Origin of the sequence: Candidatus Poriferisodalis sp. (assembly GCF_965203655.1) — a bacterium.
In the GTDB taxonomy this organism is placed as follows: domain Bacteria; phylum Actinomycetota; class Acidimicrobiia; order Acidimicrobiales; family Poriferisodalaceae; genus Poriferisodalis.
This window is the reverse complement of record NZ_CBDBDD010000008.1, coordinates 344,274-401,555: the sequence shown is the minus strand read 5'-3', so window position 1 is coordinate 401,555 and position 57,282 is coordinate 344,274. Positions and strand designations below refer to the sequence as shown.

Below are 57,282 nucleotides of genomic sequence, written 5' to 3'. Positions count from 1 at the left end.
CGTTGCCCAGCAGCTCGCTCTCGTCGCTGTGCAGCGCCCCGTCGAGCACGGCCGCGTTGTACCCGGTGATGTCGCGAAAACCCGCCTCCGACAGCACGTCGTAGCGGCGCTCCATCTCCTTCACGGCCCACGCCAGGGCGTTTGCCGCCTTGCGCGGCTCGGTCACCACCGCCGTCAGCAGGTGCGGCAGGCCGTCGTACTGCCCGAGCTCCACCCGTTTGGGGTCGACGAGGATCATCCGCACCTCATCGGGTGTGGATCGCATGAGCAGTGACGCGATGATCGAGTTGATGCACGACGACTTGCCCGAGCCGGTCGCGCCGGCAATGAGCACGTGGGGCATCGTGGCCAGATTGAGCATGACCTCACGACCCGAGATGTCCTTGCCCATCGCCACTTCGAGCGGGTGCACGGCTTCGGTCGCGGCCTTGGCGGACAGGATGTCGCCGAGCGCGACCAGGTGACGGTCGGAGTTGGGAACCTCGATGCCGATCGCTGACCGGCCGGGGATGGGCGCGAGGATCCGGACATCGGCGGCGGCCATGGCGTAAGCGATGTCCTTGTGGAGGGCTGTGACGCGCGACACCTTCACGCCCGGGCCCAGCTTCAGCTCGTAGCGCGTGACCGTCGGGCCAGGCTCCCAGCCGGTGACCTGAGTTTCCACGCCGTGACTGGCCAGTGCCGCCACCAGTGCCGCAGCGCCCGCCGACAGCTGGGCCCGGTCGAACTGCTGGGTGCCGCTGCGCTTCAGCATCGACTTCTTCGGCAGCTTCCAGCGCGGACGCTGGCTGCTCCCTCCCGTGCCCTTGCTGGCCGCGACAGCCGCCGGCACAGGTGTCGGGACGGCTTGGTCGGAGGGAGGCTCGACGAACTGCGGGGGCGATGGCTCGAAGACAGCCTCGTCGGATGCTGCCTCGCTGGCATCCGAGGTGCCCAGGTCCAGACCCGGAGTCTGGCCAGCCGGCTCAGTCTCTAGGTCGTACTGCTCTTCCCCGAAGGACGGGGGCTCGGGATCTTCGCCGACGCGCTGCAGGCTTCGGGCACCCTTCGACAGCGAGCCGCTCAGCTTCTGACCGAGCGCGGACAGACCGGTCCATATCCATCGCAACACCTGGCCGAGGCCGATGTTGGCGACGATCATGACCGCGAACAGCATCACCAGCAGCAGCAGCACCCATGTCGCGGGATCGTCGATCAGGCGTCGCAGGGGCTCGGCAACGACGGCGCCCAGCACTCCCCCGCTGCCTCGCAGGTCCTCCAGCGATCCGAAGCCGTCGGCGGATCCGGACAGGTGTGCGGCCGCAGCGAATGCAACCGTGAGCATGCTCAGTCCGAAGGCGGCTCGGCCGCTCCGCTCCGAAGCGGTCATGCGGGCGAGCGCGACGCCGATCCAGACCAGCAGGATCGGCACGACGTACCGGAACACGCCCAGCAGAATTGCGAGCGCGCTCTCCAAAACTCGGCCCACGACGCCCGCTCGGTCGCCCAGCAGCCCCAACGCGCAGATCACAGCGAGAGCGAACAGCGACAGCGCCACGATCTCGCGGGATCGGCCGCTCAGGGCATTGCGAACGACCCGCGAGAACCCGCTGCGGCCTTCGTGTGCAGACGACGATTTGGACGCGTCCTTTGAGCCATTGGCCCCGGCGGTGCCGCGCGCACTCACCTCAGCGAGAGTACCGAGGCGGGGCTGGACCATTGGAGACCCCGCCGACTATGCGTCGTCTGTTCCTGCCTCGAACGAACGCTGCTCTGCGGCCGCATTCCGGCGCTGGTTGCGGACGGTTTGCACCGCAACCAGCACAAACATCGCCACGGTGAACGGGATCGAGTAGCGATTGATGAACCTGATCACCGCTCCGAGGGGGCCAGCGAACAGATCGGCAACCCACCACACCAGCGCTAGGCGGGTGAAGGTGCCGGCGAGGTTCACCACCACGAACAGCGGCTGGCGCATGCGCGCAATCCCCGAGAGCAAGCACATCGGGTAGCCGGGAATGGCGAACAGCAGCAGCCAGCCGGCGCGCGGGAACCAGCGTTCCAGCCAGTCCATGGTGCGGATGACGCGGCTGCGGGGTCCCATCTCCGCTGCCAGGTAGGCCTTGGCATTGGGTCCGTAGTCGTAGCCGAGCCGGTACAGGAACGGGTCGGTGATGAACAGGCGGGTCAGCCCGATGGCCATGAATGCCCACAGCGGGGCCTGATGGGCCACGCCGAGCAAGATGGGGTCGGTGGCGTTCAGCGACAGCAACAGCAGCGGCGCCCGCGCAATGAGCGCCGCGAAGAAGATCTGGCCCGCATAGGCCGCCAAGGCGAAGCCCACCGGCACCGCAGCCAGCAGCTGCATCCGCCGTCGGTCTGCATCGGTGATCACCGGGCCAGCCGATGCTCCGTCGGCAGCGGCGCTTCCATCCGCCGTTGATTCGTCCCCGCCGTCGTCAGCCACCGCGGCCGAGGCTACGCACCGGCACACCCCTGGCGCCGGTGTTCAAATGCACCGGCACACGCTTTCGAGGCGGCGGCCCATGCCCTCTAGCCTGCGGCGTCATGGAATCGACGATGATGGACGTGCCGCTCACCTTGGACCCGCTGTTCGAACGCGCCGAGACGCTGTTCGCGGACAAGGAGCTGGTGACTGCCACCGCAACCGGCATCGAGCGCACGAACTACGGGCGCTGGGCTGAGCGGACTCGGCTGCTCGGCGGTGCACTCGACGATCTCGGCGTCTCCGCGGATGGCCGCGTAGCCACGTTCGCCTGGAACACCGACCGTCATCTCGAGCTGTACTTCGCTGCGCCCTGCTCGGGCCGGGTGCTGCACACGCTCAATATCCGGCTGTTCGCCGAGCAGGTCACCTACATCGCGAATCACGCAGAGGACGAGGTGATCTTCGCCGACCGTTCGCTGCTGCCCCTGCTGTGGCCGCTGGTGGACGAGATGGCCACGGTCCGCCACGTCGTCGTGATGGACGACTCGGGCAGCAGCACCGGACCCGAGATTCCCGACGATCCGCGCATCGTCGACTACGAAGAGCTGCTGGCGGCCGCGTCGCCGGCGGGGTTCCGCGTCGCCGACGAACGCCAAGCGGCTTCCATGTGCTACACGAGCGGCACTACCGGCGAGCCCAAGGGCGTGGTGTACAGCCACCGCTCCACCTACCTCCACACCCTCGCGGCGATGCTCGTCGACTCGGCCGGAGTGTGCGAGAGCGATGTGGTCATGCCGGTGGTGCCGATGTTCCACGCCAACAGCTGGGGGCTGAGCCATGCGGCGGTGGCCGCCGGGGCCAAGCTCGTCAATCCCGGCCCGAACTTGGCGCCCAAGCCGCTGGCGGAACTGATCGAGACCGAGCGGGTCACGCTCGCTGCGGGGGTTCCCACGATCTGGATGGGCGTGCTGGGCGAGCTCGAAGGGCGCGACGTGTCCAGCCTGCGAGCCATCCCCTGCGGCGGCTCGGCGGTGCCCAAGGCGCTGTCTGAGGGATACCGGGAGGCGGTGGGGCTGCCGATCCTGCAGGCGTGGGGCATGACCGAGACCAGCCCGCTGTGCTCGATCGCGCATATCCGCTCCGGACAGCAGGGCCTCGACGACGATGCCAAGGCCGACCTGCGCACCACCGTGGGCACGATCCTGCCGACCGTGGAGTTCCGCATCTGCGAGCCCGACACCACCAATGAGCTGCCCCGCGACGGCGAGTCGTCCGGCGAGCTGCACGTCCGCGGCCCGTATGTGACCGGCTCGTACTACAACCGGCCCGACGCCGCAGACTCATTCACCGAGGACGGCTGGCTTCGCACTGGCGACGTGGCCACCTGCGACCCAAACGGCTACATCCGCCTCGTGGACCGCACCAAGGATCTCATCAAGTCCGGCGGCGAGTGGATCAGCTCGGCCGAGGTGGAGAACGAGATCATGAGCCACCCCAAGGTGGCAGAGGCCGCGGTGGTCGCCGTTGCCTCGGACCGCTGGATGGAGCGGCCCATGGCCTGCGTGGTGCCGGTCGAGGGCGAAACGATCACCCACGACGAACTCATCGAGTACCTGACGCCGCGGATGGCGAAGTGGTGGCTGCCGAGCGCGACCCAGATCATCGACGAGGTCCCGAAGACCTCGACCGGCAAGTTCTCCAAGAAGACGCTGCGGGATCGCTTCGCCGATCTCGTGGTGGAGTGAGCCGGGCATGAGCACTCCGCACCGCTCCGAGTCTGATGCGAGCGGTCCACACCGCTCCGAGTCTGATGCGAGCGGTCCACACCGCTCCGAGTCTGATGCGAGCGGTCCACACCGCTCCGAGTCTGATGCGAGCGGTCCACACCGCTCCGAACCGCGCCTGCTCGTTTGGCTGGCCCTGCGCTTGAAGGGTCTGGGCGAGATCGATGACGTCGCTGCGATCCACGGGCTCGAGCCCGACGACACCGAGTGGCTGCTGGCGGAGCTGGACGCTGCCGGGCACTGCATGTTCCGCGAGGTCGGCGGGGTGCCGAAGTTCATCCTCACCCCAACCGGCCGCGACGACGGCGAGACCGCGCTGGCCGCTGAGCTGGATGGGGCCGGTGCCCGCGACGCCGTCACGACGGCCTACCGGGAATTCCTGGCGCTGAACCCCAAGATGCTGCAGCTGTGCACCGACTGGCAGGTGCTTCCTGAAGATCATCCCGCAGCGGCAGATGCCGGTCCGGGAGACGGCGGGCGGTTGAATGACCACGGCGACCCGCAGTACGACGCGGCCATCATCAGCCGGCTGGGGGATCTGCACGGCGAGCTCGGCGGGGTGCTCGACCAACTCTGCAGCGCGATGGCCCGTTACGACAACTACGCGCCCAGATTCGCCGAGGCGCTCAGCCGGCTGCAGGCCGGCGAATTGGACTATCTCACCAAGCCGATGATCCCCAGCTATCACACGGTGTGGTTCGAGCTGCACGAGGACCTGCTGGCCACGCTCGGCATCAACCGGGCCGACGAAGGCAGCGTCTGAGGCGGTTACGGCGTCCGCACGCAGGAAAATCAAGACCAGCGTGGTCAGGGCACGGCAGTAGTCTCGACAGCATGAGCGCGCGATTCGGACGAGTGGTTCCGGCGATGATCACGCCCTTCGCGGCAGATGGATCGCTGGACGTGGATGCTGGGGTGACGCTGGCCCGCTGGCTCGTAGGCGAGGGCGCCGAGGGTCTCGTGATCACCGGCACGACCGGTGAGGCTCCCACCATCACCGATGAGGAAGATTGGGAACTCTGGCGCGCGGTGGCGGAGGCCGTCACGGTGCCGGTCGTGGCCGGCACCACCACCAACGACACGGCTCATTCGGTGAGCCAGACCCGCAAGGCTGCAGAGCTGGGCGTTGACGGCATCCTGGCTGTGACGCCGTACTACAACCGGCCCTCGCAGGCTGGCATCGCAGCGCACTTCGCCGCCGTGGCCGAGTGCACCGACCTGCCGATCGTCATGTACGACATCCCAGTGCGCACGGGGCGCAAGATCAACACGCCCACGCTGCTGGAGCTGGCGCAGATCCCGAACATCGTGGCGGTGAAAGACGCCGCCGGGAACCCCGGCGAGACGGCGAAGGTCATCGCCGAAGCCCCGGAAGGCTTTGAGGTGTACAGCGGCGACGACACATTCACGCTGCCGCTGCTGGCCGTCGGCGCGGTGGGCGTGATCAGCGTGGCGGCGCACTGGAGCATTCCCGAGCACGTCGCCATGTTCGACGCCTGGGATGCAGGCGACGCCACCAAGGCCCGCGAGATCAACGCCGCCCTGCTCGAGAGCTACGACTTCGAGACCGGCGACGAGGCACCCAACCCTGTGCCCACCAAAGCCATGCTGCGCACGCTGGGACTGCCAGTCGGCGAGCCCCGCCTGCCCATGGGTCCGACACCCGACGGTTTGGAAGACCGCGCCCGAGAGGTCTACGCCCGGCTGAAGCAGACTTGAGCGCGCCCGGGTCCGCTACGGACAGCGGCAGAGGCAGCAGTCGGTCGCGCAGGCGGCGCAACAGCCGCAGCAAGCAGCACAGCGGCTCGTCGCCGGTCACCGTCACCTTCCTGGGTGGGCTGGGCGACGTCGGGCGCAACTGCACCGTGGTCGAGCAGAGCGGCAAGCTGCTCGTCATCGATTTCGGGGTGATGTTTCCTGACCCGGCGGTCATGCCCGGCGTGCAGCATGTGCTGCCCGATATGGGCTGGCTCAACTCGCGTGCGGGCGACATCGTCGGATTGGTGGTCACGCACGGCCACGAGGACCACCTCGGCGGCGTGCCGCACTTCCTGCGCAACATTGAGGTTCCTCTGTACGGGTCGGCCCTGTCTATGGCACTCGCCGAGCACAAGGTGACCGAGGCACGCTTGGCAGACCGCACGTCATTCCATGTCATCGGCGACGGCGAGCGCCGCAAGATCGGTCCGTTCGATGTCGAAGCACTGCCGATCACCCACTCGGTGCCCCAGAGCCTGTGCATCGTGCTGCACACGCCGGTCGGCGCACTGGTGCACACGGGCGACTTCAAGATCGACCCCTCTCCGGTGGATGGTCGGCTGACCGACCTCGAGCGCCTGCGGGGGCTGGGCGACGAGGGCATCGCCCTGCTGATGGCCGATTCCACCAACGCCGACCGGCCGGGCCGCAGCGCGTCGGAGACCGAGATCGGCGCAACGCTGCGGCGGCTGTTCAGCGAGCGCCCGGACCGGCGACTGATCGTGAGCTGCTTCGCCAGCCATCTGCACCGGGTCCAGCAGATCTGCGACGCCGCCATATCCGAAGGTCGCGTGGTGGTCCCGGTAGGTCGTTCGATGGTGAACAACGTCCGCATCGCACGCCAGCTCGGCGTGCTCGATGTTCCAGACCGTGCGCTGTTCGGTGTCGAGCAGCTCGACCGCTTCAATCCCGACGAAGTCTGCATCGTCTGCACGGGCAGCCAGGGCGAGCCCGGCGCGGCACTGTCGCAGATCGCCGGCGGAGCGCATTCCGACGTGACGACCGGTGCCGACGACACGGTGATCCTGTCGAGCCACCCGATCCCGGGCAACGAGCGAGCCGTGTTCCGCATGGTGTCGCGACTGGCCCGCCAGGGTGCCGAGGTGATCCACGACGGGCACGAGTTGGTGCACACGTCCGGGCACGCCCAGCGCGACGAGCTACGCGAGCTGCATCAGGCATGCCGCCCGCGCTGGTTCGTGCCGATCGAGGGCGAGTTCCACATGCTGGCCCGCCATGCCGGACTTGCCCGTGAGGTGGGGATGAAGGCCAAGCGGGTGCTGACGCTGACCGACGGCGCCCAGATCACGCTCAAGGGCAACGAGCTCCAAGTCCGCGCCGGCGTTCCGGCGCCCTACCACTACGTGGACGGGACGCTCGACGATCCCGACACCGAAGTCATCGACGAGCGCTTGGCCCTCACGGCGGGATTCGTACACGTAACCGTCGTGCTCGACCGCAAGGGCCGTCTGGCGGCGACACCCGACATCGCCTCACGAGGCTGGCTCGACGTGACCAAGCACGCCGAGGTGGTCGAAGCCCTCGCCACCGACATCGCCCAGGCCGTCGAACAGGCCGTCAAGGGATCACGGCCCAGCCCCGATCCAGACGAGATAGAGCGTGTGGTGCGCCGCGCCACCGGTCGCTTCGTCGGCAACCGCACCCGTCGCCGCCCCGCTATCTCCGCCACCGTGATCCCCCTCACCTGATCGCAGTCGAGCAGTACCTCAGGTGCGCCTAGCCGGGGTCACACGACATTGATGGGGTGGGGCACTGGTTGGTTGAAGAGGTAGCCCTTGAGGTTGTAGGGGACCAGGCCGGGCTGGGTGTTGCCGGCGGTATCGGTGGCCCGAGTCATCACGGTGTGGCGGCCGCTGAACGCTTCCCAGGTGAACTCGAATCGGGCCCAGCCGAGGCGCGCCTGGGGGCCGACGAGCTGCGCTTCCTGCCACGAATTGCCCGAATCGTCGCTCCATTCGACCGCGGCGATCCTGCCTGCCGGGGAATGGGCGTAGCCGCCGATGCGGTGCTCGCCGGCATCGAGCTCGGCCGGCCATGGCAGCGCGAGGGCGCTCTTGATGGTCTGGGTGGTCGCCACTTTTCCTTCGGCTTGCCCTTCGGGCGGGTACGCATCGCCAATCAATACATACGACGTGGTGTTGTTGCGCGCCCACTGCTGATTTGTCGATACCACGATGCGGCTGAGCCACTTGATGCTCGTGCTGCCCACCCATCCCGGGACGATTGCCCGGAGCGGGTAGCCGTGGTCTCGCGGCAGCGTGGCGCCATTCATGCCGTGCACCAGCAGCGTGTCGGGGTCCATTGCCTTTTTGATGGGGATCACGCGGCGGAAGCCCGCCTCGGGCGAGTCGACATCCATACCGATCAGCATCACGCTGACGGCGTCGTCGCTGATGCCCGCCGCGCCCAGCACGTCTGCGAGCGGTGCCCCGGTCCAGGTGGCGTTGCCGACAGCTCCGGTGCCCCATTGCGTGCCCTCGGCTGCTTGGCCATTGACCACGTCGAACATGGCCCGGTGATTGCCGGCGCATTCGAGGTACGCCTCCAGTGTGCGGCTTTCCATGGCGAGCACGTCTTCATAAGACAGCTCAAGCTCGGAGGGCACGGCGTCGCCGGTGATGCTCAGCGACCAGCCATCGACGCCGACATCGAGGCTGACCGAGTTGTTCCGCACGAAGAAGAACCGCTCCGGCGTGATCGGCCCGTCCATGTTCTCGAGACGGGATTCGAGGCCTGCGGTGCCGCGCACGATGAACGGCGCCGGATCCTTGAACCATGGCGCCGTCCCGACGGCCGGGGCCGTCGACGCCAGCGTCTCAGCCGGAACCCGTGTGCCCGTGCATGCGGCCAGCACTGCCGATGCCCCGCCGGCCGACAGCAGCCAGAGGAACCGGCGGCGGCTCATCCCCCGCTCGTGGGCGAACTCCCAGAGCGGTCGAGGTTGCGCGGCCCCGGTCACCATTGGCCCCGCACGAACTAGAGCTGCAGGTACGTATCGAGGCCGACCGTGACGCCCGGGTAGTCACCGATGGATTTGCAGGCGAGCAGCACGCCCGGCATGAACGACACCCGATCCAGGCTGTCGTGGCGGATGGTGAGCGTCTCGCCGGCCGTGCCCAGCAGTACCTGCTGGTGCGCCACCAGCCCCCGCAGCCGGACGGAGTGAACGGGAATGCCGCCGGGGCCCTTGCCGCCGCGGGCGCCCGGCACCACCTCGTCACGGGTGGGGTCCGGCCCCCAGTCATCGGAGGCCTCTGCCATGGCACGCACAGTCTGCATGGCGGTGCCAGAGGGTGCATCCACCTTGTTGTCGTGATGCAGCTCGATGACCTCGGCCGTCGGGAAGAACGGAGCGGCGAGCTCGGCAAAGCGCATCATGAGCACCGCACCGATGGCGAAGTTCGGGGCGATGAGGCAATTGCTGGCGGTGAATGCGGCCCGGCACCGCTCATAGTCGTCGGGATCGAGGCCGCTGGTGCCGACAACGGCGTGCACACCGTTCTCCGCGCACCATGCCAAGTTCTCGCGGGCCGCAGCGGCAACGGTGAAGTCGACAGCCACGTCGACGCCCGCCGGGTCGATGTCGGCGACCGACGCCACGATGTCGATGCTGCCGGTGACGTCGCGCTGGCCCGGCGCACCTGGGTCCACACCGGCTGCAAGTTCCAGATCGGCATCGGCGGCCACGGCCTCGCACACCGTGGCGCCCATCCGTCCACCCGCGCCGAACACCAGCACTTTCACGATGGTCACGCTAGTGGCGGGTCAGAACGCCTCGTTGTGTGGCGGACGGCCGCACGACCTATCCGGCGAGCGGAACCCGCTCAACGGCGGCCGCGGCGGCGGCCTGATCCCCGTCCGGACTGCTCGAGCTCAGGACCGAGGTCGCCGTAGACGTCCTTGGCGATCTGCTCGAAGTGCTCGCCGAACGAGACGTCCTCACGGGCAGTGCCGCTCGGTGCCGATGCGGCGCCGGCGTCGTCATCGCCGTCGGCGGCGGCAGCGGGTGCGTCTGCACCATCGCCTGCCGGCACTGCGGCGGCCACCGGCGTGCGGGACCGGCGTGTGCCGTTGCCGCTGCCGCCCCTGTCGCGGTCGCGGCCGCGTTCACGCCGCGGCGGCGCGCCGTCGTCCGCCCCGTCGGCGTCGCCCTCCGAGCCGCCGACCTGCGTCGGATCGGCCGGCGAGAGGCTGATCTTGCCGTTGGGGTCAATCTCCTCGACGATCACGCTGACCACATCGCCGAGCTCGAGCACTTCTTCGACCGAGTTCAGCCGCCGACGGCCACCCAGCTTGGAGATGTGCAGCAAGCCGTCGGTACCGGGCAGCACGTTCACGAAGGCGCCGAACTTGGTGATGTTGACCACGCGGCCCTCGTAGGTGGCACCCACGTCGGGCGTCGGCGGGTTGACGATCAGCCGGATCTGCCGCTCGGCCTCTTCAACGACCTCACGGTCGGTAGCGCCGATGCTGACCGTGCCCACGGTGCCATCGTCGTCCACGTTGATGTCGGCGCCGGTCTCCTCCTGGATGGAGTTGATGACCTTGCCCCGCGGTCCGATGACCTCGGCGATCTTGTCGATCGGGATCTCGAAGCTGGTGATCTTCGGCGCGGTCTCGCCCACGTCGGGCCTCGGCTCGGCAATCGCAGCCCGCATGACGTCGAGGATCTGCAGGCGAGCCTGCCGGGCTTGCTGCAGCGCTTGGGCAAGCACCTCGGCGGGAATGCCGTCGATCTTGGTGTCGAGCTGGAGTGCCGTGATGGCGTCTTCGGTGCCGGCGACCTTGAAGTCCATGTCGCCGAAGGCGTCTTCGGCACCCAGGATGTCGGTGAGCGTCACGTACTTGCCGTCGGCATACACCAGGCCCATCGCCACGCCGGCGACGTGGTCCACGATCGGCACGCCGGCATCCATCAGCGACAGCGATGATGCGCACACGGAACCCATGGAGGTGGATCCGTTGGACGTGAGCACGTCAGACACCAGCCGGATCGCGTACGGGAAATCTTCCTTGGACGGGATGACCGGGAAGATCGCTCGCTCGGCGAGTGCGCCGTGGCCGATCTCGCGCCGCTTGGGGCCCCGCATGAAGCCGGCCTCGCCGGTGGAGAACGGCGGGAAGTTGTAGTGATGCATGAACCGGCGCCGGTCCTGAGGATTCAGGGTGTCGACGATCTGCTCCATCCGCGACATCGCCAAGGTGGTGACGTTCAGCACCTGGGTCTCGCCGCGCTGGAACAGGCCCGATCCGTGAGCGGTGCGGCCGAGGTAACCAGCAACTGACGAGAGCGGCCGGACCTCATCTGTAGCGCGTCCATCAATACGGAAGCCGTCGGCAACGATGCGCTCCCGCACGATCTCCTTCGACAGCGACCTGACGGCTTCACGGATCTGATCCTTGGCACCGTCGAGGTCGGCGAACTCTGCTGCGACTTCGTCGATTACGGCGCTGCTGGTCTCAGACTGGGCGGCCTCGCGCTCGGCCTTGTCGGCGATGGCCATCACCTCACGCATGCGATCGCTCGCAACCTCGCGCACGCGATCGAGCACCTCGTCGGAGTAGTCCTTGCTGGACGTGTACTCCATCACCGAGATCGGCCCGGATTGCTCCTCGACCAGCCGGCGCAGCGACTTCTGCATCTCGATGATGTCGTCGATCCATTGCTTGGAGGCTTCGAGACCGCTCGCAAGCACGTCCTCGGTGACCTTCGGCGCGCCCTCGGCGTAGTACTCAAACGCCTTCTCGGTGCCACCGGCCTCCACCATCATCACGGCGATGTCGCCGCTGTCGAGCTGGCGACCGGCCACCACCATCTCGAACGTGGCGGCCTCGGACTCTTCGTGGGTGGCGAAGGGGATCCACTCGCCGTCGGTGGAGTAGGCGATCCGCACGCCAGCGATCGGGCAGTCGAACGGGATGCCGCTCAGCCACAGGGCGGCCGACGCCCCGTTCAGCGCCACCAAGTCGTACGGGTTGACGTGGTCGGCGCCGAGGATCGTGCCCACGATGTGGGTGTCGTGGCGGTAGTCGCCCGGGAAGTTCGGCCGCAGCGGCCGGTCGATCAGCCGGCACGTGAGGATCGCGTCGTCGGACGCACGCCCCTCTCGCCGGAAGAATGAGCCGGGAATCCGGCCCACTGCGTACATGCGCTCCTCGATGTCGACGGTGAGCGGGAAGAACGATGCGCCGTCGCGTGGGCGGTTCGACGCGGTTGCGGTGACGAGCACTTGTGTGTCGCCGATGCGGGACGTGACCGCCCCGTTTGCGAGCCCGGCAAGCACGCCGGTCTCGAAGGTGATGGTCTTGTCGGTGCCCGCGATGGGACCGGTGACCGAAATGGCTTCAGCCATGTCTGCTCCTGTTGTGGGGTGGGGATCGGTGGTCAGCGCCGGAGGCCGAGCTTTGCGATCAAAGCCCGGTACCGCTCGACGTCGTTGGCGTTCAGGTAGTCGAGCAACCTGCGCCGACGTCCGACGAGCTTCAACAGCCCTCGGCGGCTGTGGTGATCCTTGTGGTGGGTCTGGAGGTGTTCGGTGAGGTGCTCGATGCGTGCGCTCAACTGCGCCACCTGCACCTCTGGCGATCCGGTATCGGCCGGGTGATGACGGTGTCCGTCGATCAGCGTGGCCGCTGGACTCGATCTCTTGGCACTCATGCCTTTGCTGTATTCCCTCTGTGTTGCCGTCGCAGAGCCGATGGGAGGCCTGCTGCGACGAACCGGCCGGACAACCCAGCCGTGATCTTCTGTCTCTTGTCAGCCGTGCAGGCTACCAGCGAGTCAGGTGTGCAGGCACTTCGCGGCGTCTTCGATGTCGCGGCGAAGCTGGGCTTTCAGCTCGTCGATGCCGTCGAATCGCCGCTCGGGCCGCAGCCTGCGCACAAAGCGGAGCCTGGCCGTCTCGTCGTAGAGATCGCCTCGAAACCCGATCAGGTGCGCCTCGATCAGCGAGCGCTCGGCGAAGTCGTAGAAGGTGGGGCGACGGCCGATGTTGACCGCCGCGGGATACTGCGCGCCGTCGGGGCGTGCGTACCAGGCCGCGTAGACCCCGTCGGCGGGGATCTGCAGGTCTGGCGTGGTGGGCAGGTTGGCTGTCGGCACACCGATTTGTCGACCGCGCCGGTCGCCGACTGTCACGGTGCCGCGCACCTCGAAAGGACGCCCCAGCAGCCGGTGCGCCCGCTCCACGTCACCCGCCGCGAGCGCTTCGCGAATCGACGTCGATGAAATGACATCGCCGTCGCCGGTCATCTGCTTCACGAGCGGCAGACCGACCACCTCGTAGCCGTAGCTGGCGCCCACTTGACGCAGCGTCTCGATGTTGCCGCGCCGTCCCTTGCCGAAGTGGAAGTCGGCGCCGACCACCACAGCCCGGGCAGACAGGCAGTTGACCAAGATCACGTGCGCGAACTCCTCAGCGGGCACGGCAGCTTGGGCTTCGTCGAAGGTGACGACCAGCGTGTAGTCCACGCCGGTCTCGGCGAGCAGCTCGAGTTTGTGGTCGAGATCGCACAGCAGCTTGGGCGCCGATTCGGGTCGGACCACCGTGGCCGGGTGCCGATCGAAGGTCACGACCGCAGTCGAGCAACCTCGCTCTGCAGCCAGTCGGTGCATCTCGGAGATCACCGTGCGGTGCCCCCGGTGGACGCCGTCGTACTCGCCGACGGTCACCACGCTGCCGTGGTCGAGCACCGGACACCAGTCCAGATCGCGGATGACCTCCATGAGCCCAACGCTACTGTCGCCGGACCGGCCTGACGTAGCCGACGGGAGTCCGACAGGCCGGCTCAGAACGCCAGCACCGTGGCGCGCAGCCGGTCGCCGACTCGCTCGTGCACCCCGACGAGCGCTGCGTCAGGATCGACGAGCGCCCACGGCCCCACACCGTCGTAGCGATCAGCCTCGAGGTGCGCTCCGCTGCGGGCCCGAGCCGCTTCATCGGAGCTCAGGCGAATCTGGCCGAGATCCCGTACGAGTTCTGCGGGCTCGCGCAGCGCGGCGTCGGTAACCGGTGCCGCCTCGGACTCGGTGAAGGCACCGCTGCGCGTCCGCCGCAACGATCGCACATGCGCGCCCCCGCCGAGTGCGGCGCCCAAGTCGGCACCGAGTGACCTCACATAGGTGCCTGCAGCACACTCGACATGAGCCCGGTAGACCAGCGGATCGTCGGTGGGGCGGGCGTCGAAGCGGTAGACCTTGACCTCACGCGGCTTGCGTGCCGCGGTCTGGCCGGCGCGGGCGATCTCGTGCAGCCGGCGCCCGCCGACACGCACGGCGGACACCATCGGTGGCAGCTGCGAGATCGTGCCGACGAAGGCCGCCGCCGCGCTGGCGACCCCGGCGGGGTCGAGGCGCATGTCATGGGTCGCAACGGTCTCGCCGGCCGCATCCAGCGTGCTGGTGGTGACGCCGAAGACGATGTCGCACTCGTAGGTCTTGCGGCCCGCGGTGGCGAAGCGCAGCAAGCGGGTGGCGTTTCCGATGCCGATCACGAGCACGCCGGTGGCCGAGGGATCGAGCGTGCCGGCGTGCCCGATGCGGCGCTCGCCGAAGCGGCGGCGGGCCATGGCGACCACGTCGTGGGACGTAGGTCCCGCCGGTTTGTCGACGATGAGCGCGCCATGGACGGTCGGGGGACGGCGTCGCGCCATCAGCGCTCGTCGGGCTCGTCGGGCTCGTCCCGCTCGGCGGCGATGCCTGCCAGCAGGTCGTCGATGCGTTCGGCCTCGACCGCCGAGTAGTCGCGCCGAAAACGCAGCGTCGGCGTCCGCCGCAAGCTCGTTCGGGCGCCCAGGGCGCGCTGCAGGCGGTGGTGGTGCTCGTCGAATGCCGCCGCTGCCGCATCGTCGTCATCGGGGTCGCGCACGTCGTAGTGGACGACGGCCAAAGTCAGCTCACGGTCCACATCCACGCCGGTGATGACGACGCCCTCGAACGCTTCGTCGAGCCGTTCCATCTCCGACGCCACGACGCTGCGCACCAGCGTCCCGACGCGATCAGTGCGCTCGTACCGGTGTGCAGTCGGCATCGAGCGCCTCCGGCTGCGGGGGCGACGAGCCATGTCTCTCAGGCGACGCGGGCGATCTCGCGCTCGGTGTAGGTCTCGATCACATCGCCCTCTTTGAGGTCGGAGAAATCGCTCAAACCGATACCGCACTCCATGCCCGCGCTCACTTCAGCGACATCGTCCTGGAAGTGACGCAGCGAGGAGATCGAGCCCTTCCAGATGATCGTGCCGTCTCGCAAGAATCGGACTTTGGCACCGCTGCGCACGTTGCCGTGCTCGACCACGCAGCCGGCCACCGGACCCACACCGGAGATGCGGAAGACCTGGCGCACCTGCGCTTCGCCCACTACGACCTCCTCGAATTCGGGCTCGAGCAAGCCGACCATGGCGTTCTGCACGTCGGAGATGAGGTCGTAGATGATCTCGTAGAGGCGGACCTCGACGTTCTCAGCCTCGGCGGCCTGACGCGCATTGCGATCGGGTCGCACGTTGAAACCGATAATCGTGGCCTCCGACGCCGCCGCGAGCTGCACGTCGTTCTCATTGATCCCGCCGACGCCGCGGCTGACGAAGGTGAGCTTGACGTCGTCGCGTTCGAGTTTGCGCAGGCTGTCGGTCACTGCTTCGAGCGACCCGTGGACATCGGCCTTCAGCACGAGGTTGAGCGTGGCTGTCTCGCCAGCCTGCACCTGCTTAAAGATGTCCTCCAGCTTCGCCCCGCCGCCGCTGCCGCCCGCAGTACCGGCCAGGCTGGCCTGGCGCTGCCAATGCTCGCGGGTCTCGGCCACTTTGCCGGCGGTCTTCTCGTCTGGCGCCACCACGAACAGATCGCCGGCGCGGGCCACCTCTCCCAGACCGAGCACCTGCACCGGCGCGGACGGGCCCGCCTCGGTGAGCGGATTGCCCCGATCGTCGGTCATTGCGCGCACCCGGCCCCACGCTGCGCCCGCGACCATCGGCTCGCCGACAGCCAGCGTGCCTCGCTGCACCACCACCGTGGCAACAGGCCCGCGGCCACGATCGAGATGCGCTTCGAGAACGATGCCCACAGCGCGGCCGGTCGGATCCGCAGTGAGCTCCTCGAGTTCCGCGACCAGCAGTATCTGGTCGAGCAGTTCGTCGATCCCGTCACCGGTCATAGCCGACATGGGAACGGTGATCACCTCGCCGCCGTAGGTCTCGGGGACCAAGCCCCGTTCGGCCAGCTGGGCGCGGACGCGTTCAGGATCGGCGCCGGGGCGGTCCATCTTGTTGATCGCAACGATGATCGGCACATCAGCCGCCCGCGCATGATCGATGGCCTCCACCGTCTGCGGCATGACTCCGTCATCGGCCGCAACCACCAGCACCACCACGTCGGTGGCCTGCGCACCCCGGGCGCGCATTGCGGTGAACGCCTCGTGGCCGGGCGTGTCGATGAACGTGATCGGGTGGTCGCCGCGCATGGTCTGGTAGGCGCCGATGTGCTGGGTGATGCCGCCGGCCTCGCCCTCGACGACATTCGCCGAGCGGATGCGGTCGAGCAGCAACGTCTTGCCGTGGTCGACGTGGCCCATGACGGTGACCACCGGCGGGCGAGTGTGTTGCCCGCCTTCGGCGAGGTCTACCTCAAGAGCCCGCAGCAGCTCCTCTTCCTGCTCTGCACCGGGCTCGGTGATGCGCACTTCCGCGCCCAGCTCGGCGGCGAAGAGCTCGATCATGTCGTCGTTGAGCGACTGGGTGGCGGTCACCATCTCGCCCTGCTGCAGCAGGAACCGCACGATGTCGGCGGCCGAGCGGTTCAGCCGGGATGCGACGTCTTGAGCCGTGGAGCCGCGCTCGACGACGATCTCGCCCTCCGGGACGGGTGCATCGACCGGGGTGTAAGCCGTGAGCTGCTGAGGCTGCAGTTCTTCGCGCTGGCGACGACGGCGACGTCGCGGGCGGCCGCGACCCCTCGGGGGGCCGCCACGCGGTCCGCCTGGTCGGCCGCCGGGAGGTCCGCCGGGGCGACCTGGAGCGGCGCCAGGGTGGGGCCTTCCAGCTGCTGGTGGCGCGCCGACGCGTCCACGCTCGCCTCCCCCGGAGGCTGGTCGACGGAAGCCGCCGGGCGGCCCGGTCCGGAAGGGGCCGCCTGAGCGTGCCGATGTGCGGGGCGGCCCCGGGGGCGGCGGGATCGGCTTGCCGGAACCAGATCGGGGTGCAGCCGGGGGTGGCGGTATGGGGCGGCCGTCAGTCGACCTAGGCGGCTCGGGCAGACGGGGTGGCGGCGGCAGGCTCGGTTCGATCGCATCTGGGGGTGCAGGCCCGCGCGGGGCGGGCGGCTCGTCGATGCGCGGCGCTGGACGCTGGGGCGGCAGGATGGGGCGAGCGGATTCGTGACCGCTGGAGGTGACAAGGCGCCGCGGCGGGGGCACGTCGGGCGGGGGCATGCCCGGCGGGGCCGGTGCAGCGGCGTCGTCAGCTTCGGCCGGAACTGGCACGCTCGCAGCGGGAGCCTCAGCGGCCGCGGCGGGCGCCTGGGGCTCGGGCTCGGCAGGGGACGGTTTAGGCGGAGCGGGGCGGCGGGCCGGTCGAGCCGGGGCTGGAGTCGGGCTGTCTGCGGTCTCGGCGGTCGCCGTACGCCGTGACGAGGGGGTTCGGGCGCGCTGAGGCGAACGCTCGGCTCCAGCCGTCGATTTGGCGGGCGCCTTGCGTGCCTTGGCTGCCTCAGGGGGCGGCTCGTCGCGAATCAGTCCTTCGCGGGCCGCCTTCCGTCGGACGCGGTCCGCTTGAGCGTCTTCCATGCTGGACGAGTGCGTTTTCACCCCGATGCCCAGCGACTCGCACACGTCGAGCACCTCGGTGAGCGTCATGCCCAGCTCTTTGGAGAGCTCGTGCACACGGACTTTCTTCGGCAAGCGGTCGGTCTTTCTGTCGGATTCTGGTGCGTCGCCCGGCGGGGCTGACGGAAGGTAACGGGGACGCGACGAAGAGGGCCATCGGCCTCAGGACGTCGCCGGGTCCGATCGAAGGGTACTGGGGTCGGTGAGAGCCTCTACAGGGACCTCCGAGACGGCAGCCTCTTCGGCGGCGGCGTCGGACGCACCTTCGGGGCCAGCATCGGATGCCGCTTCGGAGGCGACAGCGGGGTCACCGTTGGGAGCGCCGTCGGCGGTGGAGTCAACCTCAGCCTGCTCGGTGACTGCTTCAGACCACTGCCCGGCAGTGATCGCCTCGCTGCCATCGGCCGGGACCCAGGTCTGCTCACCAGTCTCGGGGTCGGTCACCCACTCGCCCTCGGCCCAGTCCTCGCCGCCATAGCCGGCTTCCTCCTCAGCGATCTGGGTCTCGCTCTTGATGTCGATGCGCCAGCCAGTGAGCCGCGCAGCCAACCGTGCGTTCTGGCCCTCACGGCCGATCGCCAACGACAGCTGGTGATCGGGCACGATCACCTCGGCGACACCTCGCTCGGAGTGAAAGCGAACCTCGCGGACCCTCGCCGGGGACAGGGCCTTGGCCACAAAATCGTGCAAGTCGTCAGAGAACGGGACGATGTCGATCTTCTCGCCGCGCAGCTCGTTCACCACTTGGCGCACGCGGCTGCCGCGCGCGCCCACGCACGCACCGACCGGGTCGATATTGGGGTCATTGGACCATACGGCGATCTTGGTTCGATGACCCGGCTCGCGGGCGCACGCCTTCAGTTCCACGACGCCGTCGGAGATCTCAGGAACCTCCAGCTTGAACAGCTCGCGGATCAGACCGGGATGCGTGCGTGATACGACGATCTGGGGGCCCTTGGCCGTCTTGCGGACCTCGACGATGTACGCCTTGAGGCGGCTATTCGGCTCGGGCCGCTCATAGGGGACCTGCTCGGACTGGGGAAGCAGCGCCTCGACGCGACCGAGATCGAGCAGGGTGTAGCGCGCATCGTTCTGCTGGATGATGCCGGTGACGATGTCACCCTCGCGCCCGGCGTACTCGTCGTACTTCATGTCGCGCTCGACCTCGCGAATGCGCTGGTTGAGCACTTGGCGCACGGTCTGGGCGATGATGCGACCCAAGTCGTGCGGCGTGTCGTCCCATTCTCGTATCACGTTGCCGAGCTCGTCGACTTCCTGCGCATACACGGTGATGTTGAACGACTCGTCGATGATGACGTAGGCCTGCTCGGCGGAGCCCTCGCGGCGCTTGTAGGCCGATTCGAGGCCGTTCGCGACGGCTTCGAGCAGCACCTCGGTGGTCATGCCCTTCTCGGCGGCGAGTGCCTGGAGCGCTTCCATGATCTCCGGGCTGTTCATTGTCGCTGCCTTTCTCTCGGTGTGCTGCCGGACTTGCTGTGGCTGTTGGCGCCGGGCCCGGGTTTGGACGGCCGCCGCGCACCCCACTCGAAGGTGGTGCGCGCCTTGGAAATGTCGTTGTAGGGCACCGTCATCGGCTGGCCGATGGGCCCGGGCTGGGCCTGCTGGGCGCCTTCGGCGCTGCCGGATTGGGCGCCTTCGGCGCTGACGGACAGCTCTTCGACCTGCACGCAGACCGCGCTGGCATCGGCGCCGGTGATCTCGCCGACGATGCGTCGCCGGGGAGACTCGCTGGTGCGGATCACGACCCGCTCGCCTACGGCACCCGCAAAGTGCTCCGGGCGCAGCAGCTTGCGCTCGAGTCCGGGGCTGGAGACCTCGAGCACGTACCGGCCCTCGATCATGTCTGCGGCATCCAGCTCTGCTGACAGCCGGCGGCTGAGCCGGCCGAGCTCTTCGACGCCGACCGCTCCCCCGGCGGCTGCCGAAGCCAGCACCACCAGCGTCCCGCCCCGCCATTGCACGTCGTACAGGGCGCAACCCACCTCGTCTGCAATGGGACCTGCGAGCTCGGCGATGGTCGACGGGTGGACACCGTGGCCGACAGTCGGCTGTTCTGTCTCGTCTGTCTCGGGGGCGCGCGAGGCCGCAGCAGTGTCCGTCATCGCAACCTCCCTGTCCGTTTCGCCTCGGCCGACGTGGGGCTGTGCCTGCGGAATGAGCGCTTGCAGCCGAAGCGCATGCGCAGAGCCCATGACCAGCCGAAACTGTCCTGAAAGACCCACGCTACCAGTGAGTTCGGAAGCTCAGATACCGCCTTCGACCAGCGTCTTGAGGGCTACCGGCGCCGGATGAGGGCAACTCGTTCGGCCGCGTGGTTGACGTCGTCGCCCTGGGCGCTGATCAGCGCCACACGGTCGGCTTCGGCTGCGTCGGCCGCACCCTTCTCAGCCCGCGCGAGCGCCGCATCGGCACCGTCGGCCGCCACGACCTTGGCCCAACTCACGAGCGCGTCAACCATGCCGTCCTCAGGAACCACGGCGACCACCTGTCCCTTGACGAACAGGTGCCCCCGCGCGCGTCCCGCCGCGATGCCCAAGTCGGCGCTGCGAGCCTCGCCTGGCCCGTTCACCACACATCCCATCACCGCGACCTGCACGGGCAGGTCGAGATCGGCGAACGCCTCTTGGGCCTCGTGCGCGACGGCAATCACATCGACCTCGGCCCGGCCGCAGGAGGGACAGGCGACGAGATCGGTGCCGGTTCGTTCCCGCAGCCCCAGCGCCTCCAGCAACTGCCGGCCCGCCGCTGCCTCTTCGACCGGGTCGGCTGTCAGGCTGTAGCGGATGGTGTCTCCGATGCCCTCGTTCAGCAGGGTCGCGATGCCCGCTGTGGCCTTGACCAGACCGGCGGGCGGGGGCCCCGCCTCGGTGACGCCAAGATGCAGGGGAAAATCGACTTCGTCGGCAAGCATCCGGTAGGACTCCACCATCAACGTCACATCGCTGGCCTTCACCGAGATCTTGACGTCGCTGAAGCCCACCTCGGAGAAATAGCCAAGTTCGCGTTTGGCGGACTCGACCAGCGCCTCCGGGGTCATGCCGAATCGGGCTTCGATATCGGGGTCGAGCGAGCCGCCATTGACGCCGATGCGAATCGGCACACCGCGGTCGCCCGCTTCGGTGGCTACCGCACGAATCTGGTCCGGCTTGCGAATGTTGCCGGGGTTCAACCGCAAGCAGGCGACCCCGGCATCGAGTGCAGCCAGCGCGAGCCGGTACTGGAAGTGAATGTCGGCGACCAGCGGAACTGGCGACCGGGGAACGATCTGAGCGAGTGCCTCGACAGCGGCGACGTCGTTGGCGGTGCAGCGGACGATGTCGGCCCCCGCACCGGCCAGCGCGTAGATCTGGGCAAGGGTGCCCTCGACGTCAGAGGTCTTGGTGGTGGTCATCGACTGCACCGAGATGGGCGCACCGCCCCCGACGGGGACTCCGCCGACGTGCACCTGCCGTGTGCGGTGTCGCTCGTAGCTGCGGGGCGGGCTCATAGCGGCGGGCTCATGGGGGCGATCGTCTCACAGGTTGATCGGGTTGGCGATGTCGAGATACAGCAGGCCGACCCCCAAGAACGTGAGCAGCGCCACCACGGCAATCGCGAGGGGTGCCAGTGCTCGTGGGTCGATCATGTAGCGGGCACGCCCGCCGCGTTCGCGCCAGCGCTCGTAGGTGGCGACCGCTGCATGGCCGCCGTCGAACGGCGGCAACGGGATCATGTTGAAGACCCCCACGAATACATTGACGAGCGCGAACAACGCGAAACGCTCCGACCAGCCCCACGATGCGTCGGAGCCCACCTGCACGATGCCGAAGACCGACAGCGGGCGAGTGCTCAGATCCTCGTTTGCCGACGGGTCGCCCGGCGGGGACAGGATGCGATCGACGACGTCGTCGAAATTCGAGATCAGCATCCAGATGCCGGTGACCGAATTGGCAATCGACGTGCTGAGGTCGGCAAACGACCGGCCGATCGCTGCAGGCAGCGGGGCGGTCTCGTACAGGGTCGCAGCCTCGGCGCGCACGCCCAGCAAGCCCGTTCCTGTCTCGGGGTTCGCCGCCAACGTGGTCTCGACGCTTCGGTTGACGCCGTCACGCTCGATCTCGAGCAGCACCTGTTCACCGGGTCGGGACTGGATCTGCGACACGAAGTCGTTCCAATCCTCGGTGGCGACGCCATTGACCGACACGACGCGATCGCCCACCTCGACGCCAGCCGCACTTGCGGGCAGGACGACACCGTCTCGCGTGCTCATGACCTCGGCAACCTGCCAGCGGTTCGAGCCGTAATCGGGTGCTCCTACGACTGAATGGAGCAGCCCGAATGCGACCAGCGCCATGCACAGGTGCATGAGCGACCCCGCACACACCACCAGCAGCCGGCGCGGGTAGCTCTGCGCCCGGAACGAACGACGCTCATCGGTGGGCTCGACCACGTCCGCGCTTGACATGCCGATGATGCGCACGTAGGCACCCAGCGGCAAGGCCCGCAGGCCGTAGGTCGTCTCGCCTCGCCGCGTGCTCCACAGCCGCGGGCCGAAGCCCAAGAAGAAATCCGTGACCTTCATGCCGACGGCGCGGGCGGTGACGTAATGGCCCAGCTCGTGCATCAGCAGCACCCCGGCGAGGACCGCTGCAGCGCCGACAGCCAGGGGCCACTGCCAGGCCAGGTAAACGAGCACGACAAGGGCCGCGATCCATCCGAGCCTGCGAACTGCAGGACTCTGCGCAGTCGAGTGCTGGGCCGCCTCGGATCCGAACTCGTCGGTCGAGTAGCCCTTCATGAGCCAGCCCGCTTCGCGGCATCAGCAGCATGACGGCGTCCGGCGCTGTCGGCTGCAATCACGGCCTCGACGCTGTCGGCGGCTGCACCGTCGTGGTGTCCCATGGCGTGCTCGATGACGCTGGCAATCTCGTGCCAGCGCAGACGTCCGTCCAGGAATGCTCCGACGGCGCACTCATTGGCACCGTTCAGCCACGCGGGTGCAGTGCCGCCGACTCGGCCTGCCTCATACGCCAAGTCCAGGCACCGGAAGGTGCCGGTGTCGGGAAGCTCGAAGGTGAGGCTGCCGAGCTCTGCCCAATCGACCGCTCCGAACGGCGTGCTGATGCGCTCGGGGTAGGCCAGCGCGTAGCCGATCGGCAGGCGCATATCGGGCATGGAGAGCTGCGCGACCGTGCTGCCGTCGCCGAAAGTGACCATCGAGTGGATCACCGACTGGGGCTGGATGAGCACGTCAATACGGCTGTAGTCCACGCCGAACAGCTCATGTGCCTCGATGACCTCGAGCCCCTTGTTCATGAGCGTCGAGGAATCGACGGTGATCTTCGGCCCCATCGACCAGGTGGGATGAGCCAGGGCGTCGGCGACGGTGACCTCGCGCAGTTCGGCGGCGCTGCAGCCCCGGAATGGACCGCCGCTGCCGGTGAGAATCAGCCGCTCCGGCGGCGATGGCTCACCCGCCAGGCACTGGTGCACGGCGCTGTGCTCGCTGTCCACCGGGATCAACTCCGCGCCGGGCCGCGATCTCAGCGGCTGCACGAGCGGCCCCGCGGCAATCAGGCTCTCCTTGTTCGCCAGCGCCAAGCGCCGTCCGGCGCCGAGCGCTTCGAGCGTGACGCCCAAGCCGGCAAATCCGACGACGCCATTCACAACAACATCGGCCGTACCAGCGAGGGCGGCGAAGGCGTCGGGGCCCGCCACCACCTCGATACCGGCGGGAACGGCCGACGCGAGTTCTGCGGCCAGTTCCTGATCGCCGATGCCCACGACGGCGGGCCGGAACTCCGCGGCTTGCGAAGCAAGCTCACGCACCGAGCTGTGCGCGGCCAGCGCCGCGACGCTGAAGCGATCAGGCTCCGCGCGCACCACCTCCAGCGTCTGAGTGCCGATCGAACCCGTCGAGCCGAGCACCGCGACGGTCGTCGCGCCCACGGGACTAGCCGACGACGTATGTGCCGACGAAGTACGCCGCCGGCAATGCGAACAGCAGCGCGTCGAAGCGGTCGAAGACGCCCCCGTGACCGGGCAGCAGGTTGCCCATGTCCTTCACGTTGACATCGCGCTTGACCAGCGACTGGGAAAGGTCGCCCAGCGGCGCTGCGAGCGCGACGGCAAGGCTCAGCCACAGCGCGTCGAGCAGGCTCTCGGTCCACGGGAACACGCCGGGGAACCGGTTCATCACCAGCGTCGTCACGACGACCGACAGCACGATGCCCCCGATGAGACCTTCATGGGTCTTGTTGGGGCTGATGCGCGGCGCGAGGCGGCTCTGACCAGTGGTACGGCCGACCACGAAGCCGCCGACGTCATAGACGACGGTGCCGATCACGGCCGCGATCAGCAAGGAATCGCCGTTCGGCTCACGCAGCATCAAGGCGGCGAACGAGCCCAGCCCGCCGATCCACAGGAGCCCGAGCGCCGTGATGGCGAGGTTCGCGGTGGGGTGATCGCGCTCGATGCCGAGCAGGAACCAGCAGAAGATCGTCACCGCGGCAGTCGCGAGCACGATTGGGTAGGCCTCGACGCCGCGCAGGTGCACCCCGACCGTCAGGCCGCCGACGCCGACGAGACCGGCCAGGGTCGCTGGCCGGTATCCGAGGGGCCGTGCTGCGCGGTAGAACTCCGCCGCGGCGAGCACCAGCACGACAACGATGAGCGCGACAATGGCGGCTTCGCCGAGCCAGAGCGCGCCGAAGAACAGGGCGGCCAGGGCAATGCCAACGGCGATGGCTGCGGGCAGGTTGCGGCCGCTGCGGCCCGCGTTCTGCGGGCCGTTGTGCAACACAGTTCGGGCTTCGTCGCTCACGACTCCACGCTCCTCATAGTCTTGGCTTCCCTCGCGCCAATGCGACGCGGATGCATCGAGCCGGGCCCATTCAGCGAAGCGGTCAGGTTCGGATGTCGCCGCACCGGACTCCGAGGGAGCCTCCGTCAGCGTTGCGGCCTCGGACCCGCCGATCTCGGGGATCTCAGACGGGGCTGCCGCGACCGATGGCTGCGGAGCCTGTGGCGTCGCCTCGGCGGCTGGCGGATCGAACAGCGGCTCGTAGCCAGCCTGATCCGGATCTGGTTCCTGCGATGCCTCGGCGGCCTGGGGAGCAAGACGCGGGTCGTCGGGCAACTGCGGGAACAAGCGTGAGCCGCCGCGTCGCTCTGGCTCAGCGGCCGACGCAGGAGGCGCATCAGACTCAGCGGCCGACGCAGGAGGCGCATCGGACCCAGCCGGAGGGCCTGGCGCATCGGCGCCTGCCGACTCGAAGTTCACCAGCGGGCGCGTCGAGCCCAAGGTCTCGTCGGCGGCAGCAGGATCGTGTGGAGCATCATCGGGTTCTCTCGGCGGATGCTCGCTGCTCTCGGACATCTACCTCCACACCTGCTCGATCAAACCTCGAGGAGTTCCTGCTCCTTGGCGTCCAACGCCCGGTCAATGTCTCCCACAAACTTGGCGGTATCAGCGTCGAGCTCGTTCTCGAAGCTGCGCTTCTGGTCGGAGGAGATCTCCTTCTCCTTTTCGAGCGTATCGAGATCATGACGAGCACTGCGACGCAGATTGCGCACCGCGACACGCCCGTCTTCGGCCATCTGCTTCACCACTCGTACCAGATCCCTGCGCCGGTCTTCGGTCAGCGGGGGGAACACGAGCCGCAGAACATGACCGTCGCTGGACGGGTTGATTCCCAGGTCGGACTCCATGACCGCCTTGGAGATCGCGTCCAGCGCCGCACGGTCGAACGGCTGGATGACCAGCATGCGCGCTTCGGGCACGGAGAAACCGGCGAGCTGCTGCAGGGGGACGTTCGCGCCGTAGTAGTCGACCGCGAGCTTCTCGACCAGTGCCGGCGTCGCTCTGCCCGTGCGGACGGTCGCAAAATTGGCACGAGAGTGCTCGACGGCGGCGCCCATTCGCTGGCGAGCGTCCGCGCAGATTTCGGCGGCGAATTCGCTCACCTGACCAGCGTACTCCCGCCCGCCCACGCGGGACCGGGACCCCACGTCGGCGTCTGCGAGGCCAGACCTACCGCACCAGAGTGCCCAGCGCCTCGCCTTCGACGACGCTGCGGAAGTTGCCCTGCGTCATCAAGTCGAAAACGACAATGGGGGTGGCGTTGTCCTTGCAGACGGCGATGGCCGCTGAGTCCATCACTGCCAGCTCCTGGGAGAGCACCTCGAGAAACGTGACCTCGCCGAGGAGCTTGGCGTCGGGATCAGTCTGCGGGTCTGCCGTGTACACGCCGTCGATGCCTGAGTGGGTGCCCTTCAGCACGACATCGGCGTCGACTTCAGCGGCACGGAGCGCCGCAGCGGTATCGGTCGTGAAGAACGGGTTGCCGGTGCCCGCCGCGAAGATCACCACGCGCCCCTTCTCGAGGTGGCGGACGGCGCGACGGCGGATGTAGGGCTCGGCGATCTGAGCCATCCCGATCGCCGTCATGACGCGAGTCGGCACATCACGGCGTTCGAGTGCGTCCTGGAGGGCCAGCGCATTGATGACGGTGGCCAGCATGCCCATGTGGTCGGACTGGGCACGGTCCATGCCGCCGATCGAGCCCGCCATGCCACGCCAGATATTGCCGCCCCCGACGACCACCGCAATGTCGACTTCGAGGGAGACCCAGACATCGGATATCTCCGACGCGAGCTGGTCGACAACTGCCGAATTGACGTTGTTTCCGCCCTTGTCGGCGAGAGCTTCGCCCGACAGCTTCAGCACTACCCGCCTCCATGCAGCCTGCTTGCGGTGACGAGGGCGCAGCGGCTCAAAGGGCCCAGCCTGCTCGTCCGGCGGCACGTCTGAGCGGACTGCGGCCATAGGTGCGCTCAGCGTCCGATCTCGATCTGAGCGAAGCGCGTCACGCTTGCCCCCCCGACGAGATCGGCGATCGTGCGCTTCTCGTCCTTTACGAACTTCTGCTCCATCAGGGTGTGCTCACGCAAGAAGCCCACCAAGCGACCTTCCACGATCTTTCCGAGCGCAGCTTCGGGCTTGCCCTCGTTGCGACTCAGGGCTTCGAGCGTGGCCCGCTCGCGGTCCAGCACGTCTGCAGGCACGTCCGAGCGCTGGATGTAGGTCGGTCTGCTGCTGGCGATGTGCAGTGCGACATCGTGAGCGACCTCCGGCGTGGCACCATCGATCTCGACGAGCACGGCATTGACGCCGCGGCCGTTCTGCTGGTGGACGTAGGCGTCGATGCAGGAGCCTGCAGGAGCCTCGTAGCGTTCGACGGCCCCGACCGCGATGTTCTCTTTGAGCGTGATCTTGAGATCGTCGATAGCTCCGGCGGAATCGGCGACGGCATTCGGCCCGTCGCCAAGCACGGCGTCAAGGAGCTGATCCGCCATGGCCTGGAATCCATCGGACTTCGCCACGAAATCCGTTTCGCAGCGCAGCTCCACGATCGCGCCCACCGAGCCGTTGCCGCGCTCGACGACACGGGCCACAACGACGCCATCGCTATTGTCGCGATCTGCTCGCGCCGCGGAGGAGGCGATGCCGTTCTCGCGCAGCCACTGGGCCGCGGCCTCGGCATCGCCATCGCAGCGTGTCAACGCGTTCTTGGCATCCATCATCCCGGCGCCCGTGGCCTTGCGCAGGGCTTGGACGTCCTTCGCAGTGAACGCTGCCATGTCAGGCGGCTCCTTCTGATCCGGCTGATGCGGTCGATTCGGCAGGCGTCGCAGAAGTCTCGGCGGCACTCTCGGCACCGTCAGACTCGGGGTCGCCGGATGCGGCGGTCTCGCCAGTTGCGGCGGCATCGCCGGCAGCGGGGGCCGCGCTGGCGGCATCGGCGGATGCCGCAGGGGCCGCGGGCGAGTTCATGTCGGGCACTGCTGCTGCGGCCGCCGCCTTGGCAGCCTGATCGGCTGCGATGCGAGCTTCTCGTGCGGCAGCCTCAGCCAGTGCCGCGCGCTGTGCTTCGGCCTGCTGCGCTGCGATCCGCGCTTCTTCCTCGGGCGAGCGCTCCCCCGCCGAGGGCATCGTCACCCCGCTGCGCTCGGCCATGAACCGGCCCTCCCGCGCCGCATCCGCCATGACCCTGCACAGCAGCTCGGTCGAGCGGATGGCATCGTCGTTGCCGGGGATCACATAGCTGATCGGGTCGGGATCCGAGTTCGAGTCGGCCACCGCGACTACCGGCAGCTTCAGCCTGACCGCCTCGGCCACGGCGATGTGCTCCTTGGGCGTATCGAGCACGAATACAGCATCGGGCAGCTTGTCCATGTTGCGGATGCCGTTGAGGTTGCGCTGCAGCTTGGTGAGCTCGCGCATGTGCAGGAGGGCTTCCTTCTTCGGCATGTTGTCGAAGTCGCCGGCTGCCTGCATCCGCTCGTACTCAAGCATCTTGGTGACCCGGCCGCGGATGGTGCGGAAGTTGGTGAGCATCCCGCCGAGCCAACGCTGGTTGACGAACGGCATGCCGCAGGCGTTGGCGTGGCGCTGGATCGGGTACTGCGCCTGGCGCTTGGTGCCGACAAAGAGGATCGTGCCGCCTCCCGCCACCGTGTCGCGCACGTAGCCATAGGCCTGTTCCAGCAACTCGAGCGTCTGCCGCAGGTCGATGATGTAGATCCCGTTGCGCTCGCCCCACAGGAAGCGCTCCATCTTGGGATTCCATCGACGGGTCTGGTGGCCGAAGTGGACTCCGGCGGTGAGCAAGTCGGACATGGTCACGACAGCGGACATAGGTGCTCCTCCCCACGGTTCGCGCTTCTGCACCGGGGTCGACACCGCTGCGGGCAGCGGTGACCGTGGGGTCGCCCCAGCTGATCAGCCATTTGGGTCGTTGCGCTGCGGCGAAGGTGTGGCCCGAGCTCTCCGAGACAGGGTCTCCGAAGGTGTGGACCTCACAGCACCGCAATGCCAGCGCCGGAGTGTAGCCAGCGCAGTTGCAGCCGGTACACGGAGTCTGCGGATCGCACCAGCCTCGGGCGCCCACCAGATGGGCGGAGGCCTGCGCCGGGGCCACCTGCGAAGATCTGGGCTGGGTCGAGGTAGACCCTTCCCCTGCGCACCCCGACATGGAGCCGGTCCGAAACCGTTCCGAGCGGCTGGCCCCGCCGCACCCGTTCGCCCCGCTCGACCTCGACGGTCGCGACCCCGGAGTAGGAGACACGCAGACCGTCGGGATGGCTGACCGTAACGTGCAGTCGTCCGCCGACCGGACCGGCGAAGCTGACTACGCCGTCGCTCGCCGCCCAGAACGGCGCTCCGCGCTGCGTCGCGAACTCGAGACCGCGATTGCCCGGTCCGTAGGCGTGCGACGGGGGTCGGAAGGGATCGACGACCGTCCCGTCCACCGGCCAGATGTAGGTCGGCAATGGCCCGGTTTGGGCTAGGGCCTCAGAAGTGCCGGCAATCAGCACCGCGACGCACACAGCTACGAGCGCCGTCGATGCACCCAGCACGCCGGCGCCCTTGTACGGCCGAAGCCGCCGAACGCCAAGCGAGGCCCCTGCGACCGGACCCTTCAGGCGCGCGGGTGCGCCGACTCGTAGACCTCCCGCAGGCGTTCCTTGCTGAGGTGCGTATAGATCTGGGTGGTCGCGAGCCGCTGGTGGCCAAGCAGCTCCTGCACCACCCGCAGATCGGCGCCGCCGTCGAGCAGATGCGTGGCATAGGTGTGTCGCAGGGCGTGCGGATGGGTGGGCAGTGCTGCATGGCGATCCAGGATCCGCTGCGCATCGCGTGGCCCCAGCCGCTTGCCGCGCAAGTTGACGATCAGTGCTGCAGGATCGCGATCGGCGGGGGTGCGCAGACGCTGCGTGTCGAAGTCGTCGCTGCCGCCGCTGCGCCACGCGGCGAGCATCTCGATGGACGGTTCGCTGAGCGGAACCCGCCGATGCCTGCCGCCCTTGCCGATCACCTCGATGTGCCGGTCGCCCACCCGGTAGGCGCCACGGTCGAGCTGGCACAGCTCGGCGACCCGCAGCCCGCTGCCGTACAGCAGCTCGAGCACTAGCCGATCGCGCAGCTCGGTCGCGTCGTCGGGCACCGTGCCGTCGCCGAGCATCCCGGAGACCTCGGACGCCCCGAGCACCCGCGGAAGGCGTCCGGTGCCAGCGGGCGCGGCGAGCCCGACTGAGGGATCGCGCCCGATTGCGCCGTCGCGTACGAGCCAGCCGAAGTAGCGCCGGAGCGCAGAGGCCTTGCGCGCTGCCGATCTCCGCGACAGGCCGCGCACCGACAGGAACGCGACGTAGCGCCGCAGCCAGCGTCGGTCGACGTCGCGGGGCGCGTCGAGGCCGGCGCGTGAGGCCCATGCGGCGAACTGGGCCACATCGGTCCGGTAAGCGCGCTTGGTCGCCTCCGACGCTGCCGTCAGCGACAGCACGAATTCGGAGATCCGCCACTCCAAGGGCGCATTCGCCACCAGAACCACAGTACAGATGCCGCCCAGCGCAGGGTCCGAGCGGCGACATCAGCGAGACTTCTCCCACCACCCACCGGTCTCGGTGACCCATCCCGACAACTGCAGCCTCCCGAGGGCCGTGGCCAGCTCCGCGAGTGATGCCTCGACGCACAGCGCCAACTCGTCGACCGAACGACCGCCTGCAGTGAGCTCATCCAGCAGCTCGCATTGGAGCGGATCGTCAGGCAGCGATGCGATTGGAGCCGCAGCGGCGCCCCCCGCCGCTGCACCCAGCGCCAGCAGCACGTCATCGGTGTCGCACACCGGAGCGCACCCCTCGGCGAGCAGCCGATTCGTGCCGCTCGAGGCGCTGCTGGTGATCGGACCGGGGACAGCCATGACAGTGCGACCGCGCTCGACCGCGGCCTCGACCGTGTACATCGAGCCGCCCGATGGACCGGACTCGACCACGATGAGCAGCTCGCACAGTGCGGCCACGATGCGGTTGCGTGCGGGGAACTGCCACGCCGCTGGGTGCGTGCCGAGCGGGTACTCGCTGAGCAGCGTGCCGTGCTCGCCGACATCGACCCACAGGGCGCGGTTCGCGGCGGGATAGACGCAATCGAGCCCGCTGCCGACAACACCGATGACCGGACCGCCCGCGTCCAGCGCTGCTCGCTGGGCGATGCCGTCGATGCCGGTCGCCAGACCCGAGACGACTGCAACGCCGTGCGCGGCGAGACCCTCGCCGAGCAGGCGCGCAACGGTGCGGCCGTATGCGCTGCACCGGCGCGTACCCACGATGCCGACCCGCCGCAGGGCGAGATCGACCGGCGCGCCACGACCGAACAGCACCGCTGGGGGTTCGGGATCGGTCGCCCACAGCTCAGCGGCACCGTTGCACCATGGCACGTGCAGCCACACACCGGCGGCTGCATGCGCGTCGAGCAGTCCGGCGCCGACCGGCCGCCCGTCGCGCGCTGCCTCAGCCATCGCGGTCGCAGCGTGCTGCTGCCACGTCGACAGCAGCGCCGGATCCACGCCGCGGCACGCACCCAGCGCAGCCAGTGTCGCTGCGTCTCCGCGGCGCAAGGCGGAGATCGCGTCGAGTGCGCTGCGGTCGCGCAGCAACACATGCAAGCGCGCCGGACCGATGCGAGGCAGCGAGCACAGCTCAACCAGGGCGCCGAGTTCTGCTGCAGCGTGGCCGTCGGCCGGCATGGCGTCCACGAAGCCGGTCATCTCGCCGCGGCGGGGACGTGCAGATTGCCGACACTCGCACGCAGCGTCAGCGCTTCGTTCAGGCACTCCGCGTCGATCGGCGGTTCATCGCCGGCGAGATCGCACAGCGTCAGTGCGACGCAACGGACTCGCTTGAGGCCGCGGCCGCTGAGCAGTCCCTGCCGTAGGCGCTTGCGCAGCTCGTCGCGGCTGGAGGCGGTGAGCGGGGCGTGACGTTCGAGCTGGAGGCCCGAGAGTTCGGCGTTCGACTCCACTCCTCGGGCTGCGGCTCGATCACGTGCAGCAGCCACCCGGGCACCGACCGTCTCGGTGGACTCGCCGCCGGTGCCGTCAAGCAGTTGATCGGGCTCGGGACGCGGTACCTGCACACGGAGGTCGAAGCGGTCGAGCAGCGGCCCGGACAGCCGCCGCAGGTAACGCTGCCTGACGTAGTCGGAGCAGCGGCAGGCGTTGGGCCGACCCGCCTGCCCGCACGGGCACGGATTCATGGCGGCCACCAGCAAGAAGCGGGCAGGAAACTCGCAGGAGCCAGCCGCACGGCTCACCCGCACCAAGCCTTCTTCGAGCGGCTGACGCATCGCGTCGAGCACGCTCGGCGCGAACTCGCCGAGTTCGTCCAGAAACAGCACCCCGCGATGGGCGAGGGAGACCTCCCCGGGGCGCACCGCCGGCGAGCCGCCGCCGATGAGCGCTGCCATGGTCGCCGTGTGATGGGGGCTGCGAAGCAGCGGTCGGGTCGCGAGGCCCGTCGGCAGCGGCAGTCCGGCCGCCGATTGGACCCGTGTCGCCTCCATGGCACGCTCGGAGCTGAGCTCGGGCAGCAGTCCCACCAGGCGGCGGGCCAGCATGGTCTTGCCGGCCCCGGGCGGCCCCAGCATCAGCAAGTGGTGACCGCCTGCTGCGGCGACCTCGATCGCCCGGCGCGCAAGCGGTTGCCCGACGACATCTGCGAGATCGGGCACCGCGACGGGCCTTGGCCGGCGCGGATCGGGCGGCGGATCGGGCCATGACGACCTGCCGCCCAGCACCGCTGCGAGCTGCCTCAGATTCTGGGCCGTACAGACCTCGCGGGGATTCGCGGCAAGCGCGACGTGGTGGGACTCGTGGGCGATCACCACGGCGCGGTCGCGCAGCGCGTCGACCAGCGGGACGACTCCCACCACGGCCCGTATCGCCCCATCCAGACCCAGCTCGCCGACGAACGCCTTGCCGTCGAGAGAGTCGATCGGTACCTGATCGGTGACGGCCAGGTAGGCGACGGCTATCGCCAGGTCCAGACCCGCGCCGCCCTTGCGCAAACCCGACGGTGCCAGGTTCACCGTGACACGACGCTGGGGCCATTCGAGTCCCGACGACAGCACGGCAGAACGCACCCGATCTCGCGCCTCGCGGCATGCGGCATCGGGCAGGCCGACGATCGTGAATGAGGGCAGACCGTCGGTGACGTGCACTTCGACGGTGACAACGTGGCCGTCCACGCCGACGAGCGTCGCGGCCGTTGCAGTAGCCAGCATGAGCCTCCTCCAGCAACTGAGAGCGGACACGGCTCACGACGAGCACGGTCCGGATTCTTCGAGGAGGCCCGCCAGGGGGCCACGATCACAGCAGCAAGTCGTGCGGCAGCCGGGGCGAGCCCCCGCTGCCACGGCGACCTCGACGCCCACGGTAGATCACGCACCGCCAGCGCAGGCCAGTGATTTTCTTGAGCCTCCCAAGCTCCGATACCGCGTCGGTGCCGCGATACTGCTGTGGTGGGCTACGACCCCTACCGCAAGCACCGCACGACGCGCATCGACTACGTGCTCGTTGCCGCCGCGACAATCGTCGCGGTCGCGCTCGTCGTGTGGGCGTTGGTGGGCTGAGCGGCTAGGGCTGCGGATGCGGGATCTGGAACCGGTGCCGGGCTTCGAAGTGCGTCGCGTGCAGCCTTACGAGGCAACCAAGCTCTACACCTGCGGCGGCTGCGCCAACACGATCGAGGTGGGCGTGGGCCACGTGGTGGCGGTGCCGCTCGACGCCGTCGATCTGCGGCGCCACTGGCATTGGGGCTGCTGGGCGGCGCGGGACCGTCGGCGGCCGGTGGGCTGAGCAGCCGAGAAACGGCGCAGCGATTTTCGCGGCGCCTCTCGTAGGGTTCTCAGAGAGCGCTCAGAAGGCCCCAGTCAGGACTTCGACTGTCCGGCCCATGACGGACGCGGCGTCGCAGCGAATCGGACCACGCCAGCCTCCTCGCTGGCGCAGGTATTCCGCAGCCACGCGGCGAACCTGTTGCTGCTTGCGCGCCGTGATCGCCTCGAAACCCGTGCCGAAGCGGCCGCTCGAGCGGGTTTTCACCTCGCACACCACAAGCTGCGACCCGTCGGTGACGATGAGATCCAGCTCACCCGTGGCGCAGCGCCAGTTGCGCTCGAGCACGCGGTAGCCGCGTTCGGCATACCAGCGCTCGACCAAGCGTTCTCCGTAGCGCCCCAGCGCTTGACGCTGAGCGCTCACCGGGCCGCCGCACCTTGCCGCGCCGGCGCGATATCTCTAGAAACGCTTCTCGCGGACCCGGGCCGCCTTGCCCACGCGATCGCGCAGGTAGTACAGCTTGGCCCGGCGCACATCGCCGACCGCTACGCGCTCGATCTTGGCGATCGTCGGCGCATGCAGGGGGAATGTGCGCTCGACGCCCACCCCGAAGCTGAGCTTGCGCACGGTGAACGTCTCGCTGATGCCCGAGGACTGGCGAGCGATCACGTATCCCTCGAAGACCTGGGTGCGCCGCCGGTTGCCCTCCACGACACGGACGTGAACGCGGACCGTGTCGCCGGGACCGAAGTCCGGATGGTCATCGCGCAGGCGAGGCTGGTCGACTAGATCGGTGCTTCCCATGGCGGCCCGACTCCCGAGATCGGCGTGGCGACGGCCTTTGGAGGCTAATGGTCTGGCCCCCCGATGCGGCATCGCGCTTGCCGCTGATGACACTCGGGACTAGCCGGTCTCGGGAATCTCGAGGCCGAATTCGGCGAGCAGCTCGCGGTCGGGATCGCTGATGCCGCGCTCGGCCAGCAGATCCGGGCGTTCACGTGCCGTGCGGACCAGCGCCATGGCCTGGCGCCAGCGGGCGACGCGTGCGTGATCCCCGCTGCGCAGCACCTCTGGCACGTCGAGGCCGCGGAACTGCGCTGGGCGCGTCCAGTGCGGGTATTCCAGCAGTCCGCCGGAGAAGCTCTCATCAGAACTCGAGGCGGTATTGCCGAGCACGCCCGGCACCAGCCGCGCGACGGCCTCGGTCACGACCATCGCCGCGAACTCGCCGCCGGCGAGCACCACATCGCCCACCGAGACCGAGCCGTCCACGAGATCGGTGCGGATGCGCTCGTCGACGCCCTCGTAGCGACCGCACAGGAGGCTGAAGCCTCCTGTTGCCGCAAGCTCTGCAGCCATGGCCTGGTCGAAGCGCCGACCCCCGGCATCCAGCAGGAGCAGCGGCCGCGGTGGCGAGACTGCCTCGACCGCCGCAAAGACCGGTTCGGGCATCAGCACCAAGCCCGGCCCTCCCCCGAAGGGAGCGTCGTCGACGGTGCGGTGGACGTCCGAGGTCGCGAGACGCAAGTCCCAGCAGCGGATGTCCAGCAGGCCGCGCTGGCGGGCCCGTCCGAGAATGCTCAGATCGCACATCGCGTCAAGCTCGGCAGGGAAGATCGAGAACAGGTCGATGCGCAAGCCGATGCCGTGCCCGGCTGTGGAACTGCCCTCAGCGCTGGTCGAGCTCGAAGAGCCCATCGGGCACCTCCACGTGGACCACGCCGGATTCGCAGCGCACCACAAACGTCAGCGGCACCAGGTGGCCCGTGTCCAATTCGAGCAGGTCCGCCGCCGGATTCGCCACCACCGCGGTCACGACACCGGCAGCGTCGCCCCGCTGATCGACGACCGTGGCGCCGCATAGCTCATGCACCCACAGCTCGTCGGGGTCTGCGAGGGGCTCGGCGAACACGGTCGTGCCAGTCAGCGCCGCTGCCGCATCCCGGTCGTCGATGCCTTCGAATCTGACCAGCCAACGATTGCCGTCGGGGCGGGCACGGGCGACGGCTCTGGGTCCCGCCGTGGTCACGAGCACCGAACCGGCATCGAATCGCTCGAGGCGGTTGGTGACCGGGTACACGGCGACCTCGCCCCGCACTCCGTGTGCGCGACCGATCGTCGCGATTTCCAGCAGTCCGGACTGCTCAGCCTCCGGAGCGCCGGAGTCAGTCCCGGAAGTCGACTTCGACCCCGACGCCATCGCGATGGGCGGCAGCGCGCACCAGCGTGCGGATGGCATTGGCGACGCGTCCTCGCTTGCCGATGACCCGGCCGATGTCCTCGGAGCTCACCGTTGCGGTCAGGCTCAGCTTGGATCCCGACTCGGCAATCTCGACCTCGACTTGGTCGGGATGCTCGACGAGCTGGGCGATGAGATACAGCAGCACCTCTTCGGCAGTAGTGGTCTCAGCTTCGGCGCCGGTCTCTGCAGTGGTCACCGGTCCTCCCCGTCGTCTTGCGGCTCAGCATCGACTGCCGTTGCGCCCTCGGGCGCTGTATCGGATGGTGAGGGATCGGCTGGCGAGGGGTCGTCGCCCTCTGCGGGGGCGTCGAGGACCAAGTCGGGCACGGGGGCCGCCGGCGCAACATCGGGCGACGGCTCGGCGTCGGCCACCGCGGCCTGCGGATCGGATCCCGAGCGGAAGTCGTCCCACGCACCGGAGATCGTCAGCAGCTTCGAGACGGTCTCGCTCGGCTGCGCCCCGTGGCTGAGCCAATGGACGGCACGCTCGTTGACGATCGAGATCGCCGAGGGCTCTTGGCGCGGATCGTAGGTACCGATGACTTCCAGGACGCGGCCGTCGCGGGGCTTGCGGCTGTCGACGGCGACGACGCGGTAGCTGGGCTGCTTCTTCTTGCCGGTGCGCTTGAGGCGCAGACGAACGGCCATGTTGCTCCCGGTGAGGTGAATACGAGTTTGGGGGCCTGTGTTGGGGGCCTGTGGGGGCGGGCGAGCCGGCACCTGGGGTGTGGCTTGGTATGGCACACCGATGGGCCGCCGCGCCGACGAATGAGGATAACGGGACGCTGGCCCGTCGCCCCCGACGCGACGGCACGAATCAATGGTGCCGGGGCGGCTCAGCGACCGGGCAGCTTCAGGTCGAGTGCGTCCCAGTCGATCGCGTCGCTGAGCGGCTTTGTGCCGGCCTTGGGCCCCGATCCCTTGGGCGACACCCGTCCGCCGCCGCCAGTGCGGCCCGCGCCCCGGCCGCGCTTGCGAGCCGCCTTGCGGCCCGCGGGCCGTCGCTTGGAGCCCAGCCCCATCATCCCGCCCATCATCTTGCGCATCTGGGCGAACTGCTTGAGCAGGTTGCCGACCTGTGCCGACGATGTGCCGCTTCCCGCGGCGATGCGAGCTCGGCGGGACGCATCGATGATCTCCGGCGACACTCGCTCGGCCGGCGTCATCGACAGCACGATCGCCTCGGCGGTAGTGATCCGGTCGTCGTCGATCTCGGCATCGCGGACCTGATCGGAGATGCCCGGCATCATCTGCACGATGCTCTGCAGGTTGCCCATCTTGCGCAGCTGCCGGAGCTGGTCCACGAAATCGTCGAGCGTGAAGGTGCCCTCGGCCAGTCGCTGCGCGGCCGCTTCGGCTTCAGCCTCCTCGTAGACCTGCTCGGCCTTCTCGATGAGCGTGAGCACGTCGCCCATGCCGAGAATCCGGCTGGCCATGCGGTCGGGGTGGAACTGCTCGAAGTCGTCGATCTTCTCGCCGACCGACGCGAACGCCACGGGACGGCCGACCACCTCGGCGACCGACAGCGCAGCTCCGCCGCGCGCATCGCCGTCGAGCTTGGTCAGGATGATGCCGTCGACCTCGAGCGTGGCGTGAAATGCCTCGGCAGTCGACACGGCGTCCTGGCCGACCATCGAGTCCACGACGAGGAACGTGTAGTGCGGCTCCACCGCGTCGGAGATGCGGGCCACCTCGGTCATGAGCTCGGCGTCGATCGCCAGCCGACCTGCAGTGTCCACGATGAGCACGTCGCGCCCGGCCTGGCGGGCATGTGCGAGCCCCCCTGCAGCGCAGGCCACGGGGTCGCCTGGCTCGCTCCAGACCTCGGTGTCGATGCCGTGAGCCAGCGTCCGCAATTGCTCCACGGCTGCGGGACGCTGCAGGTCGGCACCCACCAGCAGCGGGTTGCGCCCCTGGGACTTGCACCACTGGGCCAGCTTGGCTGCGGCCGTCGTCTTGCCCGAGCCTTGGAGCCCCGCCAACAGCACGACCGTGGGCGGTTTCGGCGCGAACTGGAAGTTGAGCGGGTTGCCGCCCAGGATGGCGACGAGTTCGTCGTTGACGATCTTGGTCACCTGCTGGCCGGGAGTCAGGCTGGCAGTGACCTCGCCGCCGATGCTGCGCTCGCGGACCCGCTCGGTGAAACGTCGTACGACCCGAACGTTCACGTCGGCTTCGAGCAACGCCACGCGGATCTCTGCGAGCACCTCGTCGACGTCGGCGGGACGCATCCGCCCGCGCCCGCGTAGCGACCGGAGCGTCCCGGAAAGGCGGTCAGTCAGCGTGTCGAACATCGATCATTCCCCCTCGGAGGGCTGCAGCTCTTCGGCGACCCCCAGCAGCGCGTCGACATAGCTGTCGGGGTCGAAATCGACGAGATCTTCCGCGTGCTCGCCCAGGCCCACGAGCTTCACCGGAAGCCCCAGCTCGGCCTCGATGGCAAAGACGATGCCGCCCTTGGCCGAGCCGTCCAGCTTTGTGAGCACGACACCGGTGACGTTGGTGGCCTCGGCGAAGGCCCGCGCCTGGCTGAGGCCGTTCTGGCCGGTCGTGGCGTCGATCACCAAAAGGGTCTCGGCGACCGCTCCGGGCTCTCGATCGGCCACCCGGCGCACCTTGGCGAGCTCGTCCATCAGGTTCTTTCGAGTCTGCAGACGGCCGGCGGTATCGGCGAGCACCACATCGGCGCCTCGTGCGGCGGCCGCGGTGATGGCGTCATGCACCACCGAGCTGGGGTCTGCACCCGAGCTGCCCGAGATGAGTTCGGCGCCGCAACGATCGGCCCACGTCTGCAGCTGGGACGCAGCCGCGGCGCGGAACGTGTCGCCCGCGGCCATGACGACACGCCGGCCAGCCGATGAGAATCTGTGACCGACCTTGCCGATCGTGGTGGTCTTGCCCACGCCGTTGACACCTACGAACAGCCACACCGCCGTTGCGTCGTCCCGGCCGGGCGCCGAAGTGGCAAGCGATCGGTCTGCATCGAGCGTCTCGCGCATCTGGTCGCCCAGCGCACGCATCAGTTCGCCCCCCTCGGTGATGCCGGCTTCGGCAGCCGCGCTGCGCAGCCGATCCAGCGTTGCCATCGTGGTCGCCACGCCCACATCGGCACCGAGCAGCGCTTCTTCGAAGCTCTCCCACGTCTCGGCGTCGGGTGTGCGGCCCCGGATGGAAGCGAGCCGATCCCGCAGTGTGCGGCGCGACGAGGCCAGGCCCGAGGCGAAGGTGACCGGTGCCCGCTCCGGCTCTGCGAGGTGGGGGTCAGCAGTCTCGTGGAGTGCCGTCGCCGCGGTGGCCGGCGGTTCGGCGGCAAGCTGCGGGCGTGGTTGTTCTGGAGGGCTCGACGAAACGGCACGGCGCTGCCTGTTTCGCTGAGCCAAGGGCACCGTCATCAGCGCCAACATCACCACCACGAGACCGATGACGGCGATGCGCCAGCCGTCGGGCAGGTCGTCGCTTCCCCCGAGGAGGAGAATCGCCCCGATGAAAATGACGATGGCGCCTGCGCCGGCGACCGCCCTGGTGCTCACTGGCGGGCAGGCTACCGAGGTGCCGTGACAGGCTCGCTGGCTGCTAGCGGGCCGTCCGCGGCAATGAGCGCTGCGGCGGCCGACGGCCGTTCGGACACGACCACGCTGGATCCTCCCGGCGGCATCGACACGCCGTAGAGCACGTCGGCCGACTCCATCGTGCGACGCTGATGACTCACGATGACCAGCTGCGACTCGCGCCGGAATTCGGCCACAAGATCCAGGAAGCGCTGCAGGTTCACATCGTCGAGCGCTGCTTCGACTTCGTCGAGGACATAGAAGGGCGAGGGGCGGCTGCGGAATACCGCGAAGAGATAGGTCAGCGCCACCAGCGAGCGCTCGCCGCCCGAGAGCAGCGATAGGCGTCCGACGCGCTTGCCGGCCGGTCGCACGTCCAGCTCGACGCCGCAGGTGAGCAATTCGTCGGGATCGGTCAGCGAGAGCTTGCCGGTCCCGCCGGGGAACAGCGTGCCGAACAGCTCCTCGAAGTTCCGCGCGACGTCCTCGAAGGCCTCCGCGAATGTCGCCACGATCTCGGCGTCGATCGCTCGGATCACCTTGCCCAGCTCGCGCCTGCTGCTGCGCACGTCGGCCAGCTGGGACGCCACAAACTCGTGGCGCTCGGATGCTGCTTCGTACTCGGACAGTGCGAGCGGGTTGGTCGGCCCGAGCCGGTTGAGATCGGCACGCAGCGATCGCTCGTGGGCCTTGGCGCTGGCGCCATCGGGCAGCGGCGGCGGCAGCGCTCCGAGTGCCGTTTCCGGCTCGGCGTCGAATTCCACTCGCAGGGTGTTGACCAGCACGTCGCGCTTGGTCCTGCGTTCAGCTTCGGTCACGTCCAGCGCCGCAAGCTCAGTGCGAAGGCGCTCCTGACGGGCCGATACGGAATCGCTCTCGTGCCGCAATGCGTCAAGTCGATCGGAGAGTTGGTGCACCAGCTCGGTCCGGGCCTCGTGGCGTGCTCGCAAGCGCCTGGCTTCGGCATCGAGACGGTGACGCCGCTCAGAGAGCAGCAGCGCGAGCCGATCCAGCGCCGAGACGATGTGCTCGGCTCGCGCCAGCCGTGCGGACGCAGCGGCACGGGACGACTCATGGCCCGCGAGACGCTGAGCGATCGCGCGAAGCCGATGCTCAAGGGCGGTCCGGCGCTGCTGCTGGGCGGCTGCACCGGCTTCGAGTGCCTGGACCTGCGCGGCCTGCCTGGCGGACGCGGCAGCGACTCGTTGCCGCAGCGATTCGACGGCTCGCCGTGCGTTGCGCTGGGTATCGAGCGCCGCTCGGTGCGCTTGTCGCGCCGCGTCGAGTGCGGCGGCTGCCGATCGATGCCGGTCCTTCAGCTCAGCGATGCGTCCCTGCGCCTCCTGGCGTGCGGCTTCGGCCGCCGCGGCTCCGGTGCCGCCGATTCGCCAGCCGCGGGGCCCGAATCGATCCCCGCTTGGTGTGACGAAGACGCCATGGTGATCTGCGCGGGCCCGCTCGTATGCAGCAGACCAGCCACCTTGCACGCACACCGCGTGACCGATCACTGCGTCCAGCAGCGCCGTGATGCGGTCGTGGCAGTCCTCCGGCGCGTCGGGAGCGACTCCGACGTGCGGCCGTACAAGTTCGTCTCCGGTGCTCGGTGGCGCTGCGCCCGCGGGCACAACTGGCTCGCTGGGTTCGCCCACGGCGCTGAGCGAGATCACCGATCCGGCCAGCCCTGCAGCGTCGAGCGCGCCAAGCGCTTCGGAGGCAGCGGTGTCATCGCTCACGACGACAGCGCTCAATGCCCCGTCCGCCGCGGCCTCGGTCGCCGCCTCGAAGCCCTTCTCGACAACGGCGAGATCGCCCAGAGGGCCCAACACGCCGGAAACGCCATCGAGTGCTTTGGTGACGGAGTCGTCTCGAGCTGAGCCGATTGCGGAGCTCAACGCTTCGGACCGACCGATCCAGCGCTGCAGGTCCTCGACCACGGATTGCTTGCGTTCATCGGCCTGCGTCACGGCTGCTGCTGCGCCATCGAGGCGCGCTTGGGCCTCCGACGCAACCGCGCTGGCCTCTTCGAGCGCAGCCTCGTCGGCATCCCCTCCAGGACCTGCTCCCGACCCGGCGCGGCCTGCAGGCGGCCCGTCGCCCGACGGCACCTCGGCTGCGGCATCCAGCTCAGCGATCTCCGCGGACAGCCGGGTGTGCTCGTCGGTGAGCGTCGCAACGACATCGGAGTCGAGCTCGGCGTTCCGTTCGAGTTCGACCGAGCGCATCCGTTCGTAGGTCTGACCAATGAGGCCACGAGCCCGTTCGGACAGCGACGCCACGCGTGGGAGCTGATCCGTCGGCTCGCTGGTCAACTCGGCGAGCTGCGCCTGCGCAGCCTCGATCGCGGCGCCGGCCTCGGCAAGCGAGGCCGCGGTGCTGGCCTGCTCCCCTTGCAGCTCGGCGCGCCGCGCATTTGCAGCAGCCTGTGCCTGCTGGTAGCCCGCCAGCTCCTGACCCGCGTTGTAGAGCTGAAGGTTTGCCAGCTCTGAACTGATCTCGGCGTGGCGGCGTGCGGCTTCTGCCTGACGCTCGAGCGGTCGGAGTTGGCGGCGCAGCTCGCGTTGCAGATCTGCCAGGCGCGTCACGTTTGCCTCGGTGCTCTCGAGCCGGCGCTCCGCCCGCTCCTTGCGCCGACGGAACTTCAGGACCCCGGCGGCCTCCTCGATGAGCGCGCGACGTTCTGACGGCTGGGCTGCGAGCACGCCGGTGATCTGGCCCTGGGCCACGATGATGTGCTGCTGCCGACCGACACCGGCGTCGTTAAGGAGCTCCTGCAGATCGAGCAGGCGGCAGGGCGTGCCGTTGAGCGCGTACTCCGACTCGCCGGAGCGGTAGAGCGTGCGGGTGATCGCCACTTCGGCGGTCTGTGTCGGCAGTGTCTGCGATTCGTTGTCGATGACCAGGGTGACCTGTGCCCGGCCCAAGGCGACACGGCGATCGGTGCCGGCAAAGACCACGTCGTCCATCCGCTGGCCCCGCAGTGCGCGCGGCCCCTGAGCGCCCAGCACCCAAGCGATCGCGTCCACGACGTTGGACTTGCCGCTGCCATTAGGGCCGACCACCACAGTGACGCCCGGCTCGAACGTCAGCGTGGTGGATTCGGCGAACGACTTGAAGCCGGACAGCGTCAGGGAGCGGAGGAACACAGGGCTAGTTCAGATCAATCGGGGCAGGGGCCAGCGCGTCGAGTTTGGCAAAGACTCGGGCTGCGGGCGGGGAGGGTTACGCGTGGCCTACACCTGATAGTCGCAGTAGTGGTGGGTCACGCCCCGGATCACGGCGGTGAGCACATCACCTCTGCCGTTGCGGCACCGCTCGCCCGCGCGCCCGTATACCTCGAGGTAGGTATCGAAGCCACCTGCCTTGCCGAAGATGTCGAGGTGCCCGCCGACTGAGGCACCCCGATACTTGATCGAGTTGTGAACGGTCTCAACGATGGCTCGGTAGAGCCGCCGGACTTCCTGGGTGTTCAGCGCACTGGCGACCCGCGCATGTCCCAATCGCGCCGCGTGCAGCACCTCATCGGAGTACATCGGCCCGATGCCCACCACGAACGTGGGATCGAGCAAGAGATCTCGCACGGTCTCGGTACGGCCTCGCAGCATGAGCGCAAAGTCTGTCCAAGGCATCGGCATGTCGACCGGATCGAATCCGAGTTCGTCCCGGTCCGGATAGAGCTTCTGGTAACGAGCCCAGGTGAGGACTCGCAAGGTTGCCTCATCACCCGAGTCGAGCAGGCGAAGCTGCCCTCCTTTGGTGAACGTCATGATCACCTTGGTCTCGGGCTCAACCGGGGTTCTCGAAGTCGCCCGCCGGAACGAACCGGTTTCGCCGAGGCGCGCGACCATGATCTCGTCGGAGTCGAGCACGAAGTGAATCAGCGAACCCTCCCGGGAAACCGAGTTGATCTTCTTGCCCACAAGCAGGTCGGCGAACTGCTGCTTGGAGCGCATCGCCGGCAGTGCCCGCTTGGTGCCGGGAACGTGGACTGACTTGAACTTGCGGTTCGAGATCTCCTTGTCCAGATCGCGCTTGGCAATCTCGAGCTCAGGCAGTTCAGCCATGGGTGGGCTCCTTCGCAACGGTCGATCGGTCACTGCAATCCTGGGCAAACCGCACGCACGCGGCTGCCGCCGCGTGGCGCTCCGCGGCTCGCTTCGTGGCACCCTCGCCGCGGCCCCAGACCTCGTCGCCCACACGGGCCTCGGCCACGAAGTTCCGCAGGTGCGCAGGTCCCGAACCCACCACGACGTAGGTGGGCTCGGCGCCGAATCGCCGAGCGACCAATTCCTGGAACCGGTTCTTCGCCTCACGAGCACCGGGCGCGGCAGCCGCAGCAGCGATGCGCGATCCCAGCAAGCGCCCGACAACGTCGCGGACCGCGTCGATGCCCCCGTCGAGATACACCGCGGCCAGCACCGCTTCCAACGCATCGGCAAGGATCGATTCCCGGTCAGCTCCACCGGTCGCCGCCTCGCCCCGGCCCAGCAGCAGGGCTGACCCCAGGTCGCACTCGCGAGCCGCAGCGGCCAAGGCCGCGGCGCTCACCACCGCCGACCGCACCGCGCTGAGGTCGCCAGGGCCGAGATCGGGCCAGTGGACAGTGGCATGCTCGCTGACGCAGAGCCCGAGCACGGCATCGCCCAGGAATTCCAGGCGTTCGTTGGACACAGCGACGTCGTCGTTCGAGGCCGAGCTGTTGTGCTCGTTGCACCAGCTTCGATGGGAGAGCGCCTCAATCAGCAGTGCGGGATCGGCGAATCGATGTCCGACCCGCTCCTCGAGGCCGCGGAGCTCGGCGCGTTCAGCGGCGGCTGTCTCCACGTCAGCCGACGCGTTCCATCACATAGTCGATGGCGTCGCGCACTGTCTTGAGATCTTCGAGATCCTCGTCCTCGATCCGAAAGCCCACCGTGCGGTCCGAGAGCTCTTCCTCGAGCGCCTCCACCAGCTCGATCAGCGCCAGCGAGTCGGCGCCGAGATCGTCGACGAAGGACGACGACTCGGCCACCTGAGACGGCTCCAACTCCAAGATGTCGGCGAGCTGGTTGCAGATGAGGTCGAAGACTTCGCCGCGTTCGGGGGGATTCTGACGCACATGGGTTTCAGCGGGCATGAGAACTCCTGCCGTCTTCGGCGTTCGGGCGCTGCGGTACCGCGGTAGGCGGCACCGCTGTGGGACGACGGATGGATCTTGCGCATCCGTGCTGCGGATGCGCGGGTGAGCCTACCGTCAGCCTTCAGGATGCTGGAAGGCTGACCGCCGCCAGCTCGCCCAGCAAGTCGGCCTCGACCATGCGGTGTGCCACTCTGATTGCGCTGGTGATGGCTCGGGGGCTCGACGAGCCGTGAGCAATGACGCAGACGCCCCGCACGCCCAGCAGCATCGCTCCCCCGACGTTGTCGGCGCTCATCTCCTCGGCCAGCGGTGCGAGCAGCCGAAGTGCGTCCGCACCCGCCTCCCCGCCCTCGGCGAGACGCTCGAGAATCAGACGCACGAAGAACGACGCCGTGCCTTCCAGCGACTTCAGCAGCACGTTGCCGGTGAACCCGTCGGTGACCACGACATCAACGGGGCCGTCGAGGAGGTCGCCGCCTTCGACGTTGCCATAGAAATCGATCTCATCGTCGGCCGCCAGCAGCTTGTGGGTCTCCTTGACGAGCAGGTTGCCCTTTTCGGGCTCCTCGCCGATCGAGAGCAAGCCGACACTGGGCGCCGCCACACCGAAGCGGATGCGGCTGTAGGCCGAGCCGAGACGGGCGAACTGATGCAGCCACTGGGCGCTGCAGTCGGCCATAGCGCCCGAGTCGAGCAGCACGCGCGCCGTCCCGTCGCCGGGCACGGGGAATGCCGTGGCGATCGCCGGTCGGGCCACCCCGGACAGCCGCCGCAGGCGAAGCAAGGCAGCCGCCGCCACCGCGCCGGTGTTACCTGCGCTCACCACCGCCGAGGCCTCGCCGTCACGCACAGCAGTGACAGCACGCGCTATCGAAGAGTCCTTCTTGGTCCGGACGGCACGGCTGGGCTCCTCGGACATCTCGATGACCTCGGATGCATCGATGATGTCGAGCGATCCGCCGCCGGCGGCCACGATGGCGTCACGACGCCCGACGAGAACGACCTCGAGTCCGTCGGCGGTTGCATCGAGAGCGCCCTGCACAACGGCTTCTGGCGCATCGTCGCCTCCCATGGCGTCGACGGCCACCGGCTGCGTCATGAACCCGGGCCCGTCTTCGCCATCTGGGACGATCTCACACGATTCTGGCTCAGGCGATATCGAGGGCTTGCCGACCGCCGTACCAGCCGCACTGTCCGCACACCCGGTGAGGCAGCTTCGCGGCGCCACAGCGTGGGCACACGCTTCGCGGCGCCTCGTTGAGACGCCATGCAGCTGCACGACGCGAACGCGTCTTGCTCTTGGACGTCTTTTTCTTGGGGACTGCCACGGCTGGACTCCTCGAGCGGACCATGCAGCCTATCCATCAGTGCCCCGAAGCTGACTCGCCTGCAGGCCCTCATGGCGACTCCGCCTGGCCCCGGCGCAGAGCCTCCAGCGGTGCCCAGCGCGGGTCTGGCTGTTCGGCCGGGTCGTCGTGCGCGTGTTCATCGGTTGCCTGATCGAGATCTGGCGGGTGGTTGGGGCACGGATCGGGATACGGGCACGCGATGGCCTCGATCGGCAACTCCAGCAGGATCGCCTCACGCACCATGGGTGCGAGATCGGCGTGTTCAGGGTGAAGCCGGTACTGCTCGCCTTCGCGTGGCGTAGCAGCAAACACCTCGCGGACGTTGGCACATGCTTGGCCATCCAGCGGTATCCAGCAACGGGCACATGGTCCCCGCCACCCCGCAGTGATGTGGCCTGCGGCGCTCAATCCGCCGCTGATGAGCTCCAGGGTCAGCTCCACGTCGACCTCACTGTCGCTGGGCACCTCCACGTCTGCGATGCGGAGGCGATCGCCATCGTCGGCTTCTGCGAGGTCAGCTGCCGGTACCGTCGCTGACCACGTGATCGGGCCGCGTTCGAGCAGTCTCAGGGGCACGGACAGGGACCGCTCAGGGTCCCTGCGATTCACGCCTGATCCTGGTCGAACACCACCGGGACGGTGTCGGGGCCGCTGCGGGCCGACTGCAGGTCGCCGGTGTCGTTCTCAGCTTCTGCAGTGACGGCGGGCGATGTGCCCGGCGCCGCCGGCGCAATCGGCGTCGCGACCCGCTTGCCGAGCTTGCGCCGCGCCGCCTGAACGGCGATCTGGATCTGGTCGACTGCGCTGGCGAACTGCGCGAGCTGCCGCTCGCAGTACTCGTCGACTTCGTGGCGGCGGCGGCGCGACTGGATCTGTGCATCGTCGAGCAGCTGGCGAGCGCGTCGCTCCGCGCTGCGCACGACCTCGGTGCGCTGCACCATCTGCGCCACGCGTCTGCGGGCCTCGTCGATGACCAGGTTGGCGTCGACACGCGCCTGGGCCAGCACCTCGTCGCGCTCGCGCAGCAGCCAGCGGGCTTGGCGCGTTTCGTCGGGCACCGCCGCCAGCGCCGACTCGAGCAGTGTCATCACCTCGTCGCGATTGATCATGACCGAGGTCGAGAGCGGCATCGGCCTCGCTGCGTCGATGATCCCCATGGCTTCACGGACGAACTGCTCAGCGGTGACCGACGGGCGCCGCGGCGCCAAGGTGCCGGGATGGCGCGACTCCGGTGACGCGGCCGTTTCCTCGGTGGGAGCGCCGTGGGAGTCCAATGAGGGCTCCTCAGGCGCGACGCCCGGATGCGCATATGGCTGCGGCGGGGCGTCGACGCCCCCCTCCGACGTGCTCACGAGGCAGCCTCCTGCGCTGCTCGTTGCCGGAGCCGTTCGGCTACCGGGGGCGGGACCAGGTGGGAGCAGTCGCCGCCGAACTTGGTGATCTCGCGGATGTAGTTGGACGCGATGAAGAGGTGCTCGGTGCGAGGCGGCACGAAGACCGTCTCCACGCCCGAAACGGAGTGGTTCATGTGCGCCATGCGCAGCTCAGACTCGAAGTCGCTCTGGTTGCGCAGGCCCTTCACGATGACATCGGCGCCGAGCCGGTCGGCGAGGTCGACGACGAGTTCTCCGAACTGCACCACCGACACATTGTCGAGGTGACTGGCGGCCTCGGAGATCATCGTGACGCGCTCATCGTCTGAGAACAACGGCGTGGACTTGGCCGGGTTGCGCATCGCCGCGACGACCACGGAGTCAAACAGCCGCGAGGCTGCCGAGATGACATCGAGATGACCGTTATGCACAGGATCGAACGAGCCTGGATACATCGCCATGACCACCGAGAACGGTTCCTCCGGATCGAGCCGTGTCCGGCGAAGGTACCGCGCTGCAGTCCCGAATCGAGGGACCCTCAATCGCCCGCCGAGCCCCCCATCTCGGTGTCGGGCACGATGAGGTCCCAGCGGTCGCCGCAATCGGCGCAGCGGTATGCGACGACGTCCCCTGGCTGGAAGCCCCAGTCGGGCTCGGGCACGCTCAGCAGGCCGCAGCGCCCGCCGCAGTCGACGCACATGATCTCTGCCGGCACTGCCACATCGTCGACATTGTCCACACCCTCAGTGTCGCACCCGCCTGCTGTCACACCCGTAGGCCTCCGACCTGCTGTCACACCCGTAGGCCTCCGGCCTACGGTGATGCCATGCGTGTCGTCGGCGGGGCGTTGGGCGGCCGCCGCCTCGTGGCGCCCGAGCCGGGTTCAGATTCCACCCGGCCGACATCCGACCGGGCCCGCGAAGCCATCTTCAACATGCTCGTCAGTGTCATGGACCTCGACGGCGTCACCGTGACAGACCTGTTTGCCGGCACGGGTGCTCTGGGCATCGAGGCGCTGTCACGGGGGGCGGCACACGCCGCATTCATCGACTCCGACCCCGCTGCCTGCCGCATCATCAACGCGAACCTGGCCGGACTCGGGCTCGCCGGCCGAGCCGCCGTCGTGCGCAGCGACATCGAGTCGTACCTGGCGGCGCACTCCGACACGGTGGATCTGGCCTTCGCGGATCCGCCCTACGGCTTCGACCGCTGGGCTGAGCTGTTGCGAACGCTGGACGCCGCCGTGCTCGTGTGCGAGTCGGACCGCGAGATCGAACCCGGCCCCGATCACCCGTGGGACACGTGGAGGGTGCGCCAGTACGGCACACCGGTCATCACCATCCTGTTACGCCCGGACACGATCGCCACTGCGTCGCATCGCGATCCAGCCGCCCAGGGCGATTAGCTGCGCTGCAGGTAGTCGGAGTCGCGTCGGCTGGCGAACCAGTCGATCTCGTCGGCCAACCCTGGATGGTCGTCTAGGGCGCCGTCGGACCCGATGAGCTCGGCAGCGGCATCGCGCGCCTCCTGCACCCACGTCAGATCACGGGCCAGCGAGGCCAGCTTGAGATCGCTGCGGCCCGACTGGCGTTCGTCGAACAGCGTGCCCTCGCCGCGCAGCTCGAGGTCGCGCTCTGCCAGCTCGAATCCGTCGTTCGTCGAAGCCAGCGCGCTCAGCCGCTCGACCGCGATCGGTGTCGGATCCTCGTCGCTGACGAGATAGCAGGTCGACGCATGGCTGCCCCGACCCACCCGGCCCCGCAACTGGTGCAGCTGTGCGATGCCGAAACGGTCGGCCGACAGCACCACCATGACCGTGGCATTGGGCACGTCGATCCCGACCTCGATGACCGTCGTCGCGACCAGAGCGTCGAGATCGCCCTCCCGGAACCTGGTCATCGTGGCTTCCTTTTCTGCCGGCGGCAGGCGTCCGTGCAACAGACCGACCCGCAGGCCCGCGAGCGAGCCGGCCGCCAGCTCTGCGTGCATCTGGGTGGCCGAGCGGGCATCGAGGCTCTCGCTCTCGGCAATCAGCGGGCACACCACGTATGCCTGACGCCCCGCTTCGATCTCGGCGCGCACCTCGATCCACATCGCTTCAGCCGCCAGTGGGCCTTGCGCCCACTGCGTGACGATCGGCGTGCGGCCCGGCGGCAGCTCGTCGAGCACCGAGACATCCAGATCGCCGTACACGGTCATGGCCGCCGTGCGGGGAATCGGCGTTGCGGTCATCACCAGCAGGTGCGGTATCCGGCGGTCGTCGCGCCCGCTCTCGCGCAGCCGCGCACGCTGGGACACGCCGAATCGATGCTGCTCGTCCACCACGACCACGCTGAGCGAGCCGAACCTCACCGACTCCTCGAGCAGGGCGTGCGTGCCGACGACGATGTCCGCAGCGCCCGTGGCAATCTCCAGGAGCACCTCGCGGCGCTGCGTCGCCGAACTCGATCCGCTGAGCAGGCGCAGACGCAAGGGCCTGCGACCGCCGAGCCGCGCCTCGTCGGGCACTTCGAACCCGTCGAGCAAGGCGCGCAGCGCGATGTAGTGCTGCTCGGCGAGCACCTCGGTCGGCGCCATGAGCGCGCCCTGGTGGTCGTTCTGGACGGCCGCCAGCAGCGCATGCAGCGCCACCAGCGTCTTGCCCGAGCCGACATCGCCCTGCAGTAGCCGGTGCATCGGTCGCAGGGTGCTCAGATCGGCGTCGATGTCGGCCATGGCACGCCGCTGCGCATCTGTCAGCGTGTACGGGAGGCGCCGGTGAAATGCCTCGATGAGGCTGCCGGAAGGCTCGTGCGCGATGCCGAGTTCGCGGGCCTCGCGCGCCAAGCGCTGGCTTCGCAGCATCAGCTGCACCCGCAGCAGCTCATCGAACACCAGCCGGTTGCGGGCGGCCCACTGGTCGGGCATCGACGCCGGCTCGTGGATGTCGGCCAGCGCCTGGGCCCGTCCGGCGAGCCCCAGCCGGCCACGCAGCCACTCCGGCACCGGATCGGCAATACCACGGGCTGCACAGCGCCGCTGCGCTTCGCCGATCCAGTTCGCAACGTCCCACGTCACGATGCCGGCGTTCTCAGACTGCGGGTAGATCGCCACGATCCTGCCGGTGCGGTCCCCCGCCGAGCCGCCGCCCAGCACGTCGACCACCGGGTTGGTCATCTGCTTGCGGCCCCGGTAATTCTCCACCTTGCCGAACAGCGCCACTGTCCGCCCCTCGGCGAGCTGGCGCTCACGCCACGGCTGGTTGAAGAACACGGCGCTCAGCACGCCGGTGGCATCGGCCACCTCGACGTTCACCAGTCGCCGGCCGCCGCGCAGGCGGCGGCTGGACACGGCGTGCACATCAGCCACCACGGTGATCTCCGACCCGATCTCGGTCTCGCTGATCGGAGCCTGGGCCGTGCGGTCGACGTAGCGCCGGGGGTAGTAGGTGAGCAGGTCGAACACGGTCTCGACACCGACATCGGCGAGGGCTTTGCGGCGCTGGCGGCCGACGCCGTTGAGCCGATCAACGCCGATCGCGTCGAGTTCCCGCAGCGTCAGCGGGTCCTTCACAGTTGCCCCCGGGGACCGGCCCACAGCGGGCTGGCTGGGTTGGGGTGGACTCATTCGATGCCGAAGAGGTACGGGTAGTGGTCCTGGCCGCCGACGTGACGCTCGACTTCGACGTCGGGCCAGTGCTCGGCGAGCCATGCCATCACTTCGGCGGTCTCGGCCGACTGGGCGCCTGCTCCCTCGATCAGCGTGAGGATCTCGTGGGCCGGGGTGAGCATGGCTTCGAGCAGCCCGACGGCCGCCGCGGCTGCGGTGTCGCCCGCAGCCGAGATGCCCCCGCCGTCGAGACCGATCCACTGCCCGGCGGCGACCTGTCCCGCCGCCCCAGTCGTGTCGCGCACTGCCTGGGTCACTTCGCCCGCCGACACCGCATCGGCAGCGTCACCCATCGAGGCGGCGTTGGCGTCGGCGCTCGCGTCGGGGTCGTACCCGATCAGGGCTGCGAGGCCCGCGGGCACCGAGGTTGTGGCTACCACCGTGACGGTCTTGCCGGCGTGCTCGCCCGCCTGGCGCGCCACCGGCACGATGTTGGAGTTGTTGGGCAGCACCACGACCTGCTCGGAGGGCGCAGCCTCGATGGCTGCGAGCAACTCGGCCGTCGAGGGATTCATCGTCTGCCCGCCGGTGACGAGTTCGTGGCAGCCCAGCGAGGCGAACAGCTCGTCGAGCCCCGCCGCGGGCGAGACCGCAACCACCGCACACCCCACCAGCGGCCGCTGCTCGGGCTCTGCTGCGTCGCGGCCTGCGTGCGCACCGTGCCCGCCGTGCGCGCCGTGCCCACCGAGGCCGGCGACCTGCTCGTGGAGATCGGTGATCTGGATGCGATGCGGCCGTCCGGCGTCGATGCCCGCCTCGATGACGGGGCCGATGTCGTCGGTGTGGATGTGGCAGTTCCACAGCCCGTCCCCGCCCACCATCACGATCGAGTCGCCGAGCGAGTCCCAGGCCACCTTGAAGTCGTCGATGTTCTCGTCGGGCGCCGAGAGCAGGAACATCACCTCGTAGCGGGTGCCGGAGGGATCGTGCACGTCGTGGCCGCCGCCGTCGAGGTGGCTGTGCAACTCGGCGCGTTGCTCCGCGACCGGGTCCACGGCGACGCCCTGCAGGCTCGCACCAGCGTTCCCGTGGGCGATCACCGCCTCCACCTCAGCAGGCAGGTCCACGGCATCGGGCAGCGGGCGTCCATCCACGACGCTCAGCAGGGCGTCGAGCAGCAGCAGGTATCCCGCTGCGCCCGCGTCCACCACGCCGGCGTCGGCCAGCACGGGCAGCTGCTGCGGCGTCGCCTCCAACGCCGTCTGCCCCGCTTGCTTGGCGCTTTCGAGCACAGCGGCCAGCGCCCTGTCCTCGTCGCCCGCCAGCGTGACCAGCGCGCGCTCGGCCGCCTGCGCCGAAGCGCGCGCAACGCTCAGGATGGTGCCCTCCACCGGCCGCATAACTGCGCCGTCCGCCGCCGTGCTCGCGGCCATCAGTCCTCGAGCAAGCAATTCGGCGTCGATCGGCGGCTCCGCCTCGGGCTGTTCGTCACTCGGGGCCAGCGTGGCCGCCATCCCACGCAGGAGCTGGCTCACGATGACGCCGCTGTTGCCCCGCGCGCCCATGAGCGCGCCGTGGGAGATGGCCCGGCAGATGTCAGCCCGCCCAGCTCCGGCACGCAGGAGTTCCTCGCTGACCGCAGCCAGCGTCAAGGCCATGTTGGTGCCGGTGTCGCCATCGGGCACCGGGTACACATTCAGCCGATCGATGGTCACGCGGTGCTGATCCAGCGCAGTTCGGTAGGTGCGAATGGCCTCGGCCAGCGCATCCGAATCGAGGGTGGTCAGCGGACCGGCTGCGGTGCGTGGGTCGCCGTCGCCCATAGCTGCCGAAGCTACAACGCGCGCCGCCGTCGGTTGCTAGCTTTCGGTAGGTCGCGCAGCCCGCCTCGGCGGGCTCGCGATTTCCCAGCCACGGGAGGCGCACATGCAAGGCGTCATCAAGTCATATGACCCTGCATCGAGAGTCGGTGTCGTCACCGACGACGTCACGCGCGCCGAGCACGAGTTGGCACCGAATGCCTTGGAAGGCTCCATCTTCCGGATGGTGAGGCAGGGCCAGCGAGTGATCTTCGACCTTGACGAGCGGGGGCTCGCCACGCGGCTCCGTCTGGGGTCAGAGGTGGACCTGGGAACACCCGACTGGATCACCGCCGGGGGGGAGACAGCGTGATCTGAGGCCGGTGCGGCCGCACCGGTCGAAGAGCGAGTTCTACGACTCGATGCACGAGCGAGTACGAGACTCGGACCCGGAGGACAACTTGCCTGCGACTGACAACCGCCATTTGATCGATTGGGTCGATCATTGGGCCGGCGTGCTGCGACCCGATGCCGTCCACTGGTGCGACGGCACCGAAGCCGAGTACGACCGGCTCTGCAGCAAGATGGTCGAGTCCGGGACGCTCATCGAGCTCGACTCCCGCACCCGCCCCAACAGCTTCCTCGCCCGGTCGGACCCTGCCGACGTCGCACGGGTCGAGGACCGCACCTTTATCTGCAGCGAGAACGAGATCGACGCGGGCCCCAACAACAACTGGCGCCATCCCGACGAAATGCGCGAGGAGCTGCTGAAGCTCTTCGAGGGCTCGATGCGCGGCAGGACCATGTACGTCGTGCCCTTCTCGATGGGGCCGCTGGGCAGCCACATCGCCCACATCGGTGTGCAGCTCACCGACTCGCCCTACGTCGCCGCCTCCATGCGGATCATGACTCGCATGGGCCAACCGGCGCTCGATGTGCTCGGCGATGGTGACTTCGTGCCGTGCATCCACTCGCTCGGCGCCCCGCTGGAGTCGGGTCAGGCAGATGTGCCATGGCCCTGCGACGCCGACCGCAAGTACATCGTGCACTTCCCCGAGACGCGCGAGATCTGGTCGTACGGATCCGGCTACGGCGGCAATGCCCTGCTGGGCAAGAAGTGCTTCGCTCTGCGGATCGCCTCCACGATGGCCCGCGACGAGGGCTGGCTGGCCGAGCACATGCTGATCGTGGGCGTGACGCCTCCCGACGGCGAGACGATCTACGTCGCGGCGGCGTTCCCCTCTGCCTGCGGCAAGACCAACATGGCGATGATGATCCCGACGCTGCCGGGCTGGAAGGTACGCACCATCGGCGACGACATCGCCTGGATGAAGTTCGGCGACGACGGTCGCCTGCACGCCATCAATCCCGAGGCCGGCATCTTCGGTGTCGCGCCCGGCACCGGCGACGACACCAATCCGAACGCGCTCGGCACCATGTGGGGCAACTGCATGTTCACCAACGTGGCGCAGACCCCCGACGGCGACGTCTGGTGGGAAGGTCTCACGCCGGAGCCCCCCGAAGGCATCATCGACTGGCGCGGCAACGAATGGTCGGCATCCGACGGGACGCCCGCTGCGCATCCCAATGCCCGCTTCACGGCTCCCGCCGGACAATGCCCCTCGATTGCGCCCGAGTGGGAGGACCCCGCCGGCGTGCCGATCTCCGCGATCCTCTTCGGCGGACGGCGCGCCACCACGGTGCCCCTGGTGGTCGAGGCCTTCGACTGGGAGCACGGCGTGTTCCTGGGCTCGCAGATGTCCTCGGAGAAGACTGCTGCAGCGGCCGGGGCGGTGGGCGAAGTGCGGCGCGACCCGTTCGCGATGCTGCCGTTCTGCGGGTACAACTTCGGCGACTACTTCCAGCACTGGCTGGATATCGGCGCGAAGCCGGGCACCCAGCTGCCAAAGCTCTATTACGTCAATTGGTTCCGCAAGGACGACGACGGCAGGTTCATCTGGCCGGGTTTCGGCGACAACGCCCGGGTGCTGAAGTGGGTGCTCGAGCGGATCGCCGGCCACGGTGAGGCCGTGCCGACGGCGATCGGCCTGGTGCCCCCGCCCGAGGCGCTCGACACCAGCGGGCTCGACCTCACCGACGCCGAGATCGAGACGCTGCTCGGGGTCGACGAGGACGACTGGCGGGCTGAGATCGACATGATCGAGGCGCACTACGGAGCGCTGGGTGAGCGTCTGCCGCCCGAGATGCGCAAGGAGCTCGACCGGCTCGAGCAGCGGCTCGGCTTCTGATCCGCTGCACGGCGCCCGCTGCGAGAGCGGAACGTCACGGGCGGCCAGCTGGCCAAGAACACGGCCCGGATGGCGGAATCCATGGCTGAAGAACTCGCACAAAGCGGAGGGCTCGCGCCAGTGGTATTCGAGCTGCTGCCGGCATCTGATGACGGTTCGAGAGCTGTGATCGCCACTTCGGCTGTTGTCCAAACCGGGGAGCAGTGGACGAGTGCCCGCTCGACAATTGAGCAACCCTTGTCGCCAAGAAGCTCGATCTCAAAGAGCTCTCGGCGACGTGTCAGTCTCGAGACGGCGGCTTTGCCGCCGTCTGGCGGTGATAAACACGATGCCGCTCCGACCCGGACCAGAGAGGTGCACATGAGCGATAGCAACGTTCCGGGCGGACTGGGTGACGCACTTACAGGGATCGTTGCCGATCACGACTTGGAGAAGCAGGCCTTCGTTGACTCTGGGCGTTTGGTCGGCGATGTCATCCAGATCGACTACACGAGCGCCGATTTCCTGCTGCACGACAGCGCCAAACAGGCCGTCGGTGGCGTGCAGCAGGGATGTCTGCTCGTCGCAGTCAGGCTCGACGAAGACGACCGCCCCGACCCTGGAGCGGCCCGCTTGCTGCTGCGGGTGGTGTCGAACGCTCCACTGCCAAATGACATGTCGATGCGGCAGGCCCGTTTCGACGCGGCTCAGCGGGTGGCGGACAGCTCCGAGAACTGGGACGACAGCAAAGTGACGGATCTGTTCACTCTGAACCTGATGAGGTACTCGGGAGTGCGGTGCAGGATCCTCGGCTCGTATCAGCCACCGCAGGGCTCAGATGCCCCGTGGCAGTTCAGCAGCGATGTGGACAACTTCTACAGCGGGCGAGGCCTCAAGGTGTACAAGCCGACCGGGGAGGACCTAGAGCAGATCGTGAACAGTGCGAGCCGGGCCGAGAACGACGGCCAGATCACCAAGATCGGACACGTTCGCTACGCAACGGCGACGCCTGCAGATTCGGCCAAGGTGAACATCGCGGCTGAGGATTTCGTGGCTCAGCGCACGGCCCTCTTTGGGATGACCCGTACCGGCAAGTCGAACACTGTCAAAATCATCGCGCGGGCCGTGTTCGAGTTGCGCGAGCCCGCGGACGGCGCTCGGGTCGGGCAAATCATCTTTGACCCCGACGGCGAGTACGCCAATGCCAACCCGCAGGACCAGGGCTGCTTGCGCAACTTGGGCAACCACGAGTGGGCAAGGCCCAACGATGTGGTGACCTACGGGTTGCACCCTCACCCGCACGATGAGAACCGGAATATCACCAAGTTCAACTTCTTCGGGGACCGCGAACCCGCCCACCTGTCGGGCGATTACGACGCCAGCGAGGCGTTGGGCAGCCTGACTCAGGGCAAGCGGATTTTGGATGAATTCCTGGCGGGCGAAACCGCCGGATACATCAAGCCGTTCGTGAGCCAGGACATGGTGCCGCCACCGAGCCACGCCGAAACGGGCGATTGGAAGCGGTACCGCAGGGCTCTGCTGTTCTACCGAGCGATTCTGGCCGCCGCCGGCTACGCGTCACCGGGCTACGGCCCGGAGACGTCAGGGCTATTCAACGCTGATCTCAGAGCGGCGATGAGCCGGGTCGGCGCCACGAGTCGCTTTGTCGACGAGTCGCAGCTCGCGGTTGGCTCCTGGTCGCAGGCCGCCGACTTCGCGGCGGCGTTCGCAGAGTTCGTGGACACCAACGAGTTCAGGAAATTCGACCGCGACTACGAGAGCGCCGGCGGAAAGAAGTGGTCCGACACCCGGTTGCTGGACCTGCTCAAGATCTTCACCAACACGCGAGGCTTGAACGTGCTGCGGTCCGCCCGCGAATGGCACGATCCGAGAGCAGGATCGAACTACACCGACGAGATTGTGGGGCATCTCCAGGCTGGCCGGCTTGTGATCGTGGATCAGTCGACCGGTGACCCGCAAATGAACGAAACGGCAGCTCGCGATGTGATGGGCGCCATCTTCCGGGCGCAGCAGCACGCGTTTATCCATCCCGAGCCGCTAGATGGTTCCGGGGAGCTGTCCAAGCCTCCAGCGGTATTGGTTTACGTCGAGGAGGCCCACACGCTGCTGCCACACGACAGCAATGACATGAGGAGCGTCTGGGTGAGGTCCGCGAAAGAGGGGGCGAAGTTCAACATCGGCATCGTGTACTCGACCCAGGAGCCGTCCTCCGTGCACGCCAACATCCTCAAGAACACCGAGAACTGGTTCATCACCCATCTCAACAACACCGACGAGACCCGTCAGCTCGCTAAGTTCAACGACTTCTCCGATTTCACAGACGGAATCATCAACGTCAACGAACCGGGCTACGTCAAGATGCGAACGCGCTCGAGCCGGTTTACCGTGCCGGTACAGATCGACGTTTTCGACGCGCCGACCGCCGGGGACGATTCCTAGAGGTGCCTTACGACGGTGAGTTTGCGACGGGTCACACGCTGGCTCGACTGCTCGACAACCCTGCGGTGCGCGACTTCGACGGGGAGATCAGGAAGTCAG

54 protein-coding genes (2 of these 54 running past the window's edge) are annotated in these 57,282 nt (G+C 68.3%); 10 read left to right on the top strand and 44 right to left on the bottom strand.

The genetic code is table 11. The features are described 5' to 3' along the window. Nucleotides 1-1,666: the 5' portion of a DNA translocase FtsK 4TM domain-containing protein gene (locus ACOGW9_RS10475; protein WP_419910979.1), read on the bottom strand. 701 nt of this gene lie to the left of the window's left edge; only the first 1,666 of its 2,367 coding nucleotides appear in the window; it begins with the start codon at nt 1,664-1,666; the stop codon falls past the left edge of the window. Nucleotides 1,667-1,714: 48 nt separating this feature from the next. Next, the gene (locus tag ACOGW9_RS10470) at nt 1,715-2,446 is read right to left on the bottom strand and encodes a hypothetical protein (RefSeq protein ID WP_419910977.1); all 732 of its coding nucleotides are present in this window, start codon (nt 2,444-2,446) and stop codon (nt 1,715-1,717) included. Between the two features lie 101 nt (nt 2,447-2,547). On the opposite strand from ACOGW9_RS10470, the gene ACOGW9_RS10465 reads away from it, so the two are divergent. From ACOGW9_RS10465 to ACOGW9_RS10450, 4 genes are all read left to right on the top strand, one after another. Then, nucleotides 2,548-4,173, top strand: coding sequence for a long-chain fatty acid--CoA ligase (locus ACOGW9_RS10465; RefSeq protein WP_419910975.1), 1,626 nt, complete (start codon nt 2,548-2,550; stop codon nt 4,171-4,173). 7 nt (nt 4,174-4,180) lie between these two features. Beyond that, a complete protein-coding gene (locus tag ACOGW9_RS10460; RefSeq protein ID WP_419910973.1) occupies nt 4,181-4,975 on the top strand; it encodes a transcriptional regulator in 795 nt (264 codons plus the stop codon). A 71-nt stretch (nt 4,976-5,046) separates the two neighbouring features. Further along, complete coding sequence (gene dapA / locus ACOGW9_RS10455; protein WP_419910971.1) at nt 5,047-5,931, top strand: 4-hydroxy-tetrahydrodipicolinate synthase; 885 nt, start codon at nt 5,047-5,049, stop codon at nt 5,929-5,931. Next, a complete protein-coding gene (locus ACOGW9_RS10450) occupies nt 5,928-7,679 on the top strand; it encodes a ribonuclease J (protein ID WP_419910969.1) in 1,752 nt (583 codons plus the stop codon). The genes dapA and ACOGW9_RS10450 overlap by 4 nt, the downstream gene beginning before the upstream one ends. A gap of 38 nt (nt 7,680-7,717) precedes the next feature. Here ACOGW9_RS10450 and ACOGW9_RS10445 read toward each other — a convergent pair whose 3' ends face one another. The 22 genes from ACOGW9_RS10445 to ACOGW9_RS10340 form a co-directional block, all read right to left on the bottom strand. Beyond that, on the bottom strand, nt 7,718-8,896 hold the full coding sequence (locus ACOGW9_RS10445; RefSeq protein ID WP_419910967.1) for a sulfite oxidase: 1,179 nt from the start codon (nt 8,894-8,896) through the stop codon (nt 7,718-7,720). Between the two features lie 71 nt (nt 8,897-8,967). Beyond that, the gene (gene dapB, locus ACOGW9_RS10440; RefSeq protein ID WP_419910965.1) at nt 8,968-9,735 is read right to left on the bottom strand and encodes a 4-hydroxy-tetrahydrodipicolinate reductase; all 768 of its coding nucleotides are present in this window, start codon (nt 9,733-9,735) and stop codon (nt 8,968-8,970) included. Between the two features lie 80 nt (nt 9,736-9,815). After that, complete coding sequence (locus ACOGW9_RS10435) at nt 9,816-12,344, bottom strand: polyribonucleotide nucleotidyltransferase (protein ID WP_419910963.1); 2,529 nt, start codon at nt 12,342-12,344, stop codon at nt 9,816-9,818. A gap of 32 nt (nt 12,345-12,376) precedes the next feature. Then, on the bottom strand, nt 12,377-12,649 hold the full coding sequence (gene rpsO, locus ACOGW9_RS10430) for a 30S ribosomal protein S15 (protein ID WP_419910961.1): 273 nt from the start codon (nt 12,647-12,649) through the stop codon (nt 12,377-12,379). A 123-nt stretch (nt 12,650-12,772) separates the two neighbouring features. Beyond that, nucleotides 12,773-13,717, bottom strand: a complete 945-nt coding sequence (locus tag ACOGW9_RS10425; protein WP_419910959.1) for a bifunctional riboflavin kinase/FAD synthetase — start codon at nt 13,715-13,717, stop codon at nt 12,773-12,775. A 62-nt stretch (nt 13,718-13,779) separates the two neighbouring features. Continuing rightward, nucleotides 13,780-14,643 carry a tRNA pseudouridine(55) synthase TruB gene (gene truB / locus ACOGW9_RS10420; protein ID WP_419910957.1) on the bottom strand — a complete coding sequence of 288 codons (864 nt, stop codon included), beginning with the start codon at nt 14,641-14,643 and terminating at the stop codon, nt 13,780-13,782. After that, a complete protein-coding gene (locus tag ACOGW9_RS10415) occupies nt 14,643-15,053 on the bottom strand; it encodes a ribosome-binding factor A (RefSeq protein WP_419910955.1) in 411 nt (136 codons plus the stop codon). Before ACOGW9_RS10415 ends, truB begins: the two co-directional genes overlap by 1 nt. A gap of 5 nt (nt 15,054-15,058) precedes the next feature. After that, on the bottom strand, nt 15,059-17,878 hold the full coding sequence (infB, locus tag ACOGW9_RS10410) for a translation initiation factor IF-2 (protein ID WP_419910953.1): 2,820 nt from the start codon (nt 17,876-17,878) through the stop codon (nt 15,059-15,061). An 87-nt stretch (nt 17,879-17,965) separates the two neighbouring features. Then, nucleotides 17,966-19,261 carry a transcription termination factor NusA gene (gene nusA, locus ACOGW9_RS10405; protein ID WP_419910951.1) on the bottom strand — a complete coding sequence of 432 codons (1,296 nt, stop codon included), beginning with the start codon at nt 19,259-19,261 and terminating at the stop codon, nt 17,966-17,968. Then, the gene (rimP, locus tag ACOGW9_RS10400; RefSeq protein WP_419910949.1) at nt 19,258-19,926 is read right to left on the bottom strand and encodes a ribosome maturation factor RimP; all 669 of its coding nucleotides are present in this window, start codon (nt 19,924-19,926) and stop codon (nt 19,258-19,260) included. The genes nusA and rimP overlap by 4 nt, the downstream gene beginning before the upstream one ends. 173 nt (nt 19,927-20,099) lie before the next feature. After that, the gene (ispG, locus tag ACOGW9_RS10395) at nt 20,100-21,311 is read right to left on the bottom strand and encodes a flavodoxin-dependent (E)-4-hydroxy-3-methylbut-2-enyl-diphosphate synthase (RefSeq protein WP_419910947.1); all 1,212 of its coding nucleotides are present in this window, start codon (nt 21,309-21,311) and stop codon (nt 20,100-20,102) included. Between the two features lie 27 nt (nt 21,312-21,338). After that, entirely contained in the window at nt 21,339-22,601 is a 1,263-nt protein-coding gene (locus tag ACOGW9_RS10390) for a M50 family metallopeptidase (protein WP_419910945.1), read from the bottom strand. Continuing rightward, nucleotides 22,598-23,752, bottom strand: a complete 1,155-nt coding sequence (dxr, locus tag ACOGW9_RS10385; RefSeq protein WP_419910943.1) for a 1-deoxy-D-xylulose-5-phosphate reductoisomerase — start codon at nt 23,750-23,752, stop codon at nt 22,598-22,600. The genes ACOGW9_RS10390 and dxr overlap by 4 nt, the downstream gene beginning before the upstream one ends. Before the next feature lie 4 nt (nt 23,753-23,756). After that, nucleotides 23,757-25,181 (bottom strand): phosphatidate cytidylyltransferase, encoded by a 1,425-nt coding sequence (locus tag ACOGW9_RS10380; protein ID WP_419910941.1) that lies wholly within the window; start codon nt 25,179-25,181, stop codon nt 23,757-23,759. A gap of 20 nt (nt 25,182-25,201) precedes the next feature. Further along, on the bottom strand, nt 25,202-25,795 hold the full coding sequence (gene frr / locus ACOGW9_RS10375) for a ribosome recycling factor (RefSeq protein WP_419910939.1): 594 nt from the start codon (nt 25,793-25,795) through the stop codon (nt 25,202-25,204). 40 nt (nt 25,796-25,835) lie between these two features. Then, nucleotides 25,836-26,630: a UMP kinase gene (pyrH, locus tag ACOGW9_RS10370; RefSeq protein ID WP_419910937.1), complete on the bottom strand. Its 795-nt coding sequence runs from the start codon at nt 26,628-26,630 to the stop codon at nt 25,836-25,838. Nucleotides 26,631-26,638: 8 nt separating this feature from the next. After that, nucleotides 26,639-27,445: a translation elongation factor Ts gene (gene tsf / locus ACOGW9_RS10365; protein WP_419910935.1), complete on the bottom strand. Its 807-nt coding sequence runs from the start codon at nt 27,443-27,445 to the stop codon at nt 26,639-26,641. 1 nt (nt 27,446) lies between these two features. Next, nucleotides 27,447-28,502 (bottom strand): 30S ribosomal protein S2, encoded by a 1,056-nt coding sequence (gene rpsB / locus ACOGW9_RS10360; protein ID WP_419910933.1) that lies wholly within the window; start codon nt 28,500-28,502, stop codon nt 27,447-27,449. Nucleotides 28,503-28,663: 161 nt separating this feature from the next. After that, nucleotides 28,664-29,224: a murein hydrolase activator EnvC family protein gene (locus ACOGW9_RS10355; protein ID WP_419910931.1), complete on the bottom strand. Its 561-nt coding sequence runs from the start codon at nt 29,222-29,224 to the stop codon at nt 28,664-28,666. 62 nt (nt 29,225-29,286) lie between these two features. After that, nucleotides 29,287-30,189 carry a tyrosine-type recombinase/integrase gene (locus ACOGW9_RS10350; RefSeq protein ID WP_419910929.1) on the bottom strand — a complete coding sequence of 301 codons (903 nt, stop codon included), beginning with the start codon at nt 30,187-30,189 and terminating at the stop codon, nt 29,287-29,289. A 48-nt stretch (nt 30,190-30,237) separates the two neighbouring features. Then, nucleotides 30,238-31,410 carry a DNA-processing protein DprA gene (gene dprA, locus ACOGW9_RS10345; protein ID WP_419910927.1) on the bottom strand — a complete coding sequence of 391 codons (1,173 nt, stop codon included), beginning with the start codon at nt 31,408-31,410 and terminating at the stop codon, nt 30,238-30,240. Continuing rightward, nucleotides 31,407-32,924 (bottom strand): YifB family Mg chelatase-like AAA ATPase, encoded by a 1,518-nt coding sequence (locus ACOGW9_RS10340; protein WP_419910925.1) that lies wholly within the window; start codon nt 32,922-32,924, stop codon nt 31,407-31,409. Before ACOGW9_RS10340 ends, dprA begins: the two co-directional genes overlap by 4 nt. A gap of 364 nt (nt 32,925-33,288) precedes the next feature. On the opposite strand from ACOGW9_RS10340, the gene ACOGW9_RS10335 reads away from it, so the two are divergent. After that, nucleotides 33,289-33,498 (top strand): hypothetical protein, encoded by a 210-nt coding sequence (locus ACOGW9_RS10335; RefSeq protein WP_419910923.1) that lies wholly within the window; start codon nt 33,289-33,291, stop codon nt 33,496-33,498. 60 nt (nt 33,499-33,558) lie between these two features. Here ACOGW9_RS10335 and ACOGW9_RS10330 read toward each other — a convergent pair whose 3' ends face one another. From ACOGW9_RS10330 to ACOGW9_RS10245, 18 genes are all read right to left on the bottom strand, one after another. Beyond that, a complete protein-coding gene (locus ACOGW9_RS10330; protein ID WP_419910921.1) occupies nt 33,559-33,903 on the bottom strand; it encodes a YraN family protein in 345 nt (114 codons plus the stop codon). Nucleotides 33,904-33,939: 36 nt separating this feature from the next. Then, on the bottom strand, nt 33,940-34,284 hold the full coding sequence (gene rplS / locus ACOGW9_RS10325) for a 50S ribosomal protein L19 (protein ID WP_419910920.1): 345 nt from the start codon (nt 34,282-34,284) through the stop codon (nt 33,940-33,942). Nucleotides 34,285-34,383: 99 nt separating this feature from the next. Further along, entirely contained in the window at nt 34,384-35,178 is a 795-nt protein-coding gene (trmD, locus tag ACOGW9_RS10320; RefSeq protein WP_419910918.1) for a tRNA (guanosine(37)-N1)-methyltransferase TrmD, read from the bottom strand. Next, on the bottom strand, nt 35,150-35,680 hold the full coding sequence (gene rimM / locus ACOGW9_RS10315) for a ribosome maturation factor RimM (protein ID WP_419911302.1): 531 nt from the start codon (nt 35,678-35,680) through the stop codon (nt 35,150-35,152). The genes trmD and rimM overlap by 29 nt, the downstream gene beginning before the upstream one ends. Further along, nucleotides 35,646-35,918 carry a KH domain-containing protein gene (locus ACOGW9_RS10310; protein ID WP_419910916.1) on the bottom strand — a complete coding sequence of 91 codons (273 nt, stop codon included), beginning with the start codon at nt 35,916-35,918 and terminating at the stop codon, nt 35,646-35,648. Before ACOGW9_RS10310 ends, rimM begins: the two co-directional genes overlap by 35 nt. Then, nucleotides 35,915-36,370, bottom strand: a complete 456-nt coding sequence (gene rpsP / locus ACOGW9_RS10305) for a 30S ribosomal protein S16 (RefSeq protein WP_419910914.1) — start codon at nt 36,368-36,370, stop codon at nt 35,915-35,917. The genes ACOGW9_RS10310 and rpsP overlap by 4 nt, the downstream gene beginning before the upstream one ends. A 188-nt stretch (nt 36,371-36,558) precedes the next feature. After that, nucleotides 36,559-38,016, bottom strand: a complete 1,458-nt coding sequence (gene ffh, locus ACOGW9_RS10300) for a signal recognition particle protein (RefSeq protein WP_419910912.1) — start codon at nt 38,014-38,016, stop codon at nt 36,559-36,561. A 3-nt stretch (nt 38,017-38,019) separates the two neighbouring features. Then, complete coding sequence (gene ftsY / locus ACOGW9_RS10295; RefSeq protein ID WP_419910910.1) at nt 38,020-39,252, bottom strand: signal recognition particle-docking protein FtsY; 1,233 nt, start codon at nt 39,250-39,252, stop codon at nt 38,020-38,022. A gap of 11 nt (nt 39,253-39,263) precedes the next feature. After that, nucleotides 39,264-42,413 (bottom strand): chromosome segregation SMC family protein, encoded by a 3,150-nt coding sequence (locus ACOGW9_RS10290; protein WP_419910908.1) that lies wholly within the window; start codon nt 42,411-42,413, stop codon nt 39,264-39,266. Between the two features lie 87 nt (nt 42,414-42,500). Further along, nucleotides 42,501-43,331, bottom strand: coding sequence for a DNA-formamidopyrimidine glycosylase family protein (locus tag ACOGW9_RS10285; protein ID WP_419910906.1), 831 nt, complete (start codon nt 43,329-43,331; stop codon nt 42,501-42,503). Beyond that, nucleotides 43,324-44,091: a ribonuclease III gene (gene rnc, locus ACOGW9_RS10280; protein ID WP_419910904.1), complete on the bottom strand. Its 768-nt coding sequence runs from the start codon at nt 44,089-44,091 to the stop codon at nt 43,324-43,326. Before rnc ends, ACOGW9_RS10285 begins: the two co-directional genes overlap by 8 nt. A 1-nt stretch (nt 44,092) precedes the next feature. Then, a complete protein-coding gene (locus ACOGW9_RS10275; RefSeq protein ID WP_419910902.1) occupies nt 44,093-44,383 on the bottom strand; it encodes an acyl carrier protein in 291 nt (96 codons plus the stop codon). 124 nt (nt 44,384-44,507) lie between these two features. Continuing rightward, complete coding sequence (gene plsX / locus ACOGW9_RS10270) at nt 44,508-45,485, bottom strand: phosphate acyltransferase PlsX (RefSeq protein ID WP_419910900.1); 978 nt, start codon at nt 45,483-45,485, stop codon at nt 44,508-44,510. Between the two features lie 49 nt (nt 45,486-45,534). Next, complete coding sequence (rpmF, locus tag ACOGW9_RS10265; RefSeq protein ID WP_419910898.1) at nt 45,535-45,738, bottom strand: 50S ribosomal protein L32; 204 nt, start codon at nt 45,736-45,738, stop codon at nt 45,535-45,537. Nucleotides 45,739-45,783: 45 nt separating this feature from the next. After that, a complete protein-coding gene (locus ACOGW9_RS10260; protein ID WP_419910896.1) occupies nt 45,784-46,344 on the bottom strand; it encodes a YceD family protein in 561 nt (186 codons plus the stop codon). Beyond that, nucleotides 46,341-47,087 (bottom strand): hypothetical protein, encoded by a 747-nt coding sequence (locus ACOGW9_RS10255; protein WP_419910894.1) that lies wholly within the window; start codon nt 47,085-47,087, stop codon nt 46,341-46,343. The genes ACOGW9_RS10260 and ACOGW9_RS10255 overlap by 4 nt, the downstream gene beginning before the upstream one ends. Continuing rightward, nucleotides 47,084-47,569, bottom strand: coding sequence for a pantetheine-phosphate adenylyltransferase (coaD, locus tag ACOGW9_RS10250; protein ID WP_419910892.1), 486 nt, complete (start codon nt 47,567-47,569; stop codon nt 47,084-47,086). The genes ACOGW9_RS10255 and coaD overlap by 4 nt, the downstream gene beginning before the upstream one ends. Nucleotides 47,570-47,646: 77 nt before the next feature. Further along, nucleotides 47,647-47,847: a hypothetical protein gene (locus tag ACOGW9_RS10245; RefSeq protein ID WP_419910890.1), complete on the bottom strand. Its 201-nt coding sequence runs from the start codon at nt 47,845-47,847 to the stop codon at nt 47,647-47,649. Nucleotides 47,848-47,934: 87 nt separating this feature from the next. Here ACOGW9_RS10245 and rsmD point away from each other — a divergent pair, with 87 nt between their 5' ends. Further along, nucleotides 47,935-48,513 carry a 16S rRNA (guanine(966)-N(2))-methyltransferase RsmD gene (gene rsmD, locus ACOGW9_RS10240; protein WP_419910888.1) on the top strand — a complete coding sequence of 193 codons (579 nt, stop codon included), beginning with the start codon at nt 47,935-47,937 and terminating at the stop codon, nt 48,511-48,513. Here the strand turns inward: rsmD and recG are convergent. Together recG and ACOGW9_RS10230 are read right to left on the bottom strand one after the other, a co-directional pair. Next, nucleotides 48,510-50,660 (bottom strand): ATP-dependent DNA helicase RecG, encoded by a 2,151-nt coding sequence (recG, locus tag ACOGW9_RS10235; RefSeq protein WP_419910886.1) that lies wholly within the window; start codon nt 50,658-50,660, stop codon nt 48,510-48,512. The genes rsmD and recG overlap by 4 nt on opposite strands. A gap of 50 nt (nt 50,661-50,710) precedes the next feature. Then, nucleotides 50,711-52,519, bottom strand: coding sequence for a DAK2 domain-containing protein (locus ACOGW9_RS10230; protein ID WP_419910884.1), 1,809 nt, complete (start codon nt 52,517-52,519; stop codon nt 50,711-50,713). A 103-nt stretch (nt 52,520-52,622) separates the two neighbouring features. Between ACOGW9_RS10230 and ACOGW9_RS10225 the strand changes: the two genes are divergently transcribed. From ACOGW9_RS10225 to ACOGW9_RS10210, 4 genes are all read left to right on the top strand, one after another. Next, nucleotides 52,623-52,868, top strand: a complete 246-nt coding sequence (locus tag ACOGW9_RS10225) for a hypothetical protein (RefSeq protein ID WP_419910882.1) — start codon at nt 52,623-52,625, stop codon at nt 52,866-52,868. A 49-nt stretch (nt 52,869-52,917) separates the two neighbouring features. Continuing rightward, nucleotides 52,918-54,744 carry a phosphoenolpyruvate carboxykinase (GTP) gene (locus ACOGW9_RS10220; protein ID WP_419911300.1) on the top strand — a complete coding sequence of 609 codons (1,827 nt, stop codon included), beginning with the start codon at nt 52,918-52,920 and terminating at the stop codon, nt 54,742-54,744. 360 nt (nt 54,745-55,104) lie between these two features. Beyond that, complete coding sequence (locus ACOGW9_RS10215) at nt 55,105-57,183, top strand: helicase HerA domain-containing protein (protein WP_419910880.1); 2,079 nt, start codon at nt 55,105-55,107, stop codon at nt 57,181-57,183. Between the two features lie 2 nt (nt 57,184-57,185). Then, a protein-coding gene (locus tag ACOGW9_RS10210; protein ID WP_419910878.1) for a hypothetical protein crosses the window boundary here: on the top strand, nt 57,186-57,282 show its beginning. The gene runs 1,247 nt beyond the window's last position; the window shows 97 of its 1,344 coding nt (coding positions 1-97); the start codon lies at nt 57,186-57,188; the stop codon falls past the right edge of the window.

Excerpts from the sequence above, each read along its gene's own strand:
- ACOGW9_RS10275 (WP_419910902.1), bottom strand. The coding sequence starts at position 44,383 with ATGCCCGCTGAAACCCATGTGCGTCAGAATCCCCCCGAACGCGGCGAA.
- ACOGW9_RS10415 (WP_419910955.1), bottom strand. The coding sequence starts at position 15,053 with ATGGCTCGTCGCCCCCGCAGCCGGAGGCGCTCGATGCCGACTGCACAC.
- ACOGW9_RS10465 (WP_419910975.1), top strand. The coding sequence starts at position 2,548 with ATGGAATCGACGATGATGGACGTGCCGCTCACCTTGGACCCGCTGTTC.
- ACOGW9_RS10225 (WP_419910882.1), top strand. The coding sequence starts at position 52,623 with ATGCAAGGCGTCATCAAGTCATATGACCCTGCATCGAGAGTCGGTGTC.
- dprA (WP_419910927.1), bottom strand. The coding sequence starts at position 31,410 with ATGACCGGCTTCGTGGACGCCATGCCGGCCGACGGCCACGCTGCAGCA.
- coaD (WP_419910892.1), bottom strand. The coding sequence starts at position 47,569 with ATGGCGATGTATCCAGGCTCGTTCGATCCTGTGCATAACGGTCATCTC.
- rpsB (WP_419910933.1), bottom strand. The coding sequence starts at position 28,502 with ATGTCCGCTGTCGTGACCATGTCCGACTTGCTCACCGCCGGAGTCCAC.
- ACOGW9_RS10215 (WP_419910880.1), top strand. The coding sequence starts at position 55,105 with ATGAGCGATAGCAACGTTCCGGGCGGACTGGGTGACGCACTTACAGGG.
- ACOGW9_RS10425 (WP_419910959.1), bottom strand. The coding sequence starts at position 13,717 with ATGGAGGTCATCCGCGATCTGGACTGGTGTCCGGTGCTCGACCACGGC.
- trmD (WP_419910918.1), bottom strand. The coding sequence starts at position 35,178 with ATGGGCTCTTCGAGCTCGACCAGCGCTGAGGGCAGTTCCACAGCCGGG.
- truB (WP_419910957.1), bottom strand. The coding sequence starts at position 14,643 with ATGGCGCGACGCCGTCCCCCGACCGTCCATGGCGCGCTCATCGTCGAC.
- ACOGW9_RS10335 (WP_419910923.1), top strand. The coding sequence starts at position 33,289 with ATGCGGGATCTGGAACCGGTGCCGGGCTTCGAAGTGCGTCGCGTGCAG.
- rpsP (WP_419910914.1), bottom strand. The coding sequence starts at position 36,370 with ATGGCCGTTCGTCTGCGCCTCAAGCGCACCGGCAAGAAGAAGCAGCCC.
- ACOGW9_RS10445 (WP_419910967.1), bottom strand. The coding sequence starts at position 8,896 with ATGAGCCGCCGCCGGTTCCTCTGGCTGCTGTCGGCCGGCGGGGCATCG.
- ffh (WP_419910912.1), bottom strand. The coding sequence starts at position 38,016 with ATGTTCGACACGCTGACTGACCGCCTTTCCGGGACGCTCCGGTCGCTA.
- ACOGW9_RS10285 (WP_419910906.1), bottom strand. The coding sequence starts at position 43,331 with ATGGCTGAACTGCCTGAGCTCGAGATTGCCAAGCGCGATCTGGACAAG.
- ACOGW9_RS10230 (WP_419910884.1), bottom strand. The coding sequence starts at position 52,519 with ATGGGCGACGGCGACCCACGCACCGCAGCCGGTCCGCTGACCACCCTC.
- pyrH (WP_419910937.1), bottom strand. The coding sequence starts at position 26,630 with ATGGCCGCAGTCCGCTCAGACGTGCCGCCGGACGAGCAGGCTGGGCCC.
- rimM (WP_419911302.1), bottom strand. The coding sequence starts at position 35,680 with ATGGCGTCGGGGTCGAAGTCGACTTCCGGGACTGACTCCGGCGCTCCG.
- rimP (WP_419910949.1), bottom strand. The coding sequence starts at position 19,926 with ATGACGGACACTGCTGCGGCCTCGCGCGCCCCCGAGACAGACGAGACA.
- ACOGW9_RS10220 (WP_419911300.1), top strand. The coding sequence starts at position 52,918 with ATGCACGAGCGAGTACGAGACTCGGACCCGGAGGACAACTTGCCTGCG.
- dapA (WP_419910971.1), top strand. The coding sequence starts at position 5,047 with ATGAGCGCGCGATTCGGACGAGTGGTTCCGGCGATGATCACGCCCTTC.
- rpsO (WP_419910961.1), bottom strand. The coding sequence starts at position 12,649 with ATGAGTGCCAAGAGATCGAGTCCAGCGGCCACGCTGATCGACGGACAC.
- tsf (WP_419910935.1), bottom strand. The coding sequence starts at position 27,445 with ATGGCAGCGTTCACTGCGAAGGACGTCCAAGCCCTGCGCAAGGCCACG.
- ACOGW9_RS10435 (WP_419910963.1), bottom strand. The coding sequence starts at position 12,344 with ATGGCTGAAGCCATTTCGGTCACCGGTCCCATCGCGGGCACCGACAAG.
- ACOGW9_RS10380 (WP_419910941.1), bottom strand. The coding sequence starts at position 25,181 with ATGTCCGAGAGCAGCGAGCATCCGCCGAGAGAACCCGATGATGCTCCA.
- rplS (WP_419910920.1), bottom strand. The coding sequence starts at position 34,284 with ATGGGAAGCACCGATCTAGTCGACCAGCCTCGCCTGCGCGATGACCAT.
- ACOGW9_RS10390 (WP_419910945.1), bottom strand. The coding sequence starts at position 22,601 with ATGAAGGGCTACTCGACCGACGAGTTCGGATCCGAGGCGGCCCAGCAC.
- plsX (WP_419910900.1), bottom strand. The coding sequence starts at position 45,485 with ATGACGCAGCCGGTGGCCGTCGACGCCATGGGAGGCGACGATGCGCCA.
- nusA (WP_419910951.1), bottom strand. The coding sequence starts at position 19,261 with ATGAACAGCCCGGAGATCATGGAAGCGCTCCAGGCACTCGCCGCCGAG.
- rsmD (WP_419910888.1), top strand. The coding sequence starts at position 47,935 with ATGCGTGTCGTCGGCGGGGCGTTGGGCGGCCGCCGCCTCGTGGCGCCC.
- ACOGW9_RS10460 (WP_419910973.1), top strand. The coding sequence starts at position 4,181 with ATGAGCACTCCGCACCGCTCCGAGTCTGATGCGAGCGGTCCACACCGC.
- ACOGW9_RS10340 (WP_419910925.1), bottom strand. The coding sequence starts at position 32,924 with ATGCTGGCTACTGCAACGGCCGCGACGCTCGTCGGCGTGGACGGCCAC.
- ispG (WP_419910947.1), bottom strand. The coding sequence starts at position 21,311 with ATGAGCCCGCCCCGCAGCTACGAGCGACACCGCACACGGCAGGTGCAC.
- rpmF (WP_419910898.1), bottom strand. The coding sequence starts at position 45,738 with ATGGTCCGCTCGAGGAGTCCAGCCGTGGCAGTCCCCAAGAAAAAGACG.